The following is a 57,060-nucleotide window of genomic DNA, read 5'->3' as shown; positions in this document are numbered from 1 at the left end:
GTGGACCTTGAGCACAATGGTGCTGGCGGGGTAGCGCGCCAGGGCGGCTTCGAGCATGGCGCTGAAATCGGCCGCAGTGGCCCCTTGCAGGGACGCATCGGCGAAAGTCTGGTCGGCCACCAGTACGCAGTCCGCGGGCAGTTCGGGGTTGGTGATACGCGCGTCGTTGTATTTTGACACTCGCTGCTGCTGCCACAGTTGTTGCAGCGCGAGGGCTCGCTCGGCCTGGGCGCCACTCAGTGGTTCGGCGATAAGCTCCTCGAGTCGTGAAGGGGCGCTGGCATCGTAGTAGACGCCCATGTCGTCGACAACCAGGGAGAGTGGTGGCTCATCGGCACCCAGGCCCACCGAACGAATGAAGCCATCTTCCAACGTCAGGATCGGCAAGTTCGCTTGTGCGGCGTGGGAAATAGCCTTCAACGCACTGGGTTTACGGCCCCAGGCCATGACACAGTCGACCTGGTTAATGTCGCCCACGCTCCCGTTATGCAGCGCGTAATCGGGCAGCAACGAGGGCAGCGTGACGATGCGTTGGGCACCCTTGGAGAGGACCAACAAACGCGGGCGAGGAGAAACGTCATCCATAAACGTGAAGCGCAGATCCATTCGAGTGTGTGCTGTGGAGGTGTTAACGCTGGAGGTTTCCACCGTTAACAAATATCGCGAGGATGTTAATACAATTTAATAATTGGAGAACGGTCTTTCGGACGAATACGTAGTAAAGATCAACAAAATCCTTGATGACAGTGTGCCATCATTTTCGCCGAGGCGTTAGAGCAAGCTCAGCAAGTAATCATATTTTTGGCGTAGCAATGGCATGCGCTCCTTTTCCTGGTATTCGGCGATAGTCTCCGGGCGCAGGCAATGGAAGAGCGCATTAAGCAGGAACATGTAGTGCAGATTACGCAGCGCATCGTCGGCATCGAACTCTGCCGGTAATGCTTTGCGATAAGTCTCGATGAACTGCTTTTGTGCGGTAAGAAACAATGTCATGTCCTTACGCCGGAACAAGCTCCCCAGGTAGGCTCCGCCATCGAAGCCCACGCGCCCGACCTTGACCTCGCTCCAGTCGATCAATTGCAGTTTTGCGCCATCGACGAACAGGTTTTTGCGCAGATAGTCCATGTGGCTGATGCAGCGTGGGCTACGACGTGCGGCTCGGCCAAGGCGGGCCAGCACGGGCTCGAAAGCCTTGAATGAATCGGCCAGGCCGGCGAAGCGCTCATCGCTCTGGGCCAGGCGTTCGAGCTCGGGCAGGCAGCGGGCGAAGTTGAAGCGCGGGCGCAGCAGGAACCACGGGCGGTAAAAGTCCATGCTCCAGTACAGGGGCGCCTGGTGCACTGGACGAGAATCGAGAAAGCGGTGACTGAGGCTTTCCAGCTCAGCGATGCCCAGCGCCAGTTGGGGGGCGATCGCGTGCATGCGTGGCGGTTTACCAATGACGAAGTCGGTGAAGATCAAGCTTTCCCAGGGGGTTTCGATTACCCCCAGGCAGGCCGGGTACTGAAAATGCTCGCTGCCCTCGAGCATTTCCCCGGTGCGATAGAAGCGCGCTTCCTGACTGCCAATAAAAGCCACTTTGCGAATGGACTTTTCCACCAGGTCCAAGGTCTGACCATTGCTTGGATCCACCAGACGATGATGACGCACGTAATTGACGAACGAGGCGTTGGAGTCCAGGTCCTGACTGCTGATGGAAAGTGGCTCATTGCCCCAATGGGGCAGCAAGGCGCGTAAGTGTTGTTCCAGGGTGCCTTGTTGCCAGCGGTAGAGGGTTCTGCGGCCTTGCAGGGGGTGTAGATCCAGATTCATGACTTCAACTTAGGCAAGTGCCGTATGTCCGATTTGTAGCGGTTTTGGTAACAATATGCTGCGTGATACAGATCACTGATTCAACGAAAAGTTTACTAAAAGCGCCGCCACCGTGGCTCGACACGGCATTAAACCGGTTAAACTCCACTGCGTGCAGGATTGGGACTTTGCTAAATGTTGCAAAGACCTTAAAATTCGCCGCTTAACACTACGTTGTTTTCAGGGACGAAAGTCAAACATGAATCACCTCGCTATCGCTAAAGAAGCCCTTATCGCCCAGGCGCAGGCCGTCACTCAGATGGCCGCTCGCCTGGATGGTGAGTTCCAGAATGCCGTCGAGCTGATCTTCGGTTGCAAAGGTCGTGCTGTGGTCTGTGGCATGGGCAAGTCCGGCCTGATCGGGCAAAAAATGGTTGCCACCTTTGCTTCCACCGGCACCCCGAGCTTCTTCCTGCATCCAGCCGAAGCCTTCCACGGCGACCTGGGCATGCTCAAGCCGATCGACGTGCTGATCCTGATCAGCTACAGCGGCGAAACCGAAGAAGTGATCAAGCTGATCCCTAGCCTGAAATCCTTCGGCAATAAAATCATCGCGATGACCGGCAACGGTAAATCGACCCTCGCCAAGCACGCCGATATCTGGCTGGATATCTCCGTCGAGCGCGAAGTGTGCCCGAACAACCTGGCGCCGACCACTTCGACCCTGGCAACCATGGCCATGGGCGATGCCCTGGCAGTGGCCTTGATCGAGGCCCTGCAATTCAAGCCAATGGACTTCGCACGCTACCACCCGGGCGGCAGCCTGGGCCGTAAACTGCTGACCCGCGTCAGCGACGTGATGCACACACCGGCACCGATCGTGACGCCGGCCACCAGTTTCCACGACTGCCTGATGGTCATGACCCAGAGCCGCATGGGCCTGACGGTAGTGATGGAAGACGGTGTCCTGGTCGGCATCGTTACCGACGGTGACTTGCGTCGTGCGCTGCTGGAAGACGAAGGGGTAATCCACACCACCGTCGCTCACTTCATGACCCCCAAACCGCACACCATCAAGGATGATTCGCAGTTGGCCGAGGCCGAAGCCTACATGCTTGATAACAAGATCCGTGCCCTGGCTGTGACCAACCACGAAAACGCGGTGGTTGGCGTGGTCGAAATCTTCGACTGATCGTATTGCAGGTGCAAAGTTCGGGGTCGAGACGACCCTGAGCTGCCTTGTTCGATAGCAAAAAAACGGTAGGAGCTAGTGGCTCCTACCGTTTTTTCGTTACAGTCAGCGAAGGCGACAAACAGATCGCCCCCGCCAGCTAGTCCATCCACTATTGCGCCATCTTTGCCATCACCTGCGCATAACCCGCCGCAGTGCCGAGCACGGCCTCCTTGCCCTGGGCAAACAGAATGGCGTCCGCCACTTCACGGAACGCGCCAGTACCGCCTGCTGCGTTCAGGGTGTGGGTGGCTGCGGCTTTCACGTACACCGGCGCATCCGCCACCGCAAAGGACAGGGCGCAGGCCGCAAAGGCCGGCAGGTCGATGCAGTCGTCGCCGATGCACGCGGTGTGCGCGGCGCTGACGCCAGCTTCGGCCATCAGTTGATTGCAGGCGGCCTGCTTGTCCTTGACGCCGAACTGGCAGAGGGTGATGCCCAGGTCAGCCACGCGCTTGCGCAGCGTCGCCGAGTCGCGGCCGGAGAGCACCGCCACACGCACACCGTTCTCTTCCAGCAGGCGCATGCCCATGCCATCACGCACATGGAAGCGCTTCAGGCATTCGCCGGTGGCGTCGTAGTAGATGCCGCCATCGGTCAGCACGCCATCGACATCGGTGATCACCAGGCGCACGTCGTTCAGGGTCGGCTGTGGCGCAGGCGCCTGGCCGCTCATGATTGCCCGCACTTGCTCCAGGCACTCCGGTGTATCGACCCCCGGACCGGTCGGTTCAACCAGATACGCACGAATGCAATAACCAGCCGCCATCAGTCGCAGTTGTTCGAGTTTCTCGGCGTGCTCGAGCATCGGTTGTGGCAAGCCGCTGTAGTCGGCCAGCACTTCGCGACGATAGCCATACACACCTACGTGCTTGAGGTAGTGCGCAACTTCGCCATCCCGTGGGTAGGGGATCGGTGAGCGGCTGAAATACAGGGCGTTGCCGTTGTTGGCCAACACCACTTTCACGGTGTTGGGGTTGCCGGCTTCGTGCGCATCGATCGGGTGGCACAGGGTGCCGACCTTCACCTGCGCATCGGCAAGCATGCCGGCTGCGAGGGCTTCGATGTCGGCCGGACGCACCAGCGGTTCATCACCCTGCAGGTTGATGTAGATGTCCGCCTCGACCTGGGCCATGACTTCTGCCAGGCGGTCGGTGCCGGACGGATGGTCCGGCGAGGTCATTACACATACACCGCCGAAAGCCCGCACCGCTTGCGCGACGCGCTCATCGTCAGTGGCTACTACCACTACCTGGGCATTGCCCACTTGCAGGGCGCGTTCGTAAACGTGCTGCACCATCGGCTTGCCGGCAATGTCGGCCAGCGGTTTGCCCGGCAGACGTGTCGAGCCATAGCGGGCCGGAATGACGATCGCGACCCGTTGTTCTGTACTTGCCATGTTCACAATCCTTGCGTCAAGAACCGCTGTTTCAGGCAATGTTCAGCGGGGCGAACGATTTGATCAGGTCATCCAGAGCCTTGATCTGTGCCAGGAACGGCTCAAGTTGGTCCAGCGGCAGGGCGCTAGGGCCGTCGCACTTGGCCTGGTCAGGATTTGGGTGAGCTTCCAGGAACAGACCGGCCAGGCCAACGCCCATGCCAGCACGAGCCAGTTCGACGACCTGTTCGCGACGACCGCCGGACGCAGCGCCCGATGGATCGCGTTGCTGCAGTGCGTGGGTCACGTCGAAAATGATCGGCAGGTTTTCGCAGGTGCGCTTCATCACGCCAAAACCGAGCATGTCCACCACCAGGTTGTCATAACCCAGGCAGGTGCCGCGGTCGCACAGGATCAACTGGTCGTTACCGGCTTCCTTGAACTTGTGAACGATGTTCTGCATCTGCGAAGGGCTCAGGAACTGCGGCTTCTTGATATTCACCGGCTTGCCGGTCTTGGCCAGGGCCACTACCAGGTCAGTCTGGCGCGCCAGGAATGCAGGCAGTTGCAGCACGTCGGCGACTTCGGCAACCGGAGCGCACTGATAGATCTCGTGGACGTCGGTGATCACCGGTACGCCGAATTCAGCCTTGACCTTTTCGAAAATGCGCAGGCCTTCTTCCATGCCTGGGCCACGATAGGAGTGGATCGAAGAGCGGTTGGCCTTGTCGAAGCTGGCCTTGAATACGTAAGGGATGCCCAGCTTCTCGGTGACGCGCACGTATTCGGCGCAAGCGGTCAGGGCCAGGTCCAGGGATTCAAGGACGTTGATGCCGCCGAACAGGACGAAGGGGGCGTTGTTGGAGCATTCGATGGTTGGGGTGATTTTCAAGATAGCTTGTCCTTTGGAAATTACGTGGGGAGTTACATTGCTCGACGGGCAACGATACATATTTTTACTGAGGCGTGTATTGACAAAGGTGCTAGCGTCAATGGTCGATCTCGATAGGTATGCTTGAGAGGCGCCTTCACATGGGGCGCCAACGCCAATCGAGGTGAAGGGGGGCGGGCTGTCAGCTGGTCTGGCAGCCCGTACTCTTAGCTATTCACAGGGTAGAAGTACTCATCCACGTAGTATTCATTTGCTGCGATATTCTTTGGCTTCTTGGCAGTTTTAGAAGAAACGATTGTTATCGAGAGATCGTCAGCATCACTGGCGAGATGTTGATTGGCCTCATTGGTGAATTCGATTTCCGCAGTGGTCGATTTTTTGAAGTATGCAGAAATTGTTTCTTCGGTAACCATTGGTTTGGTATTGCCGTTGAGCCAGAGATAAGTTTCGGGCTCAAGCATGTTGCGTACTACTATTTTCTTGGCTTTTCCGAGTGCGGTAATATAGTTTTTGTAGTGCTGCATGTAGCGCGAAGCGAGTTGGGCCGGCTTGGGCTCTGCCATATTATTATTTACGATAACTCCATTTTTTAACAGTGCGGACTCGATGACGCCCTTGTTGGCTTCGATGTTGTCTAGACGAATCAGACTGGCGCTGAATAACTGGTGAACCAATGCATCGGTGCGAAGTGAAATGGTATCATTATCGATTTGACCGCTAACAATTTTCTTTACGGCTTTTTCGATGTGCTCTTTATGGAAAGCATCTAGTGTGATGCCTTTCCCTGAGTAAACGCTGTGGCCAAGGGCGATAGTCGGTCGTTGTAGTAGTATCGATTCGAGTCCCACGGTTGAGTTGATAATGATGTTCGCAACTGAGTGTTTGAGCATCGTGTGTAGGTGCAGCGAGTTGTCGAATGTGATGCTTGGGAAGCGTGCTTTCAGTTCCGAGAGAGTGATTTTGTTCTCTGGGTGAGGGCGGCAAACTACCTTTATGCCGGTGCGGCGAGAAGTATGCTTAAGATCCTCTATTACTTCGACCATCTTTTTATAGATGGGGGAGTTAAGGATGATGTTTGAGTCACCTTCAATTTGCATCGGGAAGAAAATATAGCGGCTTGTGGGCGCTAGGCCGATATGCTTAAGAACATCTTCTCGCGATAATGAATTGTCAGCGTCTGCGCCAACAATGGTCTTGCCTTGGGTTGAAAATTGCTCAATATACTTTCTTGCGATAGCGCGCTCATCGTTTGTGATTAGCGGTAAGAAACTCCCGGAAATGTAACTCTTGAAGTTTACCCCTTGCGGGTCAAAAACAAGCGTATCCGGTAGCAGGCCTCGTTCGACATGAAATATTGGCAGGTTAGAGATCTTGGCTGCCACCTTCATTAAAAAGATAAAGTGTGGCCCATTGCCATTCCAGCCCACCATGAAGTCGGGAGCGGTTTTCGCTATTCTGCGCAGAATAGAATCAAGAATTAGAATTGCGTGAGCTGCCACGTCAATCAGCTTCTTACCTTCAAAGTGCTCAGGAAACATTTCTTTGTAAGTGTTAATGTCGTCAGTGATGTTTACACCTTTGAGGGTGATATTGATTTTGCCCTCTGACTGCAGCTGAGCTTCCAGTTCTGCTTTTACGCTTGCTCGTTTTTTCTTATCAAGATCAGGTCTGGTCGCATGAGCCAAGTAGCCTTCGGAGAGAAAGCGATTGGTGCGGGCAGAGTCCATCGTTACGAATTCGGAGTAGATGCCGAGTCTCTTGAAGTTTTCCGCAAGGATCAGCTTGTAAGAAATAAGATAGTCAGCATCCGAGCTATAAATAAGTGCCTTGGTGCGTCGCTGAACCACGGCAGTTGGGGGTAGCATCGTGACCGTGCTTTCGCTCGATACTAGTTCGGGGCGATAAGTAAAGTCATTGTTGATGATGGTGTTGTAACTTTTGGCGGCTGTACTTTTGCTGTACATGCTTCGGGCAAGTAAAAAGGCATTCTTAGATATTTTTGCCCGCAAAGAGTTGTCTTTCAGAAGTTTGAGTACGGCTGCCGCGAATTCGGCGTTGTCGTCTATAATGAGACAATTCAGCCCGTCTGTGCCTTCGATGCCGTCCATCGAGAAGTTGGTGGCAACAAGGGGCATGCCGTGCGAGAAGGCTTCTATGTTTTTGACCTTCATTCCGGCGCCGCTCACGATCGGCGAAATGACGACTTTAGAGGTGGCGTAAGTTTGAGTCAGATTTTCTACACGCCCAAGGTACAGTATGTTGTCATTTTTTAATGCTTTTACAGATGCGATATTGCTCACTTCGCCAGCAATGGCGAGGCGTACATTTGGTAATGCTTTTCTAATCGCCGGAAAGCTATGGCGAATAAAATTTTTGATGCCTTCAGCATTAAATGGCGACGCAGATCCCACAAAGAGAATATCATAAGTCTCTTTGCCGGAAATGTGTTCGTGCTGAAAATCATTAAATGCCGGAAGTGTCAGTATTTTCTGTTGTGGAAGTCTGTCCTTTATTTCCTTTGTTTCATTTGGGTTGATCGAAATGACGTAGTCGTACTTCGATAGGAGGCCGAATTCCTCCGCCTCGAACTTTTTCATGTCGATTTGTTTTTTAAAAGTCCCGCTTTTTATCGCTGCGCTGATGATGTTGGTTTGGATGTCGTGAGTGTCTACAATTTTTGTGCCGCGAAAGCTGCTCGGGATGGCGCGATCTAGCTTGACGTAGTTCACCAGGATATGTGTAGGCTTAATGGTTTTCACCATCTGGTGTACAAGCTTTTTGTAACTGTCCGGGCAGGAGTCTATATTTGAAACTTGCCCGGTGTCGGTAAGTTTTTTGAGCTTTGCGAGAACAGGGTTTGCCGCTTGCTTGTTGAAGCGTGGGTGCCGCCTTACTTCCACTTCCTCAATCGTTGGGTAGTGGTTCTTTATTTCTGTTTGTACAGTGATTGAACTTCTGTCTTCTTGATTGAAATTCAAGATAGCTAATGAGACTTTGTGACCAGCCTCCAGTAGAACTTTTAGAGTTTGATCAATGCGGCTCTGATTACCCTTGAAAACTGGGTAAGGAATCTCGGGAGTGAGGACGAGTATGTGCTTTTCTTGTTTCATGAGAATAAGGTTGCCGATGAGAAAATGGATGTTGGCATTCAGGCGGGTTCGATAGCTGCATCTACACGACCATAGCGGTCTTCAAACCGAACGATGTCGTCTTCGCCCAAGTAACCGCCAGACTGCACTTCAATCATTTCCAGAGGGATTTTCCCTGGGTTCTCAAGTGCGTGTACTACTCCAACTGGAATGTAGGTCGACTGGTTTTCAGTGAGCAGTATCTGCTTATCGCCAATCGACACTTTTGCTGTGCCAGTCACAACAATCCAGTGTTCTGCACGGTGATGGTGCATCTGTACCGAGAGTTTCTGTCCTGGGGAAACAGTGATGCGCTTGACCTGGTAACGAGGTCCATTATCAATGGAATCATAGGCGCCCCATGGACGATATACCTTGCGATGGTTGGTCGCTTCCGTGCGGGCGCTCTGTTTGATGCGATCAACCAGGAGCTTGACGTCTTGTGACTTGTCTTTGGCGGCGACCATCACGGCGTCTGCGGTTTCAACCACGATTACGTCATCCAGGCCCAGTACCGCTACCATACGATGTTCAGCGTGAACATAGGCATTGCTTGTAGCCTCAAGCATAACGTCGCCACGAGAGGCATTGCCTTGCACGTCTTTGTCTGCGATTTCCCAGACTGCCGACCACGAGCCCACGTCGTTCCAACCTGCATCCAGAGGCACCACCGATACCTGATCGGAGCGCTCCATCACGGCATAGTCGATCGAGATGTTTTCAGCAGCCGCGAAACTCAGCATGTCGAGGCGGGTGAAATCCATGTCTTCTTTGGCGTTGCTCAGTGCAGCTTCTACCGCTGCCAGCACTTGAGGGGCGTGTTCGCGCAATTGAGCGAGCATGCTTGACGCCTGGAACAGGAACATGCCGCTGTTCCAGTAGTAGCGACCATCCGCCACGTACTGCTCAGCGGTGGCTAGGTCGGGCTTTTCGACAAACGCTTGAACAGCCTGAATCTGGTTGGACTTATCTGCCACGCGGATGTAGCCGTAGCCCGTTTCTGCTTTGTTTGGCACGATCCCGAAGGTCACGATTCGGCCATCACGGGCTGCCGGAGCACCTTTTTCAAAGGCTTCGCGCAGCGCGTCCAGGTCATCGAAGACGTGGTCGGCAGGCAGTACCAGCAGTAATTCATCCTTGCCGGTTGCCAGGGCTTTTACAACCGCGGCGGCGATTGCAGGGGCAGTATTGCGGCCAACGGGCTCAAGCAAAATGGCTTGCGGATTGATATTTAGCGCGCGGCACTGCTCGGCAACCAGGAAGCGATGATCTTCATTGCTGACCACAATGGGTGTCAGTGGTCCATCCTGAATGCCAGCAAGACGCGAAAGCGTGCTCTGGAACAGTGACTGATCGCCACTGAGGGTCAGGAACTGTTTCGGGTGCATGGCACGAGACAGTGGCCAAAGTCGGGAGCCGGAGCCGCCAGAAAGAATTACCGGGATCATGTAATTTCCCTATCGCTGATCAAATTGAAATAATTACTTGTATGCGCCTGTGGCGCGGCCTAACAGCATGGTTTGTACGACTGGCGAGATAACTTTTTGCCATTCGTAGATCGCTGCGTTGGTCACGTAAATGGTGTCGTCGGGTTTAATCATGATCTGGCGGGCGTAGAAAACGGCCGCTGGATCACGCATGTCCAGACGTAGGACCGTGGGTTTAGGATTGGTTCCTTCGCCCATGCGAAATACAAACACACCTTCCGGGTTGGCATTGGCTTCTTTCAGGCCGCCGACGCTACCCAGTGCATCCAGCAAGCTGGTGTTTTGCGCTGGCAGGTCCTTGAGTCCGGGTTCGCCGACAGCACCCATGGCAACGAAGCGTTGGCGGGCACGGTCCAGAACAACTTCCGAATTTGGTCGCAGCACCATATTGTTGCCGGCCAGTACATCTTCGTAGTTGAATTGCTGGACTTGGCTGCCGGTGCGCACGGTGACGTTTGCCAGGTGTGGTTCCATGACCGGGCCACCGGCCTGGTTAACTGCGTCCAGCAAGGTCAGGGGGCCCTGCAAGGTACTGAACCGACCTGGGGATTTGACGGCACCGGCTACCAGTACCGAGCCGGAGAGGTCGCCCACCAGTTCGACATGGGTCTGCACGTCGGTGGTTACACCCTTGAGTTGCTTGCGGATCATTTCCTCAACCTGGTTGAGGGTCATGCCGGCGACGAACTGACGGCCCACGTAAGGCAAGGAGATCATGCCCTGGTCGTCGATGCGGGTCTTCAGTTGGGTGCCGCCGCTGGAGAGCGGGGCAAACAATGCCGAACCCTCCGGAGCGTTATCGGTGATCAGTACGCTCAGGATGTCTCCTGCCATCAAGCGCGCGGAGGGTGCGACCGGCTTGGCGATGGAGGCTTGCATCGGCCGCGCTGCACCACGCATGTATGGCGCGATGGTGTTGGCGTTGATCTCGACCAGGTTGTACGACTCGTTCTTGGTTTCAATATCGCCCTTGTACGGGCCTGCGCCCGACAATGTGCCGCCGCATCCGGCCAGGCCCAATGTTGCCAGGGCCAATGCTGCCAGTTTCAGTTTGAACTTTGGTGGGACAGCCAGGGATTTAATCACGATGATCCTCGATCGAAGCCAGGATGAAGCGGGTGATGCCGTACAGCATGAGCAGGCCAAGCAAAATGGTTGCCAGGTTATACAAGCGCTCTGGGTACAGGGCGAGTTGTGGCGTGTTCGGGCTGACTACGGTAACCAGGGTGCGGATCTTTTTACTGGCTTCGATCCGGGCGTTGTCGAGCGCGGCTACTGCAGTCTTGTAGCTTTCTTCGGCAATACCGGCGTCCAGAGTCAATTGCTGGAAACGCGATGCGACAACGTTCAGTTGCGAGCCGTTGGGTGAGGAAACCAGCAAGCGTTTTTCCTTGGCCAGTTGCTGGGTGATGGCGTTGACCTTCTGCTTTTGCTGTTTTACCTGGGGGGAGTCAGGGCGCAGTTTGTATTGCATCTCAGTGAGCACGGCTTGCTCTTTGGTGTACTGGCCTTCGAGGTCGGCGATGATGGTTGCACGATTTTGGGCCGTGTTGCCGCCATCCAGTACTTTGTTGACGTTCTGGAAATCGATCAGCTCGGTTTTGCGCTCGGCATAGTTGGCGCGTGCAGTTGCCAATTCACCTTTGGCGAAGTTCATCTGCTCACGGGCGATGCTGTGGCTGACTTCGTTGACGAAGTGTTCGCTGGCCTCAAGGATGGTGCGCAGCATCTGTTCCGACAGTTCAGGGGTGAAGGCTTGCACTTCCACCCGGAGCAGGCCGGTGGTTTCGTCGTAGTGAGCTGAAACCATGCGCTGATAGTACTTGAGCAGGTCTTCGCGCTCTGCGTCCTTGTTTAGCCAGAAGAAGATATCGCTGCGTTGGGTGGCGTATTGCTCGATCCAGTGCAGGCGTTCTTCGAGCAACAACATCATGTCCATGGACACGATATATTCACGCAGGTAGAGGGTCTCTTCGCGCGAGACCGGATTGGTGCCGGTGATCAGGGTCGCCAACCCAGGTACGGCAGCGCCTTGATTGCCACCGTCCTGGCGGACGACTACCTGGGCGGAGCTGACGTAGCGGTCAGTGGCGAACACGCCGTAGTAAATGGCTGCCAAGGCGAGTGGCAGGATCACCAGGCCAATTGCCAGGCGCCAGCCCTTGAGTTTACCCGTACTGCTCATATGTGATGCATCCTTGAAATGGAACGGTGCTGCGATATAAGGGGGGGGTATCAGGCGTTATAGGCCTTGATGCCTTCGGCGACGTCTTCGTAGATCTGGATGCCGCCTTCGCGTACCAGCAAGACTATGTCGCAGAGCTTTTCTACTTCCGGCATGGTGTGGGTAACCAGCACGACTTTCGATTGCTGAAGTTTTTGCTGGAATACTTCTGCACATTTGCGTTTGAACTGGGCGTCGCCAACTGACATCACTTCGTCGATCAGGTAGTAATCGAAGTCAAAAGCCATACTCAGGCCAAAGGCCACGCGCGAGCGCATGCCGGATGAGTAAGTTTTGATAGGCTCATCAATCCAGTCGCCAATTTCGGCAAACTCCTGGACGTAACGAACCTTCTCGCGCATGGCTTCGCCTTCCGCGCCGTAGATCCGGGAGACGAACTTTATGTTATCGCGGCCGGTCATGCTGCCTTGAAAACCTCCCGCCAAACCCACAGGCCAGGAAATGCTTTTGTCGGTCACTATGGAGCCTGAGTCAGGGATATCGGCACCGCCAAGCAGGCGCATCAGCGTCGACTTGCCCGCGCCGTTTCGGCCGATAAGGCCAATGTTTTTACCTGGCGGAATGGACAGTGACAGGTTGCGAAAAACATACCGACGCCCCTTGGGGGTCAGGTAGGATTTGGTGACGTTCTTAAGCTCGAACACGTGGGCCTGTACTCATCCGTTCTTCGTGGAAATCAGGTGCAATCGACGGGCGCGATAGCTGCCCAAGGCAATGAACAGCAAAACCACCGTGAACGTGATTACATACTCTTCAGAAACACCATCGACCGGGGTGTAGTGGGGCAGAACTTCAGCTCGAATCAGCTCGACCAAATGCAGGAACGGATTCAGCAGCAGCAATGGCATCATCGCCTGCGGGAGGTAGGCGGCGGGCATCAGTACGCCTGAGATGAAGTACAGTGGAAAGAATGCCATGCGTATTACGAGCTTGAGGCTAGGCATGGCATGGGTGATCAGTGCGAGCAGCATACCCAGACCAAAGGCAAAACATAGACCCAAGCCCAGGGTCGCCGCCCACTGAATTGGGTCGCTTACCGTCATGTCGAAACCAAACCACGCAAAGCCGAACAGTAGAATAGCGTAGACCGTAGCGCTGATGCAGGCTTCCACCAGAGCCCGCGCTATATACGTGTCCAGTGGTTTGATCTGTTTATAGGCAAATAACGATCGGTTCTCCCGCAGGCTGTCCATCAGTCGCAGGGCGATGTTGCGATAGAGTAGGAAAGGGGCCATGCCTACGAGGACAAATACTGGATACTCAACGCCTGCCACGGTGCGGCCACGAATCAGGGTGAATAGGAGGGTAAAAATCAGTAGATGGCAAATCGGCTCGATCAGCGTCCAAACCGCCCCCATGCGCCGCTCACCAAAACGGGCTCGGGCTTCGCGTAACACCAAGGCGAAGATGACCGATTTTTGAATCTGGAAGGAGGAGCGAGATTTCAAGATGGTTACCGCACAGCGAAGCGGCGTGCCTGGGCACACCGGTGAATTCATTTCAGGAAATGCCCGTTTCCCGCGCGGTGATTTGGGGATTCGGGCGGCTTCCGTGCTCTAAGGGCCGGGAGATTAATCGCTGGGTGGTATTAGCGTCAAGTGAGAATCCTTCCATGTTCCTACACATCCCTTTCAATCTGCCTACGTGCATGGCTGGTATTCGGTGGAGATAATGCTGACATTTAGCGAGCATACTTCCTACAAATGACAGATTTATGTTGGTGGGCTCGGTGATATCAAAAAGCTATCAATTGTGCGTTGCCTAATATGTCCAGTACAACCTGAGAAAGTTGTACAAGATAAATTATTTGTATATTTCTTTGGCGTTTAGGTGGACTGGTTACAACTTTCACAAAGAGTGGATACCGGGCAAAGCCTCTGGCGCGCGATAGGTTTGTAGGATGTAGGCAGGTGGTTACTGTGGCTCTGAAAGATTGTGCATACGGGATTCCGCTCGGAAACGGCGGTGAAATTGCATGGGGGGAGCCGCAGATTTTGGATTTGGAAAGGCGTTGGTGGCGATGATCGAGGCGGTAAGTAAGTTAGATGTGTATGAATATGCGGTAGGTACGAGTTGATCCTCGGCTATTGAATGATGGTGCGAGTATGTATAGAGGCTACTAGGTCAGCGCTTGACTGGGACGATTGTCCCAGTCTTTGTATCTCAATCGCAGCAGTATTGAGCAGCATTTCATCTAGATAGATGTCGAAACATAAAGCGGTGTTCATTGCATTTCATTCATGTGGGTTCGTTTTATCTCACTCAAACTGCGACTTGTCCCACGGCTCTCAGAGACTAATCGCAGTGCGGTGTTTGTAATGTAGTGACAGCTACCTTAGCTCCCACAGGTTTTGCTCTCGAGTCTCAGAGAGGCTTCATCAGCAACTGACACCAAGGCTGGACGGAAAAGTCGAGGCCCCAGCGAGTCGGCGCTGAAACCTCGGCTGAACGATCGATTTGATCTGATGTGTACCGCGATTCAGGCCCAGCGTCGAAACAATACGCTGGCATTCACCCCACCAAACCCGAAGCCGTTGGACAGTGCGTATTCCATCGGCATGTGCCGCGCCTCACCCTGAACCAGGTCCAGGCCTTCGGCTGCGCTATCTGGCGTGTGCAAGTTGAGCGTTGCCGGGGCTACCTGGTCACGCAGGGCTAGAATGGCGAAGATCGCTTCGATGCCTCCGGCAGCGCCCAACAGGTGGCCAGTGGCGGATTTGGTGGCGCTGATCGCCAGGCCGCTGTGGGTGCCGAACACCGTCTTGATCGCCGCGAGCTCACCTTTGTCGCCGACCGGGGTCGAGGTAGCGTGGGCGTTCAAGTGCTGGACCTGGGAGGCTTGCACGCCGGCCTGGCGCAGGGCTTGCTGCATCGCTCGGCGGGCGCCGTCTCCGTCTTCCGGGCCGGCGGTCATGTGGTAGGCATCGGCGCTGGTGCCGTAGCCCACCAGTTCGGCGATTGGCTTGGCGCCACGAGCCAGGGCGTGCTCCAGTTCTTCGATCACCAGCAGGCCGGCGCCTTCGCCCATGACAAAACCGTCGCGCGCCGTATCGAAGGGGCGAGAGGCCTGTTCAGGTGTTTCGTTGTGATCGCTTGATAGCGCTCGTGCCGCAGCAAAGCCGGCCAGGCTGACCCGGTGAATGGCCGCTTCGGCCCCGCCACAAATGGCAATGTCCACTTCGCCTGCGCGGATCATGCGTGCGGCGTCGCCAATGGCTTGAACCCCAGCGGCGCACGCCGTTACCGGGGTGCCCAGCGGTCCCTTGAACCCATGTTGAATGGAGATGTGGCCGGCGGCCATGTTGCTAAGGAAGGAAGGGATGGTGAATGGCGACAGGCGTCGCGGCCCCTTGCTATCCGTGGTGCGTACGGCCTCGGCGATCGCCGGAAAGCCACCCACGCCCGAGGCGATGATAGTTGCCGTGCGCTCCTGTTGCTCCGCGGTCTGTGGCGCCCAACCGGCTTGTGCCAGGGCTTCATGGGCGGCGGCCAGGGCAAACAGAATGAAGCGATCCATTTTGCGCTGTTCTTTCGCCGCCAACAGTTGGTCGGGGTCGAAGCCGGCTTCAGGGTCCTGCGTCCGGTCGGGAACCTGGCCGCCGATGCTGATCGACAGGTCGCCAATCAGCGACTCCGGGAGTCGACGGATGCCGGATTGTCCCGCTAACAGGCGTTGCCAAATCGGTTCGACTCCGCAGCCCAGTGGGGTCAATGCCCCCATGCCTGTGACAACAATGCGTTTGCTCATGACGGTCCAACTCCTTCAGCTTTGTAGGGGGTAGTGATGTATGGACGTAACTATCATCATGAAAGTAACATGCCCGTACGACAAATGTCCGAGCGCATCACCCGAGGATCCGCCATGCAACGCAAAACCCTGGCCCACGCCGAATGCCCAATCGCCCGCAGCCTGGAAAGGGTGGGTGAGTGGTGGAGTATCTTGATCATGCGTGACGCCTTGCACGGGTTGCGCCGATTCGACGAGTTTTCCCGCAGCCTGGACATTGCGCCGAACATGCTTACCCGACGCCTGAATTCGTTGGTCGAGGATGGGTTGCTGGAACGGCGCGCCTACAGTGAGCGGCCTTTACGTTATGAATATGTGCCAACCGCTAAGGGCGAGGACTTTCGTGTGGTGCTCATGGCTTTTGTGGCATGGGGTAATACGCACTATGCGCCGGAAGGACAGAGCGTGCAGATTGTCGAGCGTGAGACTGGTAGGCCGGTGCAGCCGATGATGGCGGATATTGCTGATGGGCATCTGGTGCCATTGGCGCAATGCACGGTCCAGGCGGGGCCGGCGGCCAGCGCCGGCATGCGTCAGCGGTTGCGAGCAATGGCTGATTGAGGGAGTGGGGTGTAACTATAAAGGTCGGTTCGCTTTGCTCAAATCCCCCGCTGATTAACCCGCCCACTCAACTCCTGCGCAGTCTCCTTGCGCTCCGAATACCGATCCACCAGGTCCGGCCGATCACGCAGCAGCAGCGTGAACTTCACCAGCTCTTCCATCACATCTACCACTCGGTCATAGAGCGCCGAGGGTTTCATGCGGTTGTGTTCGTCGAACTCGAGGAAGGCTTTTGGCACGGAGGACTGGTTGGGGATGGTGAACATGCGCATCCAGCGGCCCAGGACCCGCAGTTGGTTGACGGTGTTGAAGGACTGCGAGCCGCCTGAGACTTGCATCACGGCCAGGGTTTTACCCTGGGTCGGGCGGATGGCGCCGAGGGCCAGGGGGACCCAGTCGATCTGCGCCTTGAATACGGCAGACATTGAGCCGTGGCGTTCTGGCGAGCACCAGACCTGGCCTTCTGACCATTGCATCAGTTGTAGCAGTTCTTGGACTTTCGGGTGGTCGTTGGGGGCGTCGTCGGGTAGGGGCAGGCCGGATGGGTTGAAGATGCGGGTCTCGGCGCCGAAGTGTTGCAGCAGGCGGGCGGCTTCCTCTACCAGCAGGCGGCTGAAGGAGCGCGGGCGGGTCGAGCCGTAGAGCAGCAGGATGCGCGGTGGGTGCTGGTCGTTGCTAGCCGGGAGCAGGGTGTCGGACAGTAGGGTGTCGAGGTTGGGCAGGTGTTCGTTCATCAGGGGCTCCGGGTCAGAGGCGGGCGATGCGTTCGAGTTCGGTTTGCAGGGCGGCGGCGTCGAGTTGGGCGAAGGGCAGTTGGAAGAATGCGCGGCAACGGGTTTCGATGATGGCCAACGTGGCGTTGAATGCGCCATTGATCTGCGCTTCGCTGCCGGTGATTTCGGAGGGGTCTTGGAGGCCCCAATGGGTCTTGAGTGCGGGGCCGAAGTACACCGGGCAGGTTTCCCCGGCGGCTTTGTCACAGACGGTGATGACAATGTCCGGCGGGCTGTCGGCGAAGGCCTCGTTGCCTTTGCTGTGCAGTCCTGTGGTGGCGATACCGGCCGCCTGCAAGGTGCTCAGGCTGCGGGGCAGGACCTGGCCCTTGGGGAAGCTGCCAGCGCTCACTGCCGTAAAGCCTGTGGGGGCGAGGTGGTTGAACAGTGCTTCGGACAGGATGCTGCGACAGCTGTTGGCTGTGCACATGAACAGGACTTTCATCGATTTCTCCGTGGTGCGTAGGCCAGAGTCGTGACTGGTCATACATATGGATTATCGAATATACGAATTATCGAATATTAGGTAAAGCGCGGGAGTGATTTTTATCGATGCGGCGCTGGCGGTTGAAATGAAAGGGGCGACCGTTGTGGGCCGCCCGCTCTTGTGTATCGCTCGGGAGTCGTCAGAGCTCCAGCCCTTGCTCGATCACCGCGAGAAAGTTCAGCTCATCCAGTGCCACCGGAGTGGGGCGTGGTTGTCCGGTGCGGGCCACGGGCTGGATTTGCCATACGGGCTCGGCCATGTCGTTCTCGGTGCGGCGGATGTACAGCGCCTGGCCTTTGCTGCGGATGTCGACCTGGCCTGTGCCGCCGATGACGAAACGGGCAATGGGGTCCAGGGTGATGGTGTTGTGGTTGCCTTCGATCTGCAGCTTGTCGATGGCGTAGTTGAAGGTCTCGCCGGATGGCAGGCTCTCGAACACGCGGGTTGGTACCCGGCGGATGTTGAGGCCGGCGTGGGTCAGCGGCTCGAGCCAGGTTTCCAGTTGGTGGTACATGTCATAGACCTGGCTTGGCCAGTGTTCAATGGCCAGGTCGGCGCGGGCTTCGGCGTCCACACGGGTTTTTTGTTTTTGCTTCAGTTTCGTGGCGAGTTCGTCTGCCTTGCTCATTCCGATTCCCTATCGTGCGTTCAGAGTAGTCTGCGCTTTCAAGGTACTGCACTTGACCGAGTGATTGCCAGTCGCCGGCACCACCCTGGTGCGGGTTAGACAAGAATGTCTTCTGCTGATGCGCGGCCAGCCCTCACAATAGGCCCATTGGATGTTTGGTTTTCAGGTGGGTGAATGAAAAAACTGTCTGTATGGGTCCTGTTTGCTGCGCTGGCGATTGGCAGTGTGATCCTGAGCAATACACCGCAATCCTCGCGCAACAAACAGCAGAACGAGTCGGCGTCGGGGGTGTTCGACTATTACCTGCTGGCGTTGTCCTGGTCGCCGACCTTTTGTCTGACACGTCCGGAAAATGCCCAGTGTTCGGGCAAGGGCTACGGGTTTGTGTTGCACGGTCTGTGGCCGCAGTACGCCAAGGGTGGCTGGCCGCAGTCTTGCGTGCCGAATGCGCGGTTGTCGGCGGCCGAGCGGGCGCGGGGGCTGACGCTGTTTGTCACGCCGGCCTTGCTCAAGCACGAGTGGGCCAAGCACGGTACCTGCAGCGGGCTGGGTGCCATGGGCTACCTGGCGGCTGCGGACAAGGCGCTCGGCGCGGTGAAGATACCCGAGCCGCTGCAGCCTTTGAGCAAAGAGGTGTATTTCTCTGCCCAGGACATCACGCAGATGTTTCGCCTCAGCAACCCCGGGATACCGGCTGACGGTATTGCGGTGATCTGTCGCGGCCCGGAGTTGTCGGAGGTGCGGGTGTGCATGGCCAAGGACCTGTCGTTCCAGGCGTGCGGCAAGGGAGTGAAAAACCAGTGTCGCTCGGGTGATATCCGAGTGCCGCCGATGCGTTGAGGGGCTGGATGCGTTTTTGTAGCAGCCGAAAGCAGCCTCGCTACGCTCGACAGCTGCTACAAGTGGTCCGCAGTCGTTACAGGTGCACAACTGCTCGACACGGCCGCTTTTATAGGGGCAGGCCCAGGGCGGTCAGGTCTTTGCGCAGTTGCCCGGCGTTGCTGAGCTGCAGTGCATTGAAGCCTTCGCGGCGGGCGCCTTCGAGGTTGGGGAGTATCAGCGTCTCATGTGTCGGGTGGCGGGCGATGGCTTCGTCGATGGCTTCCTGCCATGAGCGTCCGGCGTCCTGGCGTTCGTTCCAGTCGGTACTGCAGACCTCGGACAGAAAGGTCTCCATGGCTTGTTCATCATCGTTAAACAGCTTGCGGTAGAGGTTTCTCGGGTTCCAGCGAATCAGCACATTGCCCAGGTCGAAGACCACGGTGTCGATGGCGGACGGATGGTCCTGATGGTTCATGCGTTCCTCCATGGATAGCCGATAAGAATGAAGGTCCCAGCCTAGCAGAACGCGTGGGGGCTGCCGGTATAGGTGTTATCGCGCTGCCGTGGTTTGCCCCTCGTCACCGCCGTAGGCTAAGCTTTGTCGATCAAGGGATCCGGGCGTCTGCTCGCGTTTTACCCTTCAAGGATGATGCATTTGCCAACCCCCATTCACGACCCCCACGATACGCTCGGCGGCCCATTGAAGCGTTTACCCCTGCGCAAGGCGGCGGTGATCTTTATTGCGGCGGTGTGCCTGAGCCTGTGTGGCCTGCTGTACCTGCAGCTCGAACAATCCCGGCATCACGACTTGTCCCAGGCGCAAATTGCGTCAGTGAACCTCACGCGGGCGATGGCGCAACAGGCCGAGGATACCTTTCTGGCCGCCGATCTGGTGGTGACCAGCCTGGTCGACTGGATTCAGGCCGACGGTTTTGGCGTGGCGTCGAGCCCGCGCCTGCAGCGCACCTTTGCCCGTCGGGTGCAGGCCCTGGAACAGTTGCATGGACTGTTTCTGTTCGATCGCCAAGGGCAGTGGGTGGTGACCTCCTTTGGTGAGTTGCCGACCCGGCAGGGCGTCGCCGATCGTGAGTATTTCCGGTTCCATCAACAGAACGCTTCGTTGCAGGCGCATATCGGTCCGGCGATCCGCAGTCGGCAGAATGGTGAGTGGATCATCCCGTTGTCGCGACGGGTGAATGACCACAATGGTCAATTCCAGGGCGTGCTGATGGCGGGCATCCGCATGGAGTATTTCGACCGGTTTTTCAAAAGCTTCAGCCTCGACGACCACGCCTTGATGTTTCTGGCCCTGGCGGATGGCACTTTATTGGCCCGGCGGCCAGGTGCGGAGTTGCGCATTGGTGAGTCGCTGGCCCAGGGGGCGATCTTCAAGGACTACTTGCCGAATGCATCCTCGGGCACTGCGATGATTCGCTCGAAGGTGGACGACGAGCTGCGGCTATACGGCTACCAGCAGCTGGACGCGTATCCGCTAGTGGTAGCGGCGGCTACTCCTGAGGCGGTGGTGCTGCGCGGTTGGTATGCCAATGCGGTGCAGTCCAGTGTCATCGTGGCCCTGGTGGTGCTCGGCGTGAGTCTGTTCGGTTGGGTGTTCGTGCTGCAGGTGCGCAACGGTGAGCGCATCGAGGCAGACCTGCGTGCAGCCCAGGAGCGTCTGGAAGTGATCGCCACCCATGACAGCCTGACCGGCCTGGCGAATCGACGGTTGTTCGAGCGGGCGCTGCAGATCGAGTTTGCCCGGGGGCTGCGCCAGCAACGTCCGCTAAGCCTGATCATGCTCGATGTTGATTACTTCAAGCGCTTCAACGACAACTACGGCCACGTCGCCGGCGACCAATGCCTGGCGCAGGTGGCTGGCGTGATCAAGGGGTGCTGCCAACGCCCGTCCGACCTGGTGGTGCGCTACGGCGGGGAAGAGTTTGCGGTGCTGTTGCCGGATACCGATATCCAGGGTGCCGTCGCCATTGCCGAGCAGATTCGGCACAGCGTCCAGGGCGCCAACATTCTCCACAGCGGCGCGCCTTCAGGGCAGTTGACCGTCAGTCTTGGCTGCCATGCGATTGTGCCCAGGGAGGGCGACAGCATCGAGAGGCTCATCGAGTGCGCGGATGCGGCGTTGTACCAGGCCAAGAACTTCGGCAGGAATCGCACGCAGGTGGCCTCCATGGAGGGGGCGTCCGAGCGATGCCCCTAGTCGGCGCTGAACGCCTTGCGTAGCCGTTCGATGGTCTGCTCGGTGGACAGCCCGGGAGCCGGCGGCGGATCCGGGCGTTCACAGAACTCGCGCCAGACAAACAGCGTCAGCTCTGCGCCATCGGTAAGGGTTTGCGGGGTGGGCGCGCCAAAACCCTGCAGGAGCCGATAGCGCGAGTCCTGCCAGAACAGCTTTTCCACCCAGTCGAACACCGGGATGAAGTGAAAGTGGATGGGCTGGTCGGGGGTATGGCCATAGCGGCCTATGTACAGGCGTTTTGGCTGCAGCTGGCTCTGCATCACCTGTTGGGTGCGCGCCATTAACACCCCGAGTTCAGCCAGCGCCTCGGCGGGCAGCTCGTGGAGCGCATTGACGTTGGCCCTGGCCCCGAGCATCAGGTAGCCCGGCAGGTGCGAGTTGATCCGGTGATTGACGATCCAGTGGGCGGTTTGATGGACGATCAGCTGTGGGTCGATGTGCATGTTCGGGCGTCACCTGTTCTTCACCGGGCCGATGAGTGAAATCAATTGTCGTTGCCTGTGGGGGCTATCGTATAACGTTTGCCCATCGGCACGGCACTCGACCGCTCCAGGTCCGGTGCGCCTTCATGTCCAAGGAATCGCTCATGACCGCGACTGCGCTCGAACACATCGACCTGTACCTTCAGCGTCTTGGTTTTGCCACGCCACCCAAGCCCACCCTGGAAGCCTTGGGTGAACTGCAGCTAAGGCACACCAGCACCTTTGTTTTCGAAAATCTCTCGCCCCTGGCCGGATTGCCGGTGCCCCTCGACCTGCCATCGATCCAGCGCAAAGTGCTGCATGAGGGCCGTGGCGGTTACTGCTACGAGCTCAACAATCTATACATGACCCTGCTGGAGTGCCTGGGGTACCAGGTGCGCGGTATCACCGGGCGCGTGGTGATGAACGCGCCACAGGACGCCTGGGCGGCCCGTACCCATCGCCTGACTCTGGTGACCCTCAATGGCCTGCGCTACATCACCGATGTCGGCTTTGGCGGCATGGTGCCGACGGCGCCGCTGCTGCTCGATACCGAACAGGAGCAGGCCACGCCCCATGAGCCGTATCGCATCCTCCGCGAAGACGAAAGCTACACCCTGCACGCCAAGGTCGCTGGCGAGTGGCGGGCAATGTATGTCTTCGACCTGCAGCGTCAGGGCGATATCGATTATGAGATCGGCAACTGGTACGTCTCGACTCACCCGCAATCACCGTTCTTGCAGCGGCTGATGGTGGCGCGGACCGGGGAGGGCGTGCGCCGCACCCTGAACAACGGCAGCTATGCCGTGCATCGCCTGGGCAGTCCCAGCGAGCGGCGCGAGATCAATGATGTGCAGGAGCTGATCGAGTTGCTACGCAGTGAGTTCTCACTCCAGGTGCCCGAGCATCCGGCACTGCGGGCGACCCTGGCAGGATTGATCGCCATTGAGCAATAAGTAGCGACTTCGCAAAAAAAGCTGATCAGTTGATCAGCTTTTTTTCGACCGACGGTAAAGCCCGGAAAGTGCAGGCTAGACGGTTCGAAGCGGGCTTGGGTGGATGCTTGTCCATTATGTGACTGATAAGTTGTATACAACTCTATGGACATTTGTCTTGGGTGTTGAATACAGTGTGCGCATAACAAAAACCCAGGGAACCCCCCACGATGAAAACGCCCTCTGTTTCACACCAACGGCCCGAGGATGAAAACCTCGGGGTCGGCGCGAATATGGCTTACGGCCTGCAACACGTTCTGACCATGTATGGCGGTATCGTTGCGGTACCACTGATCATCGGCCAAGCGGCCGGGCTTTCTCCGGCAGACATTGGTCTGTTGATCGCGGCATCGTTGTTTGCAGGGGGGTTGGCAACGCTGCTGCAAACCCTGGGTCTGCCGTTTTTCGGTTGTCAGTTGCCGCTGGTGCAGGGTGTGTCGTTCTCCGGCGTCGCGACCATGGTGGCGATTGTCAGCAGTGGTGGGGAGGGCGGCTTCCAGTCGATCCTGGGGGCGGTAATTGCCGCCTCGTTGATCGGCTTATTGATCACCCCGGTGTTCTCGCGGATCACCAAGTTCTTCCCGCCGCTGGTGACCGGTATCGTGATCACCACCATCGGCCTGACGCTAATGCCGGTGGCCGCGCGCTGGGCCATGGGTGGCAACAGTCATGCCGAAGACTTCGGCAGCATGGCCAACATCGGCCTGGCGGCCGTGACCCTGATGCTGGTATTGCTGCTGAGCAAGATCGGCAGCGCCACCATCTCCCGCCTGTCGATCCTGCTGGCCATGGTCATCGGTACCCTGATCGCGGTATTCCTCGGCATGGCTGACTTCTCAAGCGTCAGCGAAGGGCCGATGTTCGGCTTCCCGACACCGTTCCACTTCGGTATGCCGACTTTCCACTTCGCCGCGATCCTATCGATGTGCATTGTGGTCATGGTGACCCTGGTCGAGACCTCCGCGGACATCCTCGCGGTCGGTGAGATCATCGACACCAAGGTCGACTCCAAGCGTCTGGGCAACGGCCTGCGGGCTGACATGCTGTCGAGCATGATCGCGCCGATTTTCGGCTCCTTCACCCAGAGCGCCTTCGCCCAGAACGTCGGGCTGGTGGCGGTGACCGGGATCAAGAGCCGTTACGTGGTGGCCACCGGCGGCCTGTTCCTGGTGATCCTCGGGCTGCTGCCGTTCATGGGCCGGGTGATTGCCGCAGTACCGACCTCGGTACTTGGTGGGGCTGGTATCGTGCTGTTCGGCACCGTGGCCGCCAGCGGCATTCGTACCCTGTCCAAGGTCGATTACCGCAACAACGTCAACCTGATCATCGTCGCCACCTCGATCGGCTTCGGCATGATCCCGATCGCCGCGCCGAGCTTCTACGATCACTTCCCAAGCTGGTTCGCCACCATCTTCCATTCCGGCATCAGTTCGTCGGCGATCATGGCGATCCTGTTGAACCTGGCGTTCAACCACTTCACCACCGGCAACTCGGACCAGCAATCGGTATTCGCTGCGGGCACCGAGCGCACCTTGCGCTTCCAGGACCTGGCTGCACTGCGTGAAGGTGACTACTTCAGTGATGGCAAGTTGCATGACTGTGATGGCAATGAAGTGCCGGTGATAGTCGAGGACCACGGTCACGGCGCGCCGGAACATCGACCTGCGCAGATGAAGAGTAGTGAGCACGTCTGATCACAGACACTGGTAAAAAAGAGGCCGACCTGTTGTTTAGACAGGTCGGCCTTTTTTGTTGTAGTGAGTTGCGGTGTTGTGGGTCCATGCGACGGACGTTAAGTGTTGGGTACTTCCTACGATAGAAGCTGAATGTTGCGACTTAGTTATTTTTCAGGTTGGGTTACTGTCGTCATTCGACTTTTAATAGTCGCAAAGTTTTTGATGTGTGTTTTTGAATGACTGGATTGCTTAACGAATGGAAGTGAAATCATGGAAGATGTGGGCGGTTTTAATGGGGCTGATCGCTCCTGTGCGGGTGATCAAGCGCTAAAGATGGGTGGCGGCGCTGGCGGGCGACGGTTGATCGTGACGTCGGACCAGCTTTTGCAAATAAAACTTTATGTGGAGAAGGGTAAGTATCTTCCGACGGATCGTCAGGGGATCGAAGTCGCACTCGGTGGGGTTATTGAGCATCCGGATTTTCATTGGACGGAGATTCAGGAACTGCATACAAAGATCAAGGTCCATGCTGGAAAGTGGCTGCCAATTGAAAGCAGTTTGCTTCTGGTTGGAGGTAATTTAGGCGCGTTTGCAAAAACACAGGGCAAATTTTCCGCAGACCTTGTGCAGCAAATCGACGCAATGCCGATCTGTGAGCGGGTCAAGAACTACGGTCCCATCGCAGTGGATGAAACGCCCTTTATCCCGTTTGATCAGCTTGATCGGGCGGTGTACGAAGAGCTGGGGGGGATGTTTCAGGACCTCAAGGAGAGTGTCAATCTGAGTCGCGCGCCTACGGTCGAATTGAAAGAGTCCATTGAGCTTTTTCAACGGGAGCTGAGCGAGCAGTTAGTGCCCTCGGTCAAGCTTAAAATAAACAAGCTTAATACCATCGACTTTGCGGTGGACCTGATCCGGTTTCGCGAATCTCTCGAGGATATCGAACGTGATATCGCTCAAGCAGAAAAAGAAATCAGAACGTTTGCGATCCCCAATGTGCTGAAGAGTTTGAATCCTATTGCTGTTCTGCTGGAATTTATCCTGGTCGGGCCGGAGGAAGCGCTGATGGGGCGGGGCGGTGTCGAGGCGATGCAAAAGTTGCGAACGTTCGAGAAAAAGCGGCGCAGTCTTATCGCGATGATTGATGGCCAGGAAAAGTTGCCGGGTTTAATACTGTCTCACAGTAACTCATTGGACAATATTTACGGTTTCATGCGGGCGGCGTCCGCCGCCGCAGAAGCCTTGGTAATGGTGTGGGATTCTGTATTGGCAGAAATAGAAAAGTCTGCGAGCGAGCTTTCGCTGATCAAGGAGGGCGTGAGCTTGATACGTTTCAAGCAAAGTTTCAGCCGCGGCATTGAGCCGTGGGAGAACATCAAAGAACTGGCGGAGTCGCTGTTGCACTCTCTAAACAAAGCCATTGAAGACTTCAATAAGCGGCAGTCCGCAGGTTAACCGGGGGAAGGTGTATGAACGGGATAGACAGGATGTCCACTCAAGCGCAGCGCCAGCCAGATTACGCGCTGATGAAGCAAAGCAAATACTCAATCAACAGGGCTGTTGCGGAGGTTTCCCTGGGGTTTGCCGAATATCTGCAGGCCAGGCTTGGACGCCTGAATGCAGCACTCAATGACGCGCATTCAAGTATTTTGCAATCGACGGTCGCCATGATGCCGTTGTTGAGAAATGCTAGTTTTTTAAGCTTGAACGCTGAACTCGATCGGCTGGAGAGCGCTCACGAACTGGATGCGCAGGCGCGGCAGCGGGCCAAGGAAGAGTTGCGGGAGGACTATATAAGCAGTGTCAATGCCGACATGCAGCGTGTCCGCGGTTTTTGGCTTGGAATGACTGCGGCGATCAATCAAGTCCACGACATTGAGGTTTTGCCCACTGACGAGGCGGGCAGCTCGAGTTCGGTCAACCTGGAAAATGGCATTCGATTGGCTCTGCAGGATCTGGACAAGCGACTTGTCGAGCTGGGTGAGCAGCGCAAGGAAATTGACGACTGGATCAAGGTGATCGATGACAAGAACCTGTTCGATTACCTGTTGCCCTGGATTGCGACTGATGAAGAGTTGGATGGGCTTGATTTAAGCGCCCCGCAAGTTGAAATGGTAAAGCGTGGCGTGCGTCTGTTCAGGAAGTTGGTCGAGCATGCGTCGCAATACATCCGCTACACCGACATGGTGAAGCTCAGGAATGACCTGAGGGTCAAGCACCAGCATTACCAGGATCAAAAAGACCAGTTGACCAAGTTGTTGGCCGATTCAATCAAGCAGACACTAGCTTTGAGTCGGGTCGGTCGGCTTGATGCGGTACGGCTCGATTACGTGCGGGAGGCCCAGTTGCTGGCTGGACAGATCGGTGGTTTTGTCACCGCGTTTGATCTGCCGCCGCACACCGGCCTTGAGAGTTTGCGTGCGATTACGGCGCAAGGTGTCGACTTGCACAAAACCCTCGAACCTATCGCTTCGGCATGGCGCACTCGGTAAACCTGCCCGCTGGGTTTTTCTCTCGGCCACAAAAAAGCCCCTGATCTTTCGATTCAGGGGCTTTTTGATCTTGCTGTCTGGCTCCACGACCTGGACTCGAACCAGGGACCCAGTGATTAACAGTCACTTGCTCTACCAACTGAGCTATCGCGGAATTCGCCGTATGTTACTGATTAAAAAGAACAAGTCAACAAAAAATTGTATCTCTGGCGGCTTTTCCGGTGAGTGGTATCGATTTGTTGCGGGGCGGGCAGTCGACAGCCATTGGCGGTTACCAGAAGCGCGGTAGAGGACTACCATGCGTTCCCGGGCGTGGTTCACGCGCTGCCGGCCATTCGTCCACAAGGTAGGCGTCATGACTCAACAACCGCAGTTCTCCCCAATCCTGGCGTACGGGGTGCTTGCATGAGCATTGCCCAGATCAGCCTGCCCAAAGGCGTAGGTGCGCCGGCCGAAAAACTGTTCGAAGCGATCACCCAGGCGGGCACCGCTGAGGAGCTCAACCGTGCCGGGGGCAAGGCCGAAGGGTTTGTGCTGGGGCTGGAAAGCGCCAAGGCGATCAAGAGCCAGGTGGCCGAGGCTTTGTATGTGGCTTATGACGATGCTGCCAGCCAGCGTTCGAGCCAACTGGCCGGCTGAAGCGTCAGCCGCCGAAGGTGACGGTGCCGAGCATGAACTTGGCATACAGCGAAGTGGCGGCCAGTTGCACCAGCCACAGGGCCAGGCCGCCGAGAAACACGCCGCTTGCCACTTGCAGCACCAGGCTGTTGCCGCGCTTGGTGGTGGGGCGAGGGGTGAAGTGATCGAGGTCGTCATCGCGGTCGGCGCGTAAATTGTCGTTTTTCATGGGATCTCTCGAAAGGGCGGGCTACTGGGTGGATCTTTCAGTCTAGTGATTGTCCGGGCAACAACGAAAAGGGGAAGCCAGACGGCTTCCCCTTTGTTTGTCGCGGGCGTGGCTTAGATCACCGCAACGATGGACTTGGTCACCACGTCGATGTTGTTCTGGTTCAGCGCGGCCACGCAGATGCGGCCGGTGTCCAGGGCGTAGATGCCGAACTCGTTGCGCAGGCGAGTCACTTGTTCAACGGTCAGGCCGGAGTAGGAGAACATCCCGCACTGGCGACCAACAAAGCTGAAATCGTGATCCGGTGCGTGCTGTGCCAGCAGGTCGACCATCTGGGTGCGCATGCCACGAATGCGCAGGCGCATCTCGGCCAGTTCCTGCTCCCACTGGGCGCGCAGTTCCGGGCTGTTGAGCACGGCGGCAACCACTGCCGCACCATGGGTTGGCGGGTTGGAGTAGTTGGTGCGGATCACGCGCTTGACTTGCGACAGCACGCGCGCGCTTTCTTCTTTCGATTCGCTGACGATCGACAGTGCGCCGACGCGCTCGCCGTACAACGAGAACGATTTGGAGAACGAGCTGGAAACGAAGAAGTTCAGCCCCGACTCGGCGAACAAGCGCACGGCAGCGGCGTCTTCGTCGATACCGTCGCCAAAGCCCTGGTAGGCCATGTCGAGGAACGGCACGAGGTTTTTCGCCTTGACCACTTCCAGGACGTTTTTCCAGTCCGCTGGGCTCAGGTCAACGCCAGTCGGGTTGTGGCAGCAGGCGTGCAGCACCACGATCGAGTTGGCAGGCAGGGCGTTGAGGTCTTCCAGCAGGCCGACGCGGTTGACGTCATGGGTGGCGGCGTCGTAGTAGCGGTAGTTCTGCACTGGGAAGCCAGCGGTTTCGAACAGCGCACGGTGGTTTTCCCAGCTCGGGTCGCTGATGGCGACTACGGCGTCCGGCAGCAGTTGCTTGAGGAAGTCGGCACCGATTTTCAGTGCGCCGGTACCGCCCACGGACTGGGTAGTGACTACGCGGCCAGCGGCCAGCAGCGGCGAGTCAGCGCCAAACAGCAGCTTTTGCACGGCCTGGTCGTAGGCAGCGATGCCGTCGATCGGCAGGTAGCCGCGGGAAGCGTGTTGAGCGGCGCGAGTTGTCTCGGCTTCGACTACGGCGCGCAGGAGTGGAATTCGCCCCTCCTCGTTGCAGTAAACACCGACCCCCAGGTTGACCTTGTTGGTTCGGGTGTCAGCGTTGAATGCTTCGTTGAGGCCCAGGATTGGATCGCGTGGTGCCATTTCGACAGCGGAGAACAGGCTCATTATTGCGGCGGCTCTGAATGGAATATGGAGGGACGTGTAGCGCTCCAGCCGAATGCACTAGAGCGGTGCACAAACGGGGAGCTAGTATAGAGGCCATCACCGGGCAGGGCGACAGGCGTTTGACCTTTTCCGGCAAGTTTTTCGGATTATTTGCCAACCGTTAGTCTTATTGTCATGACGGTCTATTACGGGGCATGTAGGACGATTACCTTGAAACTACAGGTATTCGCCACCACATCAACGGTTATCATGATTTTTCCCCGCGACATCCGTCGTCAGCGTTGTTTATCGTGGCTGCCTGGCCCTCCCGCTCAGGCAGGCACCCGCGCCGCGCAAAACCAGAGGTAGGTATGTCCGAATTCCAGCTAGTCACCCGCTTCGAGCCTGCCGGCGATCAGCCGGAAGCCATCCGCCTGATGGTCGAGGGCATCGAGGCCGGGCTCGCGCACCAGACGCTGCTCGGTGTGACAGGCTCCGGCAAGACCTTCAGTATCGCCAACGTGATCGCCCAGGTGCAGCGTCCGACCCTGGTGCTGGCGCCGAACAAGACCCTGGCCGCGCAGTTGTATGGCGAATTCAAGGCGTTTTTCCCGAACAACGCGGTCGAGTACTTCGTTTCCTACTACGACTACTACCAGCCGGAAGCGTATGTGCCGTCGTCCGATACCTTCATCGAGAAGGACGCCTCGATCAACGACCACATCGAACAGATGCGCCTGTCGGCGACCAAGGCGCTGCTCGAGCGCAAGGACGCGATCATCGTCACCACGGTGTCGTGCATCTACGGCCTGGGCAGTCCGGAAACCTATCTGAAGATGGTCTTGCACATCGATCGTGGCGACAAGCTCGATCAGCGTGCCCTGGTCCGCCGCCTGGCCGACCTGCAGTACACCCGCAATGACATGGATTTCGCCCGCGCCACGTTTCGCGTGCGCGGCGACGTGATCGATGTGTACCCGGCGGAATCCGACCTGGAAGCGATCCGCATCGAGCTGTTCGATGATGAGGTCGAAAGCCTCTCGGCCTTCGATCCGCTGACCGGGGAGGTGATCCGCAAGCTGCCGCGCTTCACCTTCTACCCCAAGAGCCACTACGTGACGCCCCGCGAAACCCTGCTCGGTGCCATCGAGGGGATCAAGGTCGAGTTGCAGGAGCGCCTCGACTACCTGCGTTCCAACAACAAGCTGGTGGAAGCCCAGCGCCTGGAGCAACGCACCCGGTTTGACCTGGAGATGATCCTCGAGCTGGGCTACTGCAACGGCATCGAAAACTACTCGCGCTACCTGTCCGGCCGGGATTCTGGCCAGGCGCCGCCGACCTTGTTCGACTACTTGCCGGCCGATGCCTTGCTGGTGATCGACGAATCCCACGTCAGCGTGCCGCAGGTCGGGGCGATGTATAAGGGCGACCGTTCGCGCAAGGAGACCCTGGTGGAGTACGGGTTCCGCCTGCCCTCGGCGCTGGATAACCGGCCGATGCGCTTCGACGAGTTCGAAAACATCAGCCCGCAGACGATTTTTGTCTCGGCCACCCCGGGCAACTACGAAGCCGAACATGCCGGGCGCGTGGTCGAGCAATTGGTGCGTCCGACCGGCCTGGTGGACCCGCAGATCGAAATCCGCCCGGCGCTGACCCAGGTCGACGACTTGCTGTCGGAGATCACCAAGCGGGTGGCGCTGGAGGAGCGGGTGCTGGTCACCACGCTGACCAAACGCATGTCCGAAGATCTCACCGACTACCTGGCGGACCACGGCGTGCGCGTGCGTTACCTGCACTCGGACATCGACACCGTGGAGCGGGTGGAGATCATCCGCGACTTGCGCCTCGGCACCTTCGACGTGCTGGTGGGGATCAACCTGTTGCGTGAAGGCCTGGACATGCCGGAAGTATCGCTGGTGGCGATTCTCGATGCCGACAAGGAAGGCTTCCTGCGTTCCGAGCGTTCGCTGATCCAGACCATCGGCCGCGCCGCGCGTAACCTCAACGGCCGGGCGATTCTGTATGCCGACCGCATCACGGGTTCGATGGAGCGGGCGATCGGCGAGACCGAGCGTCGTCGCGACAAGCAGATCGCCTTCAACCTGGCCAACGGCATCACTCCCAAAGGGGTGTTCAAGGATGTCGCCGACATCATGGAAGGCGCCACCGTGCCGGGTTCGCGCAGCAAGAAGCGCAAGGGCATGGCCAAGGCGGCCGAGGAAAGCGCCAAGTACGAAAACGAGCTGCGCTCGCCGAGCGAGATCACCAAGCGCATTCGCCAACTGGAAGAGAAGATGTACCAGCTCGCCCGCGACCTGGAATTCGAAGCCGCGGCCCAGACCCGCGACGAAATCGCCAAGATGCGCGAGCGGTTGTTGGCGGTCTGATCCTCGGCGCCTGGCAGGGCCACATCGCGGGCAAGCCCGCTCCCACAGGGTCCTTCAATCACTGTGGGAGCGGGCTTGCCCGCGATGAGGCCCGCCAGTGCGCTACAAATTCACCTAGTGCGCCTCACCCGCCTTGAGCCCCGCCGGCAATGCCTTGGTCAGCAAAATCGCCAACATGCTCACCCCCAGCGCAATCCCGACGAAATGAAAGGCGTCGTTGTACGCCATGATCGATGCCTGCTGGTGGGCGATCTCACTGAGCTTGCCCAGCGCGGCCGTCTCGCTGCCAAAACGGTCGGTGAGGCTGGCCAGGCGTTCGGCCACTTGCGGATTGGTCGGCACGATGGCCTCGCGCAGGTAATCGAAATAGGTCTTGGTCCGGGCATCCAGCAGAGTGGCGAGCAGGGCAATGCCGATGGCGCCACCGAGGTTACGCAGGATGTTGAACAGGCTCGACGCCGAGCCGGCATCCTGGGGCAGGATGTAGGCGGTGGCGATCAGCGAGATGGTGACCATGATCAGCGGCTGCCCCAGCGCGCGGATGATCTGGATCTGATTGAACTGCGGCCCGGCAAAGTCCGGGTTGAGCACACCCGAAGAAAAACTCGCCAGGCCGAACAGGCCAAATCCCAGGGTGCACAGCCACTTCGGCGAGATGTACTGCATCAGCTTGGGCACTAGCGGAATCAGGAACAACTGGGGCACGCCCATCCACATGATCACTTCGCCGATCTGCAGCGCGTTGTAGTTCTGGATCTGTGCCAGGTACAGCGGCAACAGGTAGATCGAGCCATACAGCCCCACCCCCATGCCCAGGCTGGAGATACTCGACAGGCCGAAGTTGCGGTTGCGCAGGATGCCCAGGTTGATCAGCGGGTTGGGCTTGGACACCTGGACGATGACAAAGGTGATCAGGCTGACCAGGGCAATACTGCCCAGGGTCACGATCAGGCTCGACTCCAGCCAGTCCTTGCGATGGCCTTCCTCGAGGAATACCTGCAGGCAGCCCAGGCCGACACCCAAGGTGAGGATGCCGGTGTAGTCGGTGCTCTTGAGCAGTTCCCAGTGCGCTTCTTTCTTCTCCAGGCCATACATCAGACCGGCAATCATGATCAGGCCGGGCGGGATGTTGATGTAGAAGATGTACTCCCAGCCCCAGTTTTCCGTGAGCCAGCCACCCAGGGTCGGGCCGATGGAGGGGGCGAAGGTGGCGGTCATGGCGAACATGGCCATGCCTTTGGCGCGGTGGTGCTCGGGCAGCTTGATCAGGGTCAGGGTGAATGCCAGGGGGATCAGCGCGCCGCCGGTGAAGCCCTGCAAGGCGCGGAACACGATCATGCTTTCCAGGCTCCAGGCCATGGAGCAGAGCAGGGAGGCGAACAGGAAACCGGCCGAGACCCAGACCGCCAGGCGGCGTGCCGAGAGCAACTGCACCAGCCAGGCGGTGAGGGGGATCATGATGATTTCCGCCACCAGGTAGGAGGTGGAAATCCACGAGCCTTCCTCAAGCGTCGCCGACAGCGCGCCCTGGATGTCCTTGAGCGAGGAGTTGGTGATCTGGATGTCGAGTACCGCCATGAAGGCGCCGAGCATCACGCTCATCACCGCAATCCAGTCCCGCCGGGTCGGTTCGCCGACCGGGCGGATCAGTTGATCACCGGCCATCGACAGGGTCTTTGATGTTCACTTTGGCGGTGACCGACATGCCCGGGCGGATCTTGCCGTGCAACGGGTTATCCGCGGCAAACGTCAGCTTCACTGGAATCCGTTGCACCACCTTGGTGAAGTTGCCGGTGGCATTGTCTGGCGGCAGCAGGCTGAATTGGGCGCCGGAGGCGGCGAACAGGCTGTCGACCCGAGCTTCGATCGGGGTGTCGCCGTAGGCATCGAAAATCAGCTCGGCCTTTTGCCCGGGCTGCATGTGGCCGATCTGGGTTTCCTTGAAGTTGGCCTGAATCCAGATGTCCTGGTCCGGGACGATCGACAGCAGGTACGCGCCGGCTTGCACCACCTGGCCGTTGCGCGCCGCGCGCTGGCCGACCAGGCCGCTGATCGGCGAGTGGATCTCGCTGCGGGTCAGGTTCAGCTCGGCCTGGGCCAGGTCGGCCTGGGCGTTGGCGATCTGCGCGTCGAGGCGCTTGATTTCGGCGCTCAGGGCGTTGACCTGCTGGCGCTGTGCCTGGGCGTCGGCCTGGGCCTTGGTGACTTGTGAGCGGGCGATATGGTTTTCCGCCGACAGGGTGGTGACCCGTTCTTCCGAGACATAGCCGGGTTTGCGCAGCGTTTCGGCGCGGGACAGGTCTATTTGCGAGCGCCCCAGGCTGGCCTGGCTGGAGGCGACCTGGGCTTCGCTGGAGGCGATCAGGCTGGCTTGTTGCGTCAGTTTGCTCTGGGCCTGCAGGCGCTCTGCCTGGCGGGTGGCGAGGGCGGCGGCGGCGCGGTCGACGGCAAGGCGGAAGTCTTCACCTTCGAGACGGATCAGCAACTGGCCTTTTTCCACGTGCTGGTTGTCATGCACCAGCACCTCGTCGATGCGCGCGCTCAACTGGCTGGAAACACGGGTGATTTCACCCTGCACATAGGCGTTATCGGTGCTTTCGTAAAACCGTCCCTTGAAGAACCATTCGGCGAAAAAGCCGCCGGCGACCAGCAGGACGATAAACAGGAAGATAAACAGGCGACGCTTGAGTTGGGCAGGCATGGGCAGCTTGTAGTCGATAAAGTGTAAGGAAATTTAACAGGCGGTGAATCTGGCACATAGCCGACAGGTGGTAAATGCCACTAAATGATAATCAGGCATTTGCCGCTGTTAGCGCCTTTTGTAGCCTCAATCTTGGCTTATATGCCCTGCTCACTGGAGCCGGGCGGGTGTCGCCTGTTACCATTCGCCCTTTGTTTCATCTCCGCTTTTCATCATCTTTCGAGACACGCCATGACCACCGTCCGCACTCGCATCGCGCCATCGCCTACCGGCGATCCCCATGTCGGCACCGCTTACATCGCTTTGTTCAACTACTGCTTTGCCAAGCAGCATGGCGGTGAGTTCATCCTGCGCATTGAAGACACCGACCAGTTGCGCTCGACCCGCGAGTCCGAACAGCAGATTTTCGATGCCTTGCGTTGGCTGGGCATCGACTGGGCCGAAGGCCCGGACGTCGGCGGCCCGCACGGCCCGTACCGGCAGAGCGAGCGTGGCGAGATCTACCAGAAGTACTGCCAGCAGCTCGTGGAGATGGGCCACGCGTTCCCGTGCTTCTGCACCGCCGAGGAGCTGGACCAGATGCGCGCCGAGCAAATGGCTCGCGGCGAGACCCCGCGCTACGACGGTCGTGCCCTGCTGCTGTCCAAGGAAGAAGTGGCTCGCCGCCTGGCCGCTGGCGAACCTCACGTGATCCGCATGAAGGTGCCGACCGAAGGCGTCTGCGTGGTGCCGGACATGCTGCGTGGCGACGTCGAGATCCCGTGGGATCGCATGGACATGCAAGTGCTGATGAAGACCGACGGCCTGCCGACCTACTTCCTGGCCAACGTGGTCGATGACCACCTGATGGGCATCACCCACGTCCTGCGCGGCGAAGAGTGGCTGCCATCGGCGCCCAAACTGATCCTGCTGTACGAATACTTCGGTTGGGAACAGCCGGAGCTGTGCTACATGCCGCTGTTGCGCAACCCGGACAAGAGCAAGCTGTCCAAGCGCAAGAACCCGACCTCGGTGACCTTCTACGAGCGCATGGGCTTCATGCCGGAAGCGATGCTCAACTACCTGGGGCGCATGGGCTGGTCGATGCCGGACGAGCGCGAGAAGTTCTCCCTGCAAGAGATGGTCGACAACTTCGACCTCAAGCGCGTGTCCCTGGGCGGGCCGATCTTCGACATCGAGAAGCTGTCCTGGCTCAACGGCCAGTGGCTGCGTGACCTGCCGGTGGAAGAGTTTGCCAGCCGCCTGCAGACGTGGGCGCTGAACCCCGAGTACATGATGAAGATCGCCCCCCACGTGCAGGGTCGGGTGGAAACCTTCAGCCAGGTGGCACCGCTCGCCGGGTTCTTCTTCGCCGGTGGCGTCAACCCGGATGCCAAGCTGTTCGAATCCAAGAAGCTCTCGGGCGACCAGGTGCGCCAGTTGATGCAGTTGATCCTGTGGAAGCTGGAGAGCCTGCGTCAGTGGCAGAAGGACAACATCACCGCGACAATTCAGGCGGTGGTCGAATCCCTCGAGCTGAAACTGCGCGATGCCATGCCGTTGATGTTCGCCGCGATTACCGGCCAGGCGAGCTCGGTGTCGGTGCTCGACGCCATGGAAATCCTCGGCCCGGACCTGACCCGTTTCCGCCTGCGCCAGGCCATCGACCTGCTCGGTGGCGTGTCGAAGAAAGAAAACAAGGAGTGGGAAAAGCTGCTGGCCGCGATTGCCTGATTCCCTGCGGTAGCTCCTGGCAGGCCCTTGGCCTGTGCCAAACCCCCGGATTTCCGGGGGGAGGGCGGTAAGTGATTGTTATGTCGGCAAAAAATTTTAAATTTTTTGAAAAATAAGTTTGACAGGCATTCGATACGCCCTTAAGATTCGCCCCGTCCTCAGCGATGACATCAACGATGAGGGGCTATAGCTCAGCTGGGAGAGCGCTTGCATGGCATGCAAGAGGTCGACGGTTCGATCCCGTCTAGCTCCACCAATTTACACTTCAAGGTCTGGCCACACCGGCCTTGAAGCGATCAACACTCAGCGTTGATCAGTTGTATAGAAGGTTTGTGTCCCCTTCGTCTAGTGGCCTAGGACACCGCCCTTTCACGGCGGTAACAGGGGTTCGAGTCCCCTAGGGGACGCCAGTTTTACAGAAGTGATGTTGCAAGATGTCACTCCGCCGCGAGGCGAAAAATCCGGGGCTTTAGCTCAGCTGGGAGAGCGCCTGCATGGCATGCAGGAGGTCAGCGGTTCGATCCCGCTAAGCTCCACCAATTTTACACTTCAAGGTCTGGCCACACCGGCCTTGAAGCGATCAGTACTCAGCGCTGATCAGTGTATAGAAGGGTTTGCGTCCCCTTCGTCTAGTGGCCTAGGACACCGCCCTTTCACGGCGGTAACAGGGGTTCGAGTCCCCTAGGGGACGCCACGATTACCCGCTCTGCGGGATTTTATAAGGGTCATTCAATTATTGAATGGCCCTTTTGTTTGTCTGGCGTTTGGCCAATTCCCCCATACCCTCTCTGCTCTTCTGACCAACGGTCAAATCCAGCCCTTGCGTAAATTTATTATGAGAATAATATTTCCATCGTAATATTCGGAGGCAACGATGAACGACAAAAAAGCTCAAACCCGTGAACGCATTCTCCAGGCCGCCAGCTCTGCGCTGATTCAACGTGGCCCGGCGGAACCGAGCGTGGGCGAAGTGATGGGTGCGGCCGGCCTGACCGTCGGCGGCTTCTATGCGCACTTCGAAAGCAAGGACGCAATGATGCTGGAAGCCTTCACCCAGTTGCTCGGCCAGCGTCGGGCGTTGATCGCCGACATGGATGCCGAGCTGACCGGGGAAGAGCGCCGGGCGTTGGTCGCGGCGTTCTACCTGTCGCGCAAACACCGCGACTCCACCGAAAACGCCTGTCCGATTCCGGCGTCGGTGGGGGAGTTGGGTCGCCTGCCGGATGACTTCCGGGTGGCCTTGAACGAGCACGTCGAGCTGATGGTCGCGCAGTTGGCCAGCAGCCCGGAAGACGCCGATAAGGTCCTCGCGGACCTGGCGCTGATGGTGGGAGGCCTGGCCCTGGCGCGAGCGCTGGGAGCCGGTGAGTTGTCTGATCGATTGCTGCGTGCCGCCAAGTCGGCGGTGCTGTGACCTGAAGCGTTGGCCTTTGGAGATGAGCGATGAACACCTTGAGTTGGGTTCGCGGCGTTAACGGCACGTTGGGCTGGGTGGCGCCGAAGTTGATTGCGAACAAGATGCGTCAGGTGTTCATGACGCCGCGTGAATTGCCACCCCGTGACTGGGAGATGCCGCTGCTGGCCAGTGCCGAGCGCATTACCTTGCGCTTTGGGCTCTCGGCCTTGCGCTGGGGCCAGGGCCCGGCAGTGTTGCTGATGCATGGTTGGGAAGGGCGGCCGACCCAGTTCGCCAGCCTGATCAGCGCCCTGGTGGACGCCGGTTATACGGTGATTGCCCTGGACGGTCCTGCCCACGGTCGTTCGCCGGGACGCGAGGCCAACGTCGTACTGTTTGCCCGCGCCATGCTCGAAGCGGCGGCCGAGTTGCCGCCGCTGCAAGGGGTGGTCGGCCACTCCATGGGCGGCGCCAGTGCAATGCTTGCGGTGCAGTTGGGGCTGCGTACACAGACCCTGGTGAGCATCGCGGCACCGGCGCGGATTCTTGGCGTGCTGCGTGGTTTTGCCCGCTACTTCGGTTTGCCACCGCGTGCGCGCTCGGCGTTTATCCGCAAGGTCGAGCAGGATGTCGGCATGCAGGCTTCAAGGCTCGATGTCGCCCACTATCAATTGGATATGCCCGGATTGATTGTGCATGCCGAGGACGACACCTTTGTCCCGGTGAGCGAGTCGCAGCTGATCCACGAAGCCTGGTTCGACAGTCGCCTGCTGCGCCTGGAGGAGGGCGGTCACCAACGGGTGCTGGCCGACCCGCGAGTGATCGAAGGGGTGCTGGGATTGCTCGCGGGTAGCAGCCTGCAGGCGCGGCAATCGGCCTGATCATCCGTTACACTGCTCCCGGTCGAATAAGCGGACCGGGAGTGAGGCATGGGCTGGGATCGGGCAACACCCTTTGTGATTGACCTGCAGGTGGCCGCAGAGGACATCGACGGGCTGGGACACGCCAATAACGCGGTGTATGTCACCTGGCTCGAGCGCTGCGCCTGGCGCCACTCACAGCGCCTGGGGCTGGACCTGGTGGAGTATCGGCGGCTGGACCGGGCCATGGCCGTGGTGCGCCACGAGATCGATTACCTGGCAGCGGCCTATGAAGGTGACGAGTTGCAGTTGGCGACCTGGATCGTCGACTGGGACCAGCGCCTGAAAATGACCCGGCATTTCCAGTTGGTTCGCCCCAGTGACAACGCGACCCTGCTGCGCGCGCAAACCACCTTTGTCTGTATTGAACTGTCCAGCGGCAAGCCCAAGCGCATGCCCGCAGAGTTCATTGAAGGCTACGGCCCGGCGTTGCACGCTCGCGCCTGAACGGATTGATGAAATGCAAAAACGGCACCCGAGGGTGCCGTTTTTTTGTTGCTGCGATTCGCTTGAGCGATCAGCCCGCCAGGCCGGCTTGCTGGACCAGGGTCAGCAACGGTTGCGGGTAGACGCCCAGGAAGAACGCCAGGGCGGCGATGGCCAGCAGCATCACGCCACCAGCCTTTTGCTCCCAGTGCAGCTGAGCGTCGACGCGGCGCAGGTTAGGCTCGATCAGGAACAGGGTAACCATCACGCGCAGGTAGTAGAACACGCCGATGGCGCTACCCAGCACCAGCGAGCCGACCAGCCACCATTGGTGCGCTTCGACACCAGTGGCAATGATGTAGAACTTGCCGATGAAGCCTGCGGTCAGCGGGATGCCGGCCAGGGACAGCATCATCACGGTCAGCACGGCGGTCAGGTACGGACGGCGCCAGAACAGGCCGCGATACTCGTACAGGGCGTCGGCGTCACGGCCTTTGTACGGCGAGGACATCAGGGTGATCACGCCGAACGCGCCGAGGCTGGTGATCACGTAGGTGACCAGGTACACGCCGATGGCTTCCAGGGCCAGGCCCTTGCTCGCCACCAGGGCGATCAGCAGGTAGCCGAAGTGGGCAATGGAGGAGTAACCCAGCAGACGCTTGAGGTTGCTCTGGGTCAGTGCCAACAGGTTACCGAACAGGATCGAGGCAATCGCGATCACGGTCAGGACGTTGCTCAGCACGGCGGTGTTGGCGGCTGGGGAGATCTGGAACAGACGCACCATGACCGCAAACACTGCGACTTTCGAGGCAGTCGCCAGGAACGCGGCGACAGGGGCCGGAGCACCTTCGTACACGTCCGGCGTCCACAAGTGGAAAGGCACCAGGGACAATTTGAACGCCAGGCCCACCAGCATCATCGCCATGCCCAATTGCGCCAGCGGGCTGGCTGCGCCGCTGGCGGCCAGGGCGTGACCGATACCGCTGAAGCTCAGGCTGCCAGCATCGGCATAGAGCAGCGCCATGCCGAACAACAGGAACGCGGAACCGGCGGCCGACAGCACCATGTACTTGATGCCGGCTTCCAGCGAGCGCTTGTTGAAGAAGGCATACGCCACCAGACCGTAGACCGGTACCGAGAGCAGTTCCAGGCCGATGAACAAGCCGGCCAGGTGTTGCGCGCTGACCAGCACGATACCGCCGGCCGCAGCCAGCAGGATCAGCAGGTACAGCTCTTCGCGGTTGCCCGGGTAGCCAGTGCCGCCTTCGCCGAGGTAGGCGTGGGCGAGGGTGACGCAGGCCAGGGTCGCCACGAGGATCAGTGCGATGTACAGCAGCGCGAAGTTGTCGACCAGCATCAGCGGGGTGACGACCAGCGGCGCGACCTTGAGTGCCGGCAGGATAGACAGCAAGGCCAGGTTAAGACCCGCCACCGAGAGCAGGAACGTCTGTGAGTGGTTGCGGCGCCATGCGATAGCCAGCATCACCACAATCACGGTGAGGCTGGTGATCAACAGTGGCGCTAGCGCGATAAAGTGTTGAATCGTGAATTCCATAGCGCTCTTACCGGGCCGAAGCGAGTTGAGTGAAGGCGGTACCGAGCCATTGCTGCACACCATGCATCGTCGCAGCAGAGGTATCGAGGAACGGTTGCGGGTAGACGCCGAGGTAGATCAGCAGTACCGCAAGGCCGAGCACCATGATCAGTTCGCGAGCATCCATACCGTGCAGCACCGCGTCCGACTTGGACGGGCCGAAGTAGGCACGGTGGATCATGATCAGCGAGTAGACCGAACCGAACACCAGGCCGGAGGTGGCAATTGCGGTGATCCATGGCGCACTGGCGAAGGTGCCGATCAGGATCAGGAACTCACCGACGAAGTTGCCGGTACCCGGCAGGCCCAGGGAGGCGGCTGCGAAGAACAGGCTGATGGCCGGCAGGTAGGCGATCTTCGACCACAGGCCACCCATTTCACGCATGTCGCGGGTGTGGGTACGCTCGTACAACTGGCCGCTGAGGATAAACAGTGCCGCCGCGGACAGGCCGTGGGCAAGCATCTGGATCACCGCGCCTTGCAGGGCCAACTGGCTGCCGGAGTAGATACCGATCAGCACGAAGCCCATGTGCGAAACGCTGGAGAACGCGATCAGGCGCTTGATGTCGGTCTGGGCAAATGCCAGGAACGCACCGTAGAAGATCCCGACCAGGCCCAGGGCCATGGCGATCGGCGCGAACTCGGCCGAGGCGTTCGGGAACAGCGGCAGGGCGAAACGCAGCAGGCCGTAGGCCGCGGTTTTCAGCAAGATACCGGCGAGGTCGACGGAACCTGCGGTCGGTGCCTGGGCGTGAGCGTCAGGCAGCCAGGAGTGGAACGGCACCACGGGCAGCTTGACCGCGAAGGCGATGAAGAAGCCGAGCATCAGGATGTACTCGGTGGTCATCGACATCTTGGTTTTCAGCAGGTCGGCGTAGTTGAACGTAATCACGCCCGTGCTGTTGAAGTTGACCAGGACCAGACCGAGGATCGCCACCAGCATGATCAGGCCGGAAGCCTGAGTGAAGATGAAGAACTTGGTCGCCGCGTAGATCCGGGTTTTCTTGCCGTCCGAAGAACTGTGACCCCAGAGCGCGATGAGGAAGTACATCGGCACCAGCATCATTTCCCAGAAGAAGAAGAACATGAACAGGTCGAGGGCGAGGAACACGCCGACAACGCCGCCCAGGATCCACATCAGGTTCAGGTGGAAGAAACCCACGTGACGCTGAATCTCTTTCCAGGAGCAGAGTACCGAGAGGATACCCAGCAGGCCGGTCAGCAGGATCATCAACAGCGACAGGCCGTCGAGGGCCAGGTGCACGTTGATGCCAAAACGCTCGATCCAGACATGCTTGAACTCAAGCGCCCAGGTCGGATCGGCACCAGGTGCCGGAGCAAATGAATAGTCACCATGGGCCCACAGCCAGAGGCCGAGGGCGAGTTCCAGGGTCATGGTCAACAGCGCAATCCAGCGAGGGAGGGTGGCGCCGAAGCGCTCACCCATCCAGCACAGCAGGCCGCCGATGAAGGGGATCAGGATTAGCCAAGGCAGAATCATGACGGGCTCGTTTCCTTTCGCAAATTCGCAAGGTTCATATCAGACCGCTACCAGCACGATGGCGCCGATTACCAGCACGGCACCAGCAGCCATCGAGGCGGCGTACCAACGCAGTTGACCCGTCTCGGTGCGGCTCAGGGAGTTGTGACCCCCTTTGGCCAGACGCGGGATCAAACCGATGGTTTGGTCGAACGGGTCTTTGCGCAGCAGATGGCTGATCGCCAGGTACGGCTTGACGAACAGCTTGTCGTAGATCCAGTCGAAGCCCCAGGCGGCGAACCACCAGGCCGAGAGCAGACGGCCGATGCCGCTGTTGGCGATGGCCGTGACAAACCGACGCTTGCCCAGGAACAGCAGCGCGGCCAGCAGGATACCGGACAGGGCGATGGCGCCCGAGGCGATTTCCAGGCTGTGCTTGGCTTCGCCACCGGCATGCCCGACGCTTTGCGGCAGCACACCGTGCAGTGGCGGCACGATCATCGCGCCAATGGCGGTCGACAGTACGATCAGCACCGACAGTGGCAGCCAGTGGGCAATGCCGTGGCCGGCGTGGGCTTCGGTCTTCGCTTCACCGTGGAACGCGATGAAGATCAGGCGGAAGGTGTACAGCGAGGTCATGAATGCACCCACCAGGCCTGCGTACAGCAGGGCGTGGTTGCCGCTGGCAAAGGCTTCCCAGAGGATTTCGTCTTTCGAGTAGAAACCTGCGGTAACCAGTGGCAGGGCCGCGAGGGCCGCGCCGCCAACGATGAAGCTGGCGTACGCCAGTGGCAGCTTTTTCCACAGGCCGCCCATCTTGAAGATGTTCTGCTCGTGGTGGCAGGCCACGATCACCGCACCGGATGCGAGGAACAGCAGCGCCTTGAAGAAGGCGTGGGTCATCAGGTGGAAGATCGCGCCATCCCAGGCACCGACGCCCAGGGCCAGGAACATGTAGCCGATCTGGCTCATGGTCGAGTAGGCGAGGATACGCTTGATGTCGGTCTGGACCAGGGCGGCGAAACCCGCCAGCACCAGGGTCACACCGCCGACGATGCCGACCAGTTGCAGGATGTCCGGTGCCAGGGCAAACAGGCCGTGGGTACGGGCAATCAGGTAGACACCGGCGGTCACCATGGTCGCGGCGTGGATCAGTGCCGAAACCGGGGTTGGGCCGGCCATTGCGTCCGCCAACCAGGTTTGCAGCGGCAACTGAGCCGATTTACCGACCGCGCCACCCAGCAGCATCAGGGTCGCCAACACGATCCAGAAGTCGCCAGCCTGGAATTTCTGCGGTGCCAGCACCAGCAGTTCCTGGATGTTCAGCGTGCCCACCTGTTGGAACAGGATGAACAGGCCGATGGCCATGAACACGTCGCCGATACGGGTGACGATGAACGCCTTGAGTGCTGCGTTACCGTTGTTGCGGTTGCTGTAGTAGAAACCGATCAACAGGTAGGAGCACAGGCCCACGCCTTCCCAACCGAAGTACAGGAACAGCAGGTTATCGCCCAGCACCAGGAACAGCATGCTGGCGATAAACAGGTTGGTGTAGGCGAAGAAGCGCGAGTAGCCGGCTTCACCGCGCATGTACCAGGACGCGAACAGGTGGATCAGGAAGCCCACGCCCACTACTACGCCAAGCATGGTGACCGACAGGCCATCCAGGTACAGGGCGAAGTTGGGGGTGAAGCCTTCCACCGCCATCCACTGCCACAACACCTGGGTGTAGTGGCCGCCTTCAGGCGGTGCGACGTTGAACTGCCAGATCACGTAGGCAGTGACGATCGCCGAGAGGCCGATGGAGCCGACACCGATCAGCGCCGCGAGGTTTTCCGAGATGCGTCCGCGGGAGAACGACAGCAGCAGGAACCCGATCAGGGGGAATACGAAAGTCAGGAAGAGTAGGTTCATCCGCGCATCTCACTGGCAGCGTCGATATCGAGCGTGTGGAAGCGGCGATACAGTTGCAGCAGGATCGCCAGGCCGATACTGGCCTCGGCGGCTGCCAGGCTGATCACCAGGATGAACATGACTTGTCCATCCGGCTGGCCCCAACGTGCACCGGCAACGATGAATGCCAGGGCAGCGGCGTTCATCATCACTTCCAGGCTCATCAACACGAAAAGAATGTTGCGGCGGACCATCAGGCCGACCAGGCCGAGGCAGAACAGGATGCCGGCGACAGCCAGTCCATGCTCTAAAGGGATAGCAGGCATGAATTACTCCTTCGCCTCGTTGCGGCCCAAATGGAACGCCGTGACGGCTGCAGCGAGCAGCAGCATCGAGGCGAGTTCGACCACCAGCAGGTAAGGACCGAACAGGCTGATGCCCACGGCCTTGGCGTCCACGGTGGTAAGACCAATGGCAGCGCCGCTGGAGTGGCTGAACAGTACGTACAGCAGTTCAGCCAACAGCAGCGCAGCGAGCACGACCGGGCCCAGCCAGATACCGGGCTTGAGCCAGACACGTTCCTGCTGAACCGCGGCCGGGCCCAGGTTCAGCATCATCACCACGAACACGAACAGCACCATGATGGCGCCGGCGTAGGCAATCACTTCCAGGACCCCGGCAAATGGCGCACCGAGGCTGAAGAAGGTCATCGCCACGGCGATCAGCGAAATAATCAGGTAGAGCAGGGCGTGCACAGGGTTGGTGTTGGTGATCACACGAAGCGTGGACACCACCGCGATACCCGATGCGAAATAGAAAGCGAATTCCATCTTTCTTCCTTAAGGCAGCAAGCTCTTCACGTTGATCGGCTCGGCTTCATTTTGTGCGGAGCCTTTTGGCTTACCGGCAATGGCCATACCTGCAACACGATAGAAGTTGTAGTCAGGGTTTTTACCGGGACCGGAGATCAGCAGATCTTCTTTCTCGTAAACCAGGTCCTGACGCTTGAACTCGGCCATTTCGAAATCCGGCGTGAGCTGGATCGCGGTGGTCGGGCAGGCTTCTTCGCACAGGCCGCAGAAAATGCAGCGCGAGAAGTTGATACGGAAGAAGTCCGGGTACCAGCGACCGTCTTCGGTTTCAGCTTTCTGCAGCGAGATGCAGCCGACCGGGCAGGCCACGGCGCACAGGTTGCAGGCTACACAACGCTCTTCACCATCGGGGTCGCGGGTCAGGACGATACGGCCACGGTAGCGAGGCGGCAGGTACACCGCCTCTTCCGGGTATTGCAGGGTGTCGCGCTTGCGAAAGCCATGGCCGAAAACCATGATCAGGCTGCGCAACTGGGTACCAGTACCCTTAACGATGTCGCCAATATATTTGAACATGGGTCAAATCCTCACTGAACCGCGCCCGCAGGCGTGTTCAACAACACAACCGCAGCGGTCACCAGCAAATTGATCAGGGTCAGCGGCAGGCAGAATTTCCAGCTGAAATCCATCACCTGGTCATAACGCGGGCGCGGAATCGAAGCGCGCAGCAGGATGAACAGCATGATGAAGAACGCGGTCTTCAATGCGAACCAGAAGAAAGCCAGTTGCGGCAGGATGCCGAACGGACCGTGCCAGCCACCGAAGAACAGGGTGACCAGCAGCGCCGAGATCAGGATGATGCCGATGTACTCGCCGACGAAGAACATGCCCCACTTCATGCCGGCATATTCGATGTGGTAACCGTCGGCCAGTTCCTGTTCTGCTTCCGGCTGGTCGAACGGGTGACGGTGAGTCACGGCGACGCCAGCAACGAAGAAGGTACAGAAACCGAAGAACTGCGGAATGATGAACCACAGGTTCTGCGCCTGGTACTCGACGATGTCGCGCATGTTGAACGAGCCGACCTGAACCACGATGCCCATGAGCGCAAGGCCCATGAACACTTCGTAGGACACGGTCTGGGCCGAGGCACGCAAGGCACCCAGCAGGGCGAACTTGTTGTTGCTCGACCAGCCGGCGAACAGCACCGCGTAGACCGAAAGGCCGGCCATGGCGAAGAAGAACAGCAGGCCGATGTTCAGGTCCGCCACACCCCAGGTCGGGGTGATCGGGATGATCGCGAAGGCGATCAGCAAGGCGCTCATGGCCACGACCGGTGCCAGGGTGAAAATCACCTTGTCGGCAAACGGCGGGGTCCAGTCTTCCTTGAAGAACATCTTGAGCATGTCGGCGGCGATCTGGAACATGCCGAACGGGCCAACGCGGTTCGGACCATAACGGTCCTGCCACCAGCCCAGCAGGCGACGTTCGACGAAGCTGAGCAGGGCACCTGCAACCACCACGGCCAGCATCACCACCAGGGCCTTGACGACCGCGATGATGGTGTCGATCACTTCAGGGGTGAACCAGGTCATTGCGCTGCCTCCTGCAGACCGTCAACGGAAAAGCCTGCGATCGCTGGTGGAATGCCAGCCAGGCCGGCAGGCAAGGCCACCAGGCCAGCACCCAGCTGCTCATTGATGCGCAGTGGCAGACGCAGGGTCTGGCCGGCCACGTTCAGGCTCAGCAGGGCGCCATCGTTGACCCCCAGGCGATCGGCTTCGGACTTGGCCAGCGCCACGTAGGCCGCGGGAATGCGTTCTTGTACCGGGGCGGCCTTGGAAGAGTTCTCTTCGCTGCCGAGCAGGTGGAAGAACGGCACGACCTGCCAGGTACCCTGGGCCGGGTTGAAGGCGCGAGGCACATTGGCGAACCAGTTCAGCGCATCACCTGTGCTTTCGATCAGGCGGGTGCCTGGGTCGCCAGCGCGGATGTGACCACCGACTTCGTCCTGGAACTTGTTCCAGGCTTGCGGCGAGTTCCAGCCCGGGGACCAGGCGAATGGCACTTGCTGACGCGGCTCGACCGAACCCGAGTAACCTTCCATGGAGAAGGCGAACGCGGTGTCGTTGTCTTGCGGGGTGCGCGGCTCGTGCACGCTGATGTCGGCGCGCATGGCGGTCCGGCCGGAGTAACGCAGCGGCTCACGGGCGAGTTTCATGCCCTTGATGCGGAACGCGGCGGACGGGGCGGCATCGACGATGCGTGCCAGTTGCGGCGTGCTGGAAGCGACGGCAGCGGTCACGTGGTCGAGCTGGGTCCAGTCGATTGGCTGGTTCAGCAGGGTGGCGCGCAGGGCGTGCAGCCAGCGCCAGCCTTCGTGGACCAGGATGCTGGCGTCCATGTACTTCGGATCGAACACCTGGAAGAAGCGCTGGGCGCGACCTTCCTGGCTGACGAGGGTGCCATCGCCTTCGGCGAAGCTGGCAGCTGGCAGGACCAGGTGCGCGCGATCACTGGTGGCGGTCTTCTGATGGTCAGCGACGATCACTACTTTCGCGGCGCTCAGCGCTGCATCGACCTTGGCCTTGGTGGTGCGGGTGTACAGGTCGTTTTCCAGTACGACGATGGCGTCGGCCTGGCCGTCGATGACTGCTTGCAGGGCTGCATCGACCGATTCGCCACCGAGCATGGCCAGGCCGAGGCTGTTGGCCTCTGGCACGATCAGGCTGATGGAGCCGTTCTTCTCGCGCAGCTTCAGCGCCTTGGCGATGTTCGCGGCAGCTTCGATCAGCGCCTTGGAACCCAACGAGGTACCGGCAATGATCAATGGACGCTTGGCCGCGAGCAGGGCGTCGGCGATGCGCTTGGCCAGTTCGAGGGCTTCGCTGTCCAGGCCTTCAACGGCTGGAGCGCTGGCGTCGAGGGCGTGAGCCACGGCAAAACCGATGCGGGCCAGGTCGTCGGGCGCGGCGTGTACGCACTCTTCGGCGATGTCGTCGAGCTTGGTCTCAGCGATGCTGGCGATGAACAGCGGGTTCAGCGCGTGCTGGCCGATGTTCTTCACGGCGGCGTCGAGCCAAGGCTGGACGCGCATGGCGTCGGCCATGTCTTCAGCCTTGCCCTTGACCGATTGACGCAGGGACAGCGCCATGCGGGCGGCGGTCTGGGTCAGGTCTTCACCGAGGACGAAGATCGCGTCGTGGTCTTCGATGTCACGCATGTTCGGCACTGGCAGCGGGCTGTCGTTCAGCACTTGCAGGACCAGGCGAATACGCTCCAGCTCAGCGGCTTCGATACCGCTGTAGAAGTGCTCGGCGCCGACCAGCTCGCGCAACGCGTAGTTGCTTTCGAGGCTGGCCCGCGGCGAACCGATACCGACGATGTTGCGACCGCGCAGCAGGTCGGCGGCTTTATCCAGCGCTTCGTCGAGGCTCAGCTTGGCACCATTGGCCAGCAGAGGCTGACGCGGGCGGTCTTCGCGGTTGACGTAGCCATAACCGAAACGGCCACGGTCGCACAGGAAGTACTGGTTCACCGAACCGTTGAAACGGTTCTCGATGCGTCGCAGTTCGCCGTAGCGCTCACCCGGGGAGATGTTGCAACCGCTGGAGCAGCCATGGCAGATGCTCGGCGAGAACTGCATGTCCCACTTGCGGTTGTAGCGCTCGGAGTGAGTCTTGTCGGTGAACACACCGGTCGGGCAGACCTCGGTGAGGTTGCCGGAGAACTCGCTTTCCAGGGTGCCGTCTTCAACGCGACCGAAGTACACGTTGTCGTGGGCGCCGAACACGCCCAGGTCGGTGCCGCCGGCGTAGTCTTTATAGAAGCGCACGCAGCGGTAGCAGGCGATGCAGCGGTTCATCTCGTGGGAAATGAACGGGCCCAGTTGCTGGTTCTGGTGGGTACGCTTGGTGAAGCGGTAACGGCGCTCGTTGTGGCCGGTCATTACCGTCATGTCTTGCAGGTGGCAGTGACCGCCTTCCTCACAGACCGGGCAGTCGTGAGGGTGGTTGGTCATCAGCCATTCAACAACGCTGGCGCGAAAGGCCTTGGACTCTTCATCGTCGATGGAGATCCAGGTGCCATCGGTGGCAGGGGTCATGCAGGACATGACGATACGACCGCGGGTGTCGTTCTCGTCGGTGTACTGCTTGACCGCGCACTGGCGGCAAGCGCCAACGCTGCCAAGGGCGGGGTGCCAGCAGAAGTAAGGAATATCGAGGCCTAGCGACAGACATGCCTGTAACAGGTTGTCTGCCCCGTCGACTTCGAGCGCTTTGCCGTCTACGTGGATAGTGGCCATGGTTCAAAGTTCTTCGTTGGCCCGGTGTCAGCGGGCGTGGCTAATGGAATCTTGTCATTCGCGTGAGTCAAAACAGCCGCGGGCGGCGTCATCACACGAGAAGGCGAAGGGCACGGACCCTTCGCCTTGTTAAGCGTTACGCGCCGACTACGATCGGCCTTGCCAGGGGCGGGACGGCGGCGCTGATAGGCGCGATGCCGGCTTCGAACTCTGGACGGAAGTATTTGATAGCGCTGCCCAATGGCTCCACGGCACCCGGTGCGTGAGCACAGAAGGTCTTGCCTGGGCCGAGGAAGCCGACCAGACCCAGCAGGGTCTCGATGTCACCGGGCTGGCCTTCGCCTTTCTCGATAGCCATCAGCAGCTTGACGCTCCATGGCAAGCCATCGCGGCAAGGGGTGCAGAAACCGCACGACTCACGGGCGAAGAACTGTTCCATGTTGCGCAGCAGGGACACCATGTTGACGCTGTCGTCCACCGCCATGGCCAGGCCGGTACCCATACGGGTGCCCACCTTGGCGATGCCGCCGGCGTACATTTGTGCGTCCAGGTGTTCCGGCAGCAAGAAGCCGGTACCGGCGCCGCCTGGCTGCCAGGCCTTGAGCTTGAAGCCATCGCGCATGCCGCCCGCGTAGTCTTCGAACAGTTCGCGGCCGGTAACGCCGAATGGCAGCTCCCACAGGCCCGGGTTCTTGACCTTGCCGGAGAAGCCCATGAGCTTGGTGCCCATGTCTTCGCTGCCTTCGCGGGACAACGATTTGTACCAGTCCACGCCGTCGGCAATGATCGCCGGCACGTTGCACAGGGTTTCAACGTTGTTCACGCAGGTCGGCTTGCCCCACACACCTACGGCGGCAGGGAAGGGTGGCTTGGAGCGCGGGTTGGCGCGACGGCCTTCGAGGGAGTTGATCAGTGCGGTTTCTTCACCGCAGATGTAACGCCCGGCGCCGGTGTGCACGAACAGCTCGAAGTCGAAGCCTGAGCCCAGAATGTTTTTACCCAGCAGGCCAGCGGCCTTGGCTTCTTCCACGGCACGGTTGAGGTGCTTGGCGGCGGTGGTGTACTCGCCACGCAGGAAGATGTAGCCACGGTAGGTTTTCAGCGCGCGGGCGCTGATCAGCATGCCTTCGATCAGCAGATGGGGCAGTTGCTCCATCAGCATGCGGTCTTTCCAGGTGTTGGGCTCCATTTCATCCGCGTTGCACAGCAGGTAGCGGATGTTGATGGATTCGTCTTTTGGCATCAGGCCCCACTTCACACCCGTGGGGAAGCCCGCGCCACCGCGACCCTTGAGGCCGGCGTCTTTCACGGTCTGGACGATGTCGTCCTGGGCCATGTCGGCGAAGGCCTTGCGTGCCGCGGCGTAACCGTTCTTGGCCTGGTACTCGTCGAGCCATACAGCCTCGCCGTCGTCACGCAGGCGCCAGGTCAGCGGATGGGTCTCTGCCGAGCGCTTGATGCGGTTGGCCGGGCCGAAGGAAGTCAGGGTCATACGTAGCCCTCCAACAGTTTGGCAACGCCAGCAGGCTGTACGTCACCGAAAGTGTCGTCGTCGATCATCAACGCCGGCGCCTTGTCGCAGTTGCCGAGGCAGCAGACAGGCAGCAAGGTGAAACGACCGTCGGCAGTGGTCTGGCCGAGGCCGATCCCCAGTTTGCTCTGGATTTCACTGACCACCGACTCATGGCCGCCGATGTAGCAGACCATGCTGTCGCAGACGCGAATGATGTGGCGGCCCACTGGCTGGCGGAAGATCTGGCTGTAGAACGTCGCCACGCCTTCAACGTCGCTGGCCGGGATGCCGAGGATCTCGCCGATGGCGTACAGGGCGCCATCGGGCACCCAGCCACGTTCCTTCTGGACGATCTTCAGGGCTTCGATCGACGCCGCGCGCGGGTCTTCGTAGTGATGCAACTCGTGCTCGATGGCCGAGCGCTCGGTTTCACTCAAGGTGAAACGGTCTGTCTGGATAAGCGTGCTGTTCATGCTTAGCGGTCCACGTCGGCCATAACGAAGTCGATACTACCCAGGTACGCAATCAAGTCCGCGACCATGCTGCCTTTGATCACCGAAGGGATCTGCTGCAGGTGCGGGAAGCTTGGAGTACGAATCCGGGTGCGGTAGCTCATGGTGCCGCCGTCGCTCGTCAGGTAGTAACTGTTGATGCCCTTGGTCGCTTCGATCATCTGGAAGGATTCGTTGGCCGGCATCACCGGGCCCCACGAAACTTGCAGGAAGTGCGTGATCAGGGTCTCGATGTGCTGCAGCGTGCGCTCTTTAGGCGGCGGCGTGGTCAGCGGGTGATCCGCCTTGTACGGGCCTTCCGGCATGTTGCGCATGCACTGGTCGATGATCTTGATGCTCTGGCGCATTTCTTCGACGCGCACCATGCAGCGGTCGTAGGCATCGCCATTGGCTGCCAGCGGGACTTCGAACTCGAAGTTCTCGTAGCCCGAGTACGGACGCGCCTTGCGCAGGTCGAAATCGCAACCGGTGGAACGCAGGCCGGCACCGGTGACGCCCCATTCCAGGGCCTCTTTGGTGTTGTAGGCAGCGACGCCGATGGTCCGACCCTTGAGGATGCTGTTCTGCAGGGCGGCCTTGGTGTACTCGTCGAGGCGCTTTGGCAGCCATTCAACGAAGTCCTTGACCAGTTTTTCCCAGCCGCGTGGCAGGTCGTGGGCGACACCGCCGATGCGGTACCAGGCCGGGTGCAGGCGAAAGCCGGTAATGGCTTCGATCACCGTGTACGCCTTCTGGCGGTCGGTGAAGGTGAAGAACACCGGGGTCATGGCGCCGACGTCCTGGATGTAGGTACCCAGGAACAGCAGGTGGCTGGTGATCCGGAAGAACTCGGCCATCATGATGCGGATGACGTCGACCTTCTCGGGCACCTTGATGCCGGCCAGCTTCTCGACCGAGAGCACGTACGGCAGGTTGTTCATCACGCCGCCGAGGTAGTCGATACGGTCGGTGTACGGGATGAAGCTGTGCCAGGACTGACGCTCGGCCATTTTCTCGGCACCACGGTGGTGGTAGCCGATGTCCGGTACGCAGTCGACGATCTCTTCGCCGTCCAGCTGCAGGATGATGCGGAACGCACCGTGAGCCGAAGGGTGGTTGGGACCCAGGTTGAGGAACATGTAGTCCTCATTCGCCCCGGAACGTTTCATGCCCCAGTCTTCAGGCTTGAAGCGCGCGGCTTCTTCCTCAAGCTGTTGCTTGGCCAGGGTCAGGCTGAACGGGTCGAACTCGGTGGCGCGGGCCGGGAAGTCCTTGCGCAGCGGGTGACCTTCCCAGGTCGGCGGCATCATGATGCGCGACAGGTGCGGGTGACCTTTGAAGTCGATGCCGTACATGTCCCAGACTTCACGTTCGTACCAGTTGGCGTTGGGCCAGATGCTGGTGACGGACGGCACGCTGAGGTCGCTCTCGGACAAGGCGACCTTGATCATTACGTCACTATTACGTTCGATCGACATCAGGTGGTAGAACACGGTGAAGTCGACGCCGCCAGGCAGCCCTTGACGCTTGGTGCGCAGACGCTCGTCCACGCCATGCAGGTCATAGAGCATGACGTACGGCTTGGGCAGGTTGCGCAGGAAGGTCAGGACTTCGACGAGTTTGGCACGGGCAACCCAAAGCACCGGCATGCCGGTGCGGGTAGGCTGGGCAGTGAATGCCTCAGGGCCAAAGCGGTTGTTCAGTTCGACGACCACATCCTGGTCGTCTGCCTTGTAAGGCGGGATGTACAGAGCACTGCCTGTAGTCATGGTTATTTATCGCTTTCGGTCAACGTAAAGAATGAAGCCAGTTTTCGGTTTCTTTGCAGGAACAGATCTGGATCAGACTTCGTCGGGGCTGCGCAGGTTGGTGACTGCGATTCGCTGTTCGCGGCGCTGTTCCTTTTGCGAAGGCATCTCGGCGCGGTACACGCCTTGATCGCCGACGACCCAGGAAAGCGGGCGACGCTCTTGGCCAATCGACTCCTGCAGCAGCATCAGGCCTTGCAGGAAAGCTTCAGGGCGGGGCGGGCAGCCAGGCACGTAGACGTCCACGGGCAGGAACTTGTCCACTCCCTGAACCACGGAGTAGATGTCGTACATGCCACCGGAGTTGGCGCACGAGCCCATGGAGATTACCCACTTCGGCTCGAGCATTTGCTCGTAGAGACGCTGAATGATCGGCGCCATCTTGATGAAGCAGGTACCGGCGATAACCATGAAATCCGCCTGGCGCGGCGATGCCCGGATAACCTCGGCGCCAAAGCGCGCGATGTCGTGGGGCGCCGTGAAGGCAGTGGTCATTTCCACGTAGCAGCACGAAAGGCCGAAGTTGTACGGCCACAGGGAGTTCTTACGTCCCCAGTTGACCGCGCCGTTCAGCACGTCTTCGAGCTTGCCCATGTAGATGTTTTTGTGGACTTGATCTTCTAACGGATCGGAAACGGTTTCCCGCTCGCCGATCGGGTACTGCTCGTTAGGAGCATCCGGGTCGATCCTGGTGAGATTGTATTGCATTGCCAAAGCCTCATTGTTTCAGCTTCGCCTGCCGCTTACGACGAGCTTCCGGAGCCCAGTCAAGGGCGCCCACTCGAAATAGGTAGACAAGACCTGCCAACAGAATTGCTATGAAAACGAGAGCTTCGACGAATCCGGTCCAGCCGCTTTCGCGGACGGACACAGACCATGCAAAGAGAAAGAGGGCTTCGATATCGAAGATCACGAACAACATCGCGACCAGATAGAATTTGGCTGAGAGCCGCAAGCGGGCGCCACCTGTAGGTAGCATGCCGGACTCGAACGGTTCGTTTTTGCTGCGGCCCCAGGCTTTTGACCCGAGGAGGCTGGAGACGCCGAGCATGAAGGCACAAAGGCCGCCGACACCCAGAAGGAAAATGGCAAAGCCCCAGTTGTGGGCCATGAGTCCTGTCGCTTCGGGCATGCTGGTAATCCTTAACAGAGAGCAAGGGTCTCTGAGCTTGATAAAGAAATAAAGCAGTGACGATATGTCGCAGCGCAATCAATCGCGGTGATTTTATGGCTAAACACCGTGCAAGTAAAATTCCTATAGCGAAATTATTTATAGGAATAAGGACATAGCGCACCTGCGAGGCCCTGCAGCCCGTGCGGTACGGGCATTAGCCGGGGTTTTGTTAATTATGTTTTGTGGCTGTTGCAATGAATATAGTTTGAGTTGAATGATAATCAATATTATTTGTGGCGGTTTTTAAACTATTCCACGGCCGGGTAAGCGCAAAGTTACGGTTACTTGCCTGCTACAGCAAGTTGCCCGGGGGCAGGTTTTAACCGTTTTGACCATTGCCGACACCGCTCTGGATCAATGTTTTGCTTCATGCGTCCTGTGGGAGGGGCGCGCACGGTGTTCGTGGGATCCCACGCAAAAAAAACGCCCCGAACCAGTCGGGGCGTCAGATTTTCGGCATTGCAGTTAGCTTTCTACCAGGTCTGCGATGGCCGTGTGCTCAAGGCGAAGGCGATCAGTGGAACTGTTCTTCTTCGGTGGAGCCGGTCAGTGCGGTCACCGAAGACGAGCCGCCCTGGATCACGGTGGTCATGTCGTCGAAGTAGCCAGTGCCCACTTCCTGCTGGTGCGCCACGAAGGTATAGCCTTTGGCAGCGTCAGCGAATTCCTGCTCTTGCAGCTTCACGTAGGCAGTCATGTCGTTGCGGGCGTAGTCGTGCGCCAGGTTGAACATGCTGTGCCACATGTTGTGAATGCCAGCCAGGGTGATGAACTGGTGCTTGTAGCCCATGGCGGACAGTTCGCGCTGGAACTTGGCGATGGTCGCGTCGTCCAGGTTTTTCTTCCAGTTGAAGGAAGGCGAGCAGTTGTACGACAGCAGTTGGTCCGGGTATTCCTTCTTGATCGCTTCAGCGAAGCGACGAGCTTCGTCCAGGTCCGGCTTGGCGGTTTCGCACCAGATCAGGTCGGCGTACGGAGCGTAAGCCAGGCCGCGAGCGATGGCCTGGTCCAGGCCGGCGCGCACTTTGTAGAAGCCTTCCTGGGTGCGTTCGCCAGTCACGAATGGCTGGTCGTACGGGTCGCAGTCGGAAGTCAGCAGGTCAGCGGCGTTAGCGTCGGTACGGGCCAGGATGATGGTCGGAGTACCGGCGACGTCAGCTGCCAGACGAGCAGCGGTCAGCTTCTGTACAGCTTCCTGGGTAGGAACCAGTACCTTGCCGCCCATGTGCCCGCATTTTTTCACGGAAGCCAGTTGGTCTTCGAAGTGAACGCCGGCAGCGCCTGCCTCGATCATGCTCTTCATCAGCTCGTAGGCGTTCAGGACGCCGCCGAAACCAGCTTCAGCGTCAGCCACGATGGGTGCGAAGTAGTCGATGTAGCCTTCGTCGCCCGGGCCTTTGCCGGCTTTCCACTGGATCTGGTCAGCACGACGGAACGAGTTGTTGATGCGCTTGACCACGGTCGGTACCGAGTCAACCGGGTACAGCGACTGGTCTGGGTACATCGATTCGGCGGAGTTGTTGTCCGCAGCCACTTGCCAGCCAGACAGGTAGATCGCCTGGATACCGGCTTTGACTTGTTGTACAGCCTGGCCGCCGGTCAGGGCGCCCATGCAGTTGACGAAATCTTTCTCAGGGCGGAAGGACGGCTTGGCGCCCTGGGTCACCAGGTTCCACAGCTTCTCGGCGCCCAGTTTTGCAAAGGTGTGCTCAGGTTGAACCGAGCCGCGCAGGCGGACGACGTCAGCAGCGGAGTAAGCGCGTGTCACGCCTTTCCAGCGTGGGTTTTCAGCCCAGTCTTTTTCGAGGGCTGCAATTTGCTGTTCGCGTGTCAGTGCCATGGAGATAAACCTCGTCGCATAGGTCTTGGTGGAAAATTCCGTTTGCCGGGTACGCGTGTCAAAAGGCGTAACAGGCTGCTCGCTGACCAGAAGCTTGGCCGGTCAAGGCGGGTTTGGCGGGGGTGGCGACGGGATGAACGATGAGCTCGAGGATGGAGGCTGAGCAGGTAAGGGCGAGCTGTCGGGCGCATTCGGGCGTCGTGGGCCTGGTGCGAACATCAGTGGTGTGCCGGGTTACCTATTTACGCTTCCGTCCCTCGGGACAACTTCGTTCCAGTCGGCAACCTCGTCAAACACACCTTGTGGGCGGTACAGACACGAAACGGCTCGCAGGGTAGTTGCAAGCAACGCTTCGAAGGCCCTTGCCAGGGCCTCTGATTAGCGGGAGCGAGGCCATCATGCCTTTGCTTTTTTGCCTCGTCAAACGTTTTGTAGTGCTTTTTTTCAAGCACTACATCTTTGGTCTAATACGACTAATCAGTCAGTTTTCGGTGAGTTAGTCCAAGGTATCGACTTTCACCCGCAAGCTCAGGTCATCCCGGCCTTGGGTCCCATAGGTACGGGTCATGCCCTGTTTATCGGCCTGGGTCTGGCGGTTGATCCCGGCCAGGGTGATCCATTGGCCCAGGCGGCCGCTGACACTTGTGTCGGTGCTTTGCACATTCACTACATCGGGACGTTCCTGGCTCATGCGGTCACGGTTGGTGCTGATGGCCAGGTGCACGGTTTCGCCGGTGACGCTGGCGGTCACGTAAAAACCCTGGGTGACATTGCGGTATTCGGTCTGGCTTTGCAGGCGGCCGTAAGTGTCGGTCCCGGTGCTGGTGAGCGGGACGCTCTGGCCGGTCTGGATCAGTGCCGGCACGCCTTCGCTGGCCTGGATCTGCTGGATGCCGCCTTCGCGACTGGCGGTGCTGTAGCTGATTATCTGAGTCTGCTGGTCGCTGCTGTCCTGCTGGTTGTTCTGGTTGGTGTCGACGGTGATCAGCAGGCGTTTTGGCGCGGTGTCGAGCTGGCTAAGCAGGGCCTTAAGTTCGTCGATCCTGGCGGGATCTGCGTTGACAATCAGTTGATTGCCATAGGCGCTGACGGTGCCGTCCTTGCCGATGAAATTCTGTGCCACGGGGAGCAGGTCGGCGCTGGTGCGGTGGTTGAGCGGCACCACTTCGGTCGCCGCCATGGCCGCAAAGCTGCAGCCGAGCAGCAGGGTGGTGAGCAGGGCGCGTAGGGACATATCCGTTATCTCCGCATTCAAGTGTCTTGATAGTGCCAGTTTGTCGGCCTGCGGTGGAGCAAGTTGAATCGTCGACAGCAAAACGCCCCGGCATCGTTGGATGGCGGGGCGTTCTGGGTGGTTCTGATAGTGCTATCGCGGGCAAGCG

At 59.1% G+C, this 57,060-nt stretch carries 49 protein-coding genes and 5 tRNA genes (1 of these 54 only partly in view); 18 read left to right on the top strand and 36 right to left on the bottom strand.

Features of this window, described 5'->3' with window-relative positions; genetic code table 11:
- Nucleotides 1-585, bottom strand: the 5' end (the start) of a protein-coding gene (locus ACM6IP_RS05865) for a capsular polysaccharide biosynthesis protein (protein WP_414861154.1). It extends 1,437 nt beyond the left edge of the window; 585 of the gene's 2,022 nt are visible here — the first part of the coding sequence; the start codon lies at nt 583-585; the stop codon falls past the left edge of the window.
- 186 nt (nt 586-771) lie between these two features.
- Complete coding sequence (locus tag ACM6IP_RS05860) at nt 772-1,812, bottom strand: phosphotransferase (protein ID WP_401130220.1); 1,041 nt, start codon at nt 1,810-1,812, stop codon at nt 772-774.
- A 238-nt stretch (nt 1,813-2,050) separates the two neighbouring features.
- On the opposite strand from ACM6IP_RS05860, the gene ACM6IP_RS05855 reads away from it, so the two are divergent.
- Entirely contained in the window at nt 2,051-2,983 is a 933-nt protein-coding gene (locus ACM6IP_RS05855; RefSeq protein WP_095165279.1) for a KpsF/GutQ family sugar-phosphate isomerase, read from the top strand.
- Between the two features lie 151 nt (nt 2,984-3,134).
- Here the strand turns inward: ACM6IP_RS05855 and kdsB are convergent, their stop codons facing one another.
- The 9 genes from kdsB to fabF all read right to left on the bottom strand — a co-directional run bounded on the left by kdsB (nt 3,135) and on the right by fabF (nt 15,900).
- Nucleotides 3,135-4,421: a 3-deoxy-manno-octulosonate cytidylyltransferase gene (gene kdsB, locus ACM6IP_RS05850; RefSeq protein ID WP_414861150.1), complete on the bottom strand. Its 1,287-nt coding sequence runs from the start codon at nt 4,419-4,421 to the stop codon at nt 3,135-3,137.
- A 31-nt stretch (nt 4,422-4,452) separates the two neighbouring features.
- Nucleotides 4,453-5,295, bottom strand: coding sequence for a 3-deoxy-8-phosphooctulonate synthase (kdsA, locus tag ACM6IP_RS05845; protein ID WP_401130254.1), 843 nt, complete (start codon nt 5,293-5,295; stop codon nt 4,453-4,455).
- Between the two features lie 203 nt (nt 5,296-5,498).
- Nucleotides 5,499-8,402 (bottom strand): glycosyltransferase, encoded by a 2,904-nt coding sequence (locus tag ACM6IP_RS05840; RefSeq protein WP_414861149.1) that lies wholly within the window; start codon nt 8,400-8,402, stop codon nt 5,499-5,501.
- A gap of 38 nt (nt 8,403-8,440) precedes the next feature.
- The gene (locus ACM6IP_RS05835; RefSeq protein ID WP_414861148.1) at nt 8,441-9,868 is read right to left on the bottom strand and encodes a mannose-1-phosphate guanylyltransferase/mannose-6-phosphate isomerase; all 1,428 of its coding nucleotides are present in this window, start codon (nt 9,866-9,868) and stop codon (nt 8,441-8,443) included.
- Between the two features lie 33 nt (nt 9,869-9,901).
- Nucleotides 9,902-10,993 carry a polysaccharide biosynthesis/export family protein gene (locus ACM6IP_RS05830; RefSeq protein ID WP_401130211.1) on the bottom strand — a complete coding sequence of 364 codons (1,092 nt, stop codon included), beginning with the start codon at nt 10,991-10,993 and terminating at the stop codon, nt 9,902-9,904.
- Nucleotides 10,986-12,092 carry an ABC transporter permease gene (locus tag ACM6IP_RS05825; RefSeq protein WP_401130209.1) on the bottom strand — a complete coding sequence of 369 codons (1,107 nt, stop codon included), beginning with the start codon at nt 12,090-12,092 and terminating at the stop codon, nt 10,986-10,988. Before ACM6IP_RS05825 ends, ACM6IP_RS05830 begins: the two co-directional genes overlap by 8 nt.
- Before the next feature lie 50 nt (nt 12,093-12,142).
- Entirely contained in the window at nt 12,143-12,796 is a 654-nt protein-coding gene (locus ACM6IP_RS05820; RefSeq protein ID WP_414861147.1) for an ABC transporter ATP-binding protein, read from the bottom strand.
- Nucleotides 12,797-12,808: 12 nt separating this feature from the next.
- Nucleotides 12,809-13,600 (bottom strand): ABC transporter permease, encoded by a 792-nt coding sequence (locus ACM6IP_RS05815; protein ID WP_401130205.1) that lies wholly within the window; start codon nt 13,598-13,600, stop codon nt 12,809-12,811.
- 1,031 nt (nt 13,601-14,631) lie between these two features.
- Nucleotides 14,632-15,900: a beta-ketoacyl-ACP synthase II gene (gene fabF, locus ACM6IP_RS05810; protein ID WP_414861146.1), complete on the bottom strand. Its 1,269-nt coding sequence runs from the start codon at nt 15,898-15,900 to the stop codon at nt 14,632-14,634.
- 114 nt (nt 15,901-16,014) lie between these two features.
- On the opposite strand from fabF, the gene ACM6IP_RS05805 reads away from it, so the two are divergent.
- Nucleotides 16,015-16,500: a winged helix-turn-helix transcriptional regulator gene (locus ACM6IP_RS05805; RefSeq protein WP_414861145.1), complete on the top strand. Its 486-nt coding sequence runs from the start codon at nt 16,015-16,017 to the stop codon at nt 16,498-16,500.
- A gap of 38 nt (nt 16,501-16,538) precedes the next feature.
- On the opposite strand, the gene arsH is transcribed toward ACM6IP_RS05805, so the two are convergent.
- The 3 genes from arsH to ACM6IP_RS05790 all read right to left on the bottom strand — a co-directional run bounded on the left by arsH (nt 16,539) and on the right by ACM6IP_RS05790 (nt 18,388).
- Nucleotides 16,539-17,234, bottom strand: coding sequence for an arsenical resistance protein ArsH (gene arsH, locus ACM6IP_RS05800; RefSeq protein WP_414861144.1), 696 nt, complete (start codon nt 17,232-17,234; stop codon nt 16,539-16,541).
- 13 nt (nt 17,235-17,247) lie between these two features.
- The gene (locus tag ACM6IP_RS05795) at nt 17,248-17,718 is read right to left on the bottom strand and encodes an arsenate reductase ArsC (protein ID WP_414861143.1); all 471 of its coding nucleotides are present in this window, start codon (nt 17,716-17,718) and stop codon (nt 17,248-17,250) included.
- A gap of 181 nt (nt 17,719-17,899) precedes the next feature.
- Nucleotides 17,900-18,388, bottom strand: coding sequence for a hypothetical protein (locus ACM6IP_RS05790; RefSeq protein WP_414861142.1), 489 nt, complete (start codon nt 18,386-18,388; stop codon nt 17,900-17,902).
- A 174-nt stretch (nt 18,389-18,562) separates the two neighbouring features.
- Between ACM6IP_RS05790 and ACM6IP_RS05785 the strand changes: the two genes are divergently transcribed.
- Nucleotides 18,563-19,228: a ribonuclease T2 family protein gene (locus ACM6IP_RS05785; RefSeq protein ID WP_414861141.1), complete on the top strand. Its 666-nt coding sequence runs from the start codon at nt 18,563-18,565 to the stop codon at nt 19,226-19,228.
- A gap of 109 nt (nt 19,229-19,337) precedes the next feature.
- On the opposite strand, the gene ACM6IP_RS05780 is transcribed toward ACM6IP_RS05785, so the two are convergent.
- Entirely contained in the window at nt 19,338-19,685 is a 348-nt protein-coding gene (locus ACM6IP_RS05780) for a hypothetical protein (protein WP_414861140.1), read from the bottom strand.
- Between the two features lie 180 nt (nt 19,686-19,865).
- Here ACM6IP_RS05780 and ACM6IP_RS05775 point away from each other — a divergent pair, with 180 nt between their 5' ends.
- Nucleotides 19,866-21,425, top strand: a complete 1,560-nt coding sequence (locus tag ACM6IP_RS05775) for a diguanylate cyclase (RefSeq protein ID WP_414861139.1) — start codon at nt 19,866-19,868, stop codon at nt 21,423-21,425.
- Here ACM6IP_RS05775 and ACM6IP_RS05770 read toward each other — a convergent pair.
- Complete coding sequence (locus ACM6IP_RS05770; RefSeq protein ID WP_414861138.1) at nt 21,422-21,907, bottom strand: HIT family protein; 486 nt, start codon at nt 21,905-21,907, stop codon at nt 21,422-21,424. The genes ACM6IP_RS05775 and ACM6IP_RS05770 overlap by 4 nt on opposite strands.
- A 143-nt stretch (nt 21,908-22,050) precedes the next feature.
- Here ACM6IP_RS05770 and ACM6IP_RS05765 point away from each other — a divergent pair, with 143 nt between their 5' ends.
- The 4 genes from ACM6IP_RS05765 to ACM6IP_RS05750 all read left to right on the top strand — a co-directional run bounded on the left by ACM6IP_RS05765 (nt 22,051) and on the right by ACM6IP_RS05750 (nt 27,088).
- Complete coding sequence (locus ACM6IP_RS05765; protein WP_414861137.1) at nt 22,051-22,881, top strand: arylamine N-acetyltransferase family protein; 831 nt, start codon at nt 22,051-22,053, stop codon at nt 22,879-22,881.
- Between the two features lie 209 nt (nt 22,882-23,090).
- Complete coding sequence (locus tag ACM6IP_RS05760) at nt 23,091-24,614, top strand: nucleobase:cation symporter-2 family protein (protein ID WP_414861136.1); 1,524 nt, start codon at nt 23,091-23,093, stop codon at nt 24,612-24,614.
- Nucleotides 24,615-24,866: 252 nt separating this feature from the next.
- Complete coding sequence (locus ACM6IP_RS05755; protein WP_414861135.1) at nt 24,867-26,051, top strand: alpha-xenorhabdolysin family binary toxin subunit A; 1,185 nt, start codon at nt 24,867-24,869, stop codon at nt 26,049-26,051.
- Between the two features lie 32 nt (nt 26,052-26,083).
- Nucleotides 26,084-27,088: an alpha-xenorhabdolysin family binary toxin subunit B gene (locus ACM6IP_RS05750; RefSeq protein WP_414861134.1), complete on the top strand. Its 1,005-nt coding sequence runs from the start codon at nt 26,084-26,086 to the stop codon at nt 27,086-27,088.
- Between the two features lie 78 nt (nt 27,089-27,166).
- Here ACM6IP_RS05750 and ACM6IP_RS05745 read toward each other — a convergent pair.
- Nucleotides 27,167-27,242 (bottom strand) — tRNA-Asn (locus tag ACM6IP_RS05745).
- Between the two features lie 251 nt (nt 27,243-27,493).
- Here ACM6IP_RS05745 and ACM6IP_RS05740 point away from each other — a divergent pair.
- Nucleotides 27,494-27,727, top strand: coding sequence for a hypothetical protein (locus tag ACM6IP_RS05740; protein WP_095165258.1), 234 nt, complete (start codon nt 27,494-27,496; stop codon nt 27,725-27,727).
- A 4-nt stretch (nt 27,728-27,731) separates the two neighbouring features.
- Here ACM6IP_RS05740 and ACM6IP_RS05735 read toward each other — a convergent pair whose 3' ends face one another.
- Together ACM6IP_RS05735 and ACM6IP_RS05730 are read right to left on the bottom strand one after the other, a co-directional pair.
- Nucleotides 27,732-27,935 (bottom strand): hypothetical protein, encoded by a 204-nt coding sequence (locus ACM6IP_RS05735; RefSeq protein WP_095165257.1) that lies wholly within the window; start codon nt 27,933-27,935, stop codon nt 27,732-27,734.
- 113 nt (nt 27,936-28,048) lie between these two features.
- Nucleotides 28,049-29,245 (bottom strand): amino acid aminotransferase, encoded by a 1,197-nt coding sequence (locus ACM6IP_RS05730; RefSeq protein ID WP_414861133.1) that lies wholly within the window; start codon nt 29,243-29,245, stop codon nt 28,049-28,051.
- A 350-nt stretch (nt 29,246-29,595) separates the two neighbouring features.
- On the opposite strand from ACM6IP_RS05730, the gene uvrB reads away from it, so the two are divergent.
- Entirely contained in the window at nt 29,596-31,611 is a 2,016-nt protein-coding gene (uvrB, locus tag ACM6IP_RS05725; RefSeq protein WP_159996962.1) for an excinuclease ABC subunit UvrB, read from the top strand.
- A 114-nt stretch (nt 31,612-31,725) separates the two neighbouring features.
- Here uvrB and ACM6IP_RS05720 read toward each other — a convergent pair whose 3' ends face one another.
- Together ACM6IP_RS05720 and ACM6IP_RS05715 are read right to left on the bottom strand one after the other, a co-directional pair.
- On the bottom strand, nt 31,726-33,216 hold the full coding sequence (locus ACM6IP_RS05720; RefSeq protein WP_177440576.1) for an MDR family MFS transporter: 1,491 nt from the start codon (nt 33,214-33,216) through the stop codon (nt 31,726-31,728).
- Nucleotides 33,217-33,265: 49 nt separating this feature from the next.
- A complete protein-coding gene (locus ACM6IP_RS05715) occupies nt 33,266-34,312 on the bottom strand; it encodes an HlyD family secretion protein (protein ID WP_095165253.1) in 1,047 nt (348 codons plus the stop codon).
- A gap of 231 nt (nt 34,313-34,543) precedes the next feature.
- Between ACM6IP_RS05715 and gltX the strand changes: the two genes are divergently transcribed.
- The 8 genes from gltX to ACM6IP_RS05675 all read left to right on the top strand — a co-directional run bounded on the left by gltX (nt 34,544) and on the right by ACM6IP_RS05675 (nt 38,788).
- On the top strand, nt 34,544-36,025 hold the full coding sequence (gltX, locus tag ACM6IP_RS05710) for a glutamate--tRNA ligase (RefSeq protein ID WP_095165252.1): 1,482 nt from the start codon (nt 34,544-34,546) through the stop codon (nt 36,023-36,025).
- A 180-nt stretch (nt 36,026-36,205) separates the two neighbouring features.
- Nucleotides 36,206-36,281 (top strand) — tRNA-Ala (locus ACM6IP_RS05705).
- 78 nt (nt 36,282-36,359) lie between these two features.
- Nucleotides 36,360-36,435, top strand: a tRNA-Glu gene (locus tag ACM6IP_RS05700).
- 53 nt (nt 36,436-36,488) lie between these two features.
- Nucleotides 36,489-36,564: transfer RNA gene (locus tag ACM6IP_RS05695), tRNA-Ala, on the top strand.
- Between the two features lie 79 nt (nt 36,565-36,643).
- A tRNA-Glu gene (locus tag ACM6IP_RS05690) sits at nt 36,644-36,719 on the top strand.
- Between the two features lie 180 nt (nt 36,720-36,899).
- On the top strand, nt 36,900-37,439 hold the full coding sequence (locus ACM6IP_RS05685) for a TetR/AcrR family transcriptional regulator (protein WP_159996956.1): 540 nt from the start codon (nt 36,900-36,902) through the stop codon (nt 37,437-37,439).
- Between the two features lie 29 nt (nt 37,440-37,468).
- The gene (locus ACM6IP_RS05680) at nt 37,469-38,302 is read left to right on the top strand and encodes an alpha/beta fold hydrolase (RefSeq protein ID WP_159996954.1); all 834 of its coding nucleotides are present in this window, start codon (nt 37,469-37,471) and stop codon (nt 38,300-38,302) included.
- Between the two features lie 48 nt (nt 38,303-38,350).
- A complete protein-coding gene (locus tag ACM6IP_RS05675) occupies nt 38,351-38,788 on the top strand; it encodes an acyl-CoA thioesterase (RefSeq protein ID WP_159996952.1) in 438 nt (145 codons plus the stop codon).
- Nucleotides 38,789-38,858: 70 nt separating this feature from the next.
- Here ACM6IP_RS05675 and nuoN read toward each other — a convergent pair whose 3' ends face one another.
- The 15 genes from nuoN to ACM6IP_RS05600 form a co-directional block, all read right to left on the bottom strand.
- Nucleotides 38,859-40,322: an NADH-quinone oxidoreductase subunit NuoN gene (gene nuoN / locus ACM6IP_RS05670; protein WP_159996950.1), complete on the bottom strand. Its 1,464-nt coding sequence runs from the start codon at nt 40,320-40,322 to the stop codon at nt 38,859-38,861.
- Between the two features lie 7 nt (nt 40,323-40,329).
- A complete protein-coding gene (gene nuoM, locus ACM6IP_RS05665; protein WP_159996948.1) occupies nt 40,330-41,862 on the bottom strand; it encodes an NADH-quinone oxidoreductase subunit M in 1,533 nt (510 codons plus the stop codon).
- 39 nt (nt 41,863-41,901) lie between these two features.
- Complete coding sequence (gene nuoL / locus ACM6IP_RS05660; RefSeq protein ID WP_159996946.1) at nt 41,902-43,755, bottom strand: NADH-quinone oxidoreductase subunit L; 1,854 nt, start codon at nt 43,753-43,755, stop codon at nt 41,902-41,904.
- On the bottom strand, nt 43,752-44,060 hold the full coding sequence (gene nuoK, locus ACM6IP_RS05655; protein WP_093421177.1) for an NADH-quinone oxidoreductase subunit NuoK: 309 nt from the start codon (nt 44,058-44,060) through the stop codon (nt 43,752-43,754). Before nuoK ends, nuoL begins: the two co-directional genes overlap by 4 nt.
- A 3-nt stretch (nt 44,061-44,063) precedes the next feature.
- On the bottom strand, nt 44,064-44,564 hold the full coding sequence (gene nuoJ, locus ACM6IP_RS05650) for an NADH-quinone oxidoreductase subunit J (RefSeq protein WP_095165244.1): 501 nt from the start codon (nt 44,562-44,564) through the stop codon (nt 44,064-44,066).
- Between the two features lie 9 nt (nt 44,565-44,573).
- Nucleotides 44,574-45,122 (bottom strand): NADH-quinone oxidoreductase subunit NuoI, encoded by a 549-nt coding sequence (gene nuoI, locus ACM6IP_RS05645; RefSeq protein ID WP_042559871.1) that lies wholly within the window; start codon nt 45,120-45,122, stop codon nt 44,574-44,576.
- Nucleotides 45,123-45,133: 11 nt separating this feature from the next.
- Nucleotides 45,134-46,141: an NADH-quinone oxidoreductase subunit NuoH gene (gene nuoH / locus ACM6IP_RS05640; protein WP_095165243.1), complete on the bottom strand. Its 1,008-nt coding sequence runs from the start codon at nt 46,139-46,141 to the stop codon at nt 45,134-45,136.
- Nucleotides 46,138-48,852, bottom strand: coding sequence for an NADH-quinone oxidoreductase subunit NuoG (nuoG, locus tag ACM6IP_RS05635; protein WP_095165242.1), 2,715 nt, complete (start codon nt 48,850-48,852; stop codon nt 46,138-46,140). The genes nuoH and nuoG overlap by 4 nt, the downstream gene beginning before the upstream one ends.
- A 136-nt stretch (nt 48,853-48,988) precedes the next feature.
- The gene (nuoF, locus tag ACM6IP_RS05630; RefSeq protein ID WP_414861132.1) at nt 48,989-50,344 is read right to left on the bottom strand and encodes an NADH-quinone oxidoreductase subunit NuoF; all 1,356 of its coding nucleotides are present in this window, start codon (nt 50,342-50,344) and stop codon (nt 48,989-48,991) included.
- On the bottom strand, nt 50,341-50,838 hold the full coding sequence (gene nuoE, locus ACM6IP_RS05625; protein ID WP_008020715.1) for an NADH-quinone oxidoreductase subunit NuoE: 498 nt from the start codon (nt 50,836-50,838) through the stop codon (nt 50,341-50,343). The genes nuoF and nuoE overlap by 4 nt, the downstream gene beginning before the upstream one ends.
- A gap of 2 nt (nt 50,839-50,840) precedes the next feature.
- The gene (gene nuoC / locus ACM6IP_RS05620; protein ID WP_095165240.1) at nt 50,841-52,625 is read right to left on the bottom strand and encodes an NADH-quinone oxidoreductase subunit C/D; all 1,785 of its coding nucleotides are present in this window, start codon (nt 52,623-52,625) and stop codon (nt 50,841-50,843) included.
- Between the two features lie 72 nt (nt 52,626-52,697).
- A complete protein-coding gene (locus ACM6IP_RS05615; protein WP_093421209.1) occupies nt 52,698-53,372 on the bottom strand; it encodes a NuoB/complex I 20 kDa subunit family protein in 675 nt (224 codons plus the stop codon).
- 10 nt (nt 53,373-53,382) lie between these two features.
- On the bottom strand, nt 53,383-53,796 hold the full coding sequence (locus ACM6IP_RS05610; protein WP_007905050.1) for an NADH-quinone oxidoreductase subunit A: 414 nt from the start codon (nt 53,794-53,796) through the stop codon (nt 53,383-53,385).
- Between the two features lie 556 nt (nt 53,797-54,352).
- Nucleotides 54,353-55,678: an isocitrate lyase gene (gene aceA / locus ACM6IP_RS05605; RefSeq protein ID WP_008032724.1), complete on the bottom strand. Its 1,326-nt coding sequence runs from the start codon at nt 55,676-55,678 to the stop codon at nt 54,353-54,355.
- Between the two features lie 496 nt (nt 55,679-56,174).
- The gene (locus ACM6IP_RS05600; protein WP_159996940.1) at nt 56,175-56,912 is read right to left on the bottom strand and encodes a secretin N-terminal domain-containing protein; all 738 of its coding nucleotides are present in this window, start codon (nt 56,910-56,912) and stop codon (nt 56,175-56,177) included.
- Between the last annotated feature and the right edge of the window lie 148 nt (nt 56,913-57,060).

Origin of the sequence: Pseudomonas sp. IT-P176 (assembly GCF_949767245.1) — a bacterium.
Classification (GTDB): Bacteria; Pseudomonadota; Gammaproteobacteria; order Pseudomonadales; family Pseudomonadaceae; genus Aquipseudomonas.
Note: the sequence above shows the minus strand (reverse complement) of the source record. Positions and strands in the feature narration are given on the sequence as shown.

Bases quoted from the DNA above. Each gene is read 5' to 3' on its own strand.
- ACM6IP_RS05860 (WP_401130220.1), bottom strand. From the start codon at position 1,812: ATGAATCTGGATCTACACCCCCTGCAAGGCCGCAGAACCCTCTACCGC.
- ACM6IP_RS05855 (WP_095165279.1), top strand. From the start codon at position 2,051: ATGAATCACCTCGCTATCGCTAAAGAAGCCCTTATCGCCCAGGCGCAG.
- kdsB (WP_414861150.1), bottom strand. From the start codon at position 4,421: ATGGCAAGTACAGAACAACGGGTCGCGATCGTCATTCCGGCCCGCTAT.
- ACM6IP_RS05840 (WP_414861149.1), bottom strand. From the start codon at position 8,402: ATGAAACAAGAAAAGCACATACTCGTCCTCACTCCCGAGATTCCTTAC.
- ACM6IP_RS05835 (WP_414861148.1), bottom strand. From the start codon at position 9,868: ATGATCCCGGTAATTCTTTCTGGCGGCTCCGGCTCCCGACTTTGGCCA.
- ACM6IP_RS05825 (WP_401130209.1), bottom strand. From the start codon at position 12,092: ATGAGCAGTACGGGTAAACTCAAGGGCTGGCGCCTGGCAATTGGCCTG.
- fabF (WP_414861146.1), bottom strand. From the start codon at position 15,900: ATGAGCAAACGCATTGTTGTCACAGGCATGGGGGCATTGACCCCACTG.
- ACM6IP_RS05805 (WP_414861145.1), top strand. From the start codon at position 16,015: ATGCAACGCAAAACCCTGGCCCACGCCGAATGCCCAATCGCCCGCAGC.
- arsH (WP_414861144.1), bottom strand. From the start codon at position 17,234: ATGAACGAACACCTGCCCAACCTCGACACCCTACTGTCCGACACCCTG.
- ACM6IP_RS05795 (WP_414861143.1), bottom strand. From the start codon at position 17,718: ATGAAAGTCCTGTTCATGTGCACAGCCAACAGCTGTCGCAGCATCCTG.
- ACM6IP_RS05790 (WP_414861142.1), bottom strand. From the start codon at position 18,388: ATGAGCAAGGCAGACGAACTCGCCACGAAACTGAAGCAAAAACAAAAA.
- ACM6IP_RS05785 (WP_414861141.1), top strand. From the start codon at position 18,563: ATGAAAAAACTGTCTGTATGGGTCCTGTTTGCTGCGCTGGCGATTGGC.
- ACM6IP_RS05780 (WP_414861140.1), bottom strand. From the start codon at position 19,685: ATGAACCATCAGGACCATCCGTCCGCCATCGACACCGTGGTCTTCGAC.
- ACM6IP_RS05770 (WP_414861138.1), bottom strand. From the start codon at position 21,907: ATGCACATCGACCCACAGCTGATCGTCCATCAAACCGCCCACTGGATC.
- ACM6IP_RS05765 (WP_414861137.1), top strand. From the start codon at position 22,051: ATGACCGCGACTGCGCTCGAACACATCGACCTGTACCTTCAGCGTCTT.
- ACM6IP_RS05760 (WP_414861136.1), top strand. From the start codon at position 23,091: ATGAAAACGCCCTCTGTTTCACACCAACGGCCCGAGGATGAAAACCTC.
- ACM6IP_RS05755 (WP_414861135.1), top strand. From the start codon at position 24,867: ATGGAAGATGTGGGCGGTTTTAATGGGGCTGATCGCTCCTGTGCGGGT.
- ACM6IP_RS05750 (WP_414861134.1), top strand. From the start codon at position 26,084: ATGTCCACTCAAGCGCAGCGCCAGCCAGATTACGCGCTGATGAAGCAA.
- ACM6IP_RS05740 (WP_095165258.1), top strand. From the start codon at position 27,494: ATGAGCATTGCCCAGATCAGCCTGCCCAAAGGCGTAGGTGCGCCGGCC.
- ACM6IP_RS05735 (WP_095165257.1), bottom strand. From the start codon at position 27,935: ATGAAAAACGACAATTTACGCGCCGACCGCGATGACGACCTCGATCAC.
- ACM6IP_RS05730 (WP_414861133.1), bottom strand. From the start codon at position 29,245: ATGAGCCTGTTCTCCGCTGTCGAAATGGCACCACGCGATCCAATCCTG.
- uvrB (WP_159996962.1), top strand. From the start codon at position 29,596: ATGTCCGAATTCCAGCTAGTCACCCGCTTCGAGCCTGCCGGCGATCAG.
- ACM6IP_RS05715 (WP_095165253.1), bottom strand. From the start codon at position 34,312: ATGCCTGCCCAACTCAAGCGTCGCCTGTTTATCTTCCTGTTTATCGTC.
- gltX (WP_095165252.1), top strand. From the start codon at position 34,544: ATGACCACCGTCCGCACTCGCATCGCGCCATCGCCTACCGGCGATCCC.
- ACM6IP_RS05685 (WP_159996956.1), top strand. From the start codon at position 36,900: ATGAACGACAAAAAAGCTCAAACCCGTGAACGCATTCTCCAGGCCGCC.
- ACM6IP_RS05680 (WP_159996954.1), top strand. From the start codon at position 37,469: ATGAACACCTTGAGTTGGGTTCGCGGCGTTAACGGCACGTTGGGCTGG.
- ACM6IP_RS05675 (WP_159996952.1), top strand. From the start codon at position 38,351: ATGGGCTGGGATCGGGCAACACCCTTTGTGATTGACCTGCAGGTGGCC.
- nuoN (WP_159996950.1), bottom strand. From the start codon at position 40,322: ATGGAATTCACGATTCAACACTTTATCGCGCTAGCGCCACTGTTGATC.
- nuoM (WP_159996948.1), bottom strand. From the start codon at position 41,862: ATGATTCTGCCTTGGCTAATCCTGATCCCCTTCATCGGCGGCCTGCTG.
- nuoL (WP_159996946.1), bottom strand. From the start codon at position 43,755: ATGAACCTACTCTTCCTGACTTTCGTATTCCCCCTGATCGGGTTCCTG.
- nuoK (WP_093421177.1), bottom strand. From the start codon at position 44,060: ATGCCTGCTATCCCTTTAGAGCATGGACTGGCTGTCGCCGGCATCCTG.
- nuoJ (WP_095165244.1), bottom strand. From the start codon at position 44,564: ATGGAATTCGCTTTCTATTTCGCATCGGGTATCGCGGTGGTGTCCACG.
- nuoI (WP_042559871.1), bottom strand. From the start codon at position 45,122: ATGTTCAAATATATTGGCGACATCGTTAAGGGTACTGGTACCCAGTTG.
- nuoH (WP_095165243.1), bottom strand. From the start codon at position 46,141: ATGACCTGGTTCACCCCTGAAGTGATCGACACCATCATCGCGGTCGTC.
- nuoG (WP_095165242.1), bottom strand. From the start codon at position 48,852: ATGGCCACTATCCACGTAGACGGCAAAGCGCTCGAAGTCGACGGGGCA.
- nuoF (WP_414861132.1), bottom strand. From the start codon at position 50,344: ATGACCCTGACTTCCTTCGGCCCGGCCAACCGCATCAAGCGCTCGGCA.
- nuoE (WP_008020715.1), bottom strand. From the start codon at position 50,838: ATGAACAGCACGCTTATCCAGACAGACCGTTTCACCTTGAGTGAAACC.
- nuoC (WP_095165240.1), bottom strand. From the start codon at position 52,625: ATGACTACAGGCAGTGCTCTGTACATCCCGCCTTACAAGGCAGACGAC.
- ACM6IP_RS05615 (WP_093421209.1), bottom strand. From the start codon at position 53,372: ATGCAATACAATCTCACCAGGATCGACCCGGATGCTCCTAACGAGCAG.
- ACM6IP_RS05610 (WP_007905050.1), bottom strand. From the start codon at position 53,796: ATGCCCGAAGCGACAGGACTCATGGCCCACAACTGGGGCTTTGCCATT.
- aceA (WP_008032724.1), bottom strand. From the start codon at position 55,678: ATGGCACTGACACGCGAACAGCAAATTGCAGCCCTCGAAAAAGACTGG.
- ACM6IP_RS05600 (WP_159996940.1), bottom strand. From the start codon at position 56,912: ATGTCCCTACGCGCCCTGCTCACCACCCTGCTGCTCGGCTGCAGCTTT.